This is a genomic window from Pseudomonas sp. JAI120, assembly GCF_014207255.1.
Lineage (GTDB): Bacteria > Pseudomonadota > Gammaproteobacteria > Pseudomonadales > Pseudomonadaceae > Aquipseudomonas.
On sequence record NZ_JACHCZ010000005.1, the window covers coordinates 345,510 to 402,028 of the forward strand.

The 56,519-nt window shown below is 63.4% G+C and carries 50 protein-coding genes and 2 pseudogenes (2 of these 52 cut by a window edge); 20 read left to right on the forward strand and 32 right to left on the reverse strand.

Going from position 1 to position 56,519, the window contains the following annotated elements; all coding sequences use genetic code 11:
* The 9 genes from HDC32_RS25185 to gspG all read right to left on the reverse strand — a co-directional run.
* Positions 1-5,627, reverse strand: the 5' portion of a protein-coding gene (locus tag HDC32_RS25185; RefSeq protein ID WP_184745956.1) for a filamentous hemagglutinin family protein. 6,655 nt of this gene lie to the left of the window's left edge; the window shows 5,627 of its 12,282 coding nt (coding positions 1-5,627); its start codon is at positions 5,625-5,627; the stop codon falls past the left edge of the window.
* A gap of 205 nt (positions 5,628-5,832) precedes the next feature.
* Positions 5,833-7,017: a substrate-binding domain-containing protein gene (locus HDC32_RS25190; RefSeq protein WP_184745958.1), complete on the reverse strand. Its 1,185-nt coding sequence runs from the start codon at positions 7,015-7,017 to the stop codon at positions 5,833-5,835.
* A gap of 412 nt (positions 7,018-7,429) precedes the next feature.
* Complete coding sequence (gene gspF / locus HDC32_RS25195) at positions 7,430-8,641, reverse strand: type II secretion system inner membrane protein GspF (RefSeq protein WP_184745960.1); 1,212 nt, start codon at positions 8,639-8,641, stop codon at positions 7,430-7,432.
* The gene (gene gspE / locus HDC32_RS25200) at positions 8,641-10,059 is read right to left on the reverse strand and encodes a type II secretion system ATPase GspE (protein ID WP_131700675.1); all 1,419 of its coding nucleotides are present in this window, start codon (positions 10,057-10,059) and stop codon (positions 8,641-8,643) included. The genes gspF and gspE overlap by 1 nt, the downstream gene beginning before the upstream one ends.
* A gap of 172 nt (positions 10,060-10,231) precedes the next feature.
* The gene (gene gspD, locus HDC32_RS25205; RefSeq protein WP_184745962.1) at positions 10,232-12,550 is read right to left on the reverse strand and encodes a type II secretion system secretin GspD; all 2,319 of its coding nucleotides are present in this window, start codon (positions 12,548-12,550) and stop codon (positions 10,232-10,234) included.
* Positions 12,547-13,059: a type II secretion system protein GspM gene (gspM, locus tag HDC32_RS25210; protein WP_131700673.1), complete on the reverse strand. Its 513-nt coding sequence runs from the start codon at positions 13,057-13,059 to the stop codon at positions 12,547-12,549. Before gspM ends, gspD begins: the two co-directional genes overlap by 4 nt.
* On the reverse strand, positions 13,052-14,122 hold the full coding sequence (gene gspL / locus HDC32_RS25215) for a type II secretion system protein GspL (RefSeq protein WP_184745964.1): 1,071 nt from the start codon (positions 14,120-14,122) through the stop codon (positions 13,052-13,054). Before gspL ends, gspM begins: the two co-directional genes overlap by 8 nt.
* Positions 14,119-14,997 (reverse strand): type II secretion system minor pseudopilin GspK, encoded by an 879-nt coding sequence (gene gspK / locus HDC32_RS25220; RefSeq protein ID WP_184745966.1) that lies wholly within the window; start codon positions 14,995-14,997, stop codon positions 14,119-14,121. Before gspK ends, gspL begins: the two co-directional genes overlap by 4 nt.
* 8 nt (positions 14,998-15,005) lie before the next feature.
* A complete protein-coding gene (gspG, locus tag HDC32_RS25225) occupies positions 15,006-15,455 on the reverse strand; it encodes a type II secretion system major pseudopilin GspG (RefSeq protein ID WP_099491840.1) in 450 nt (149 codons plus the stop codon).
* A gap of 148 nt (positions 15,456-15,603) precedes the next feature.
* On the opposite strand from gspG, the gene gspI reads away from it, so the two are divergent.
* The gene (gene gspI, locus HDC32_RS25230; RefSeq protein ID WP_184745968.1) at positions 15,604-15,969 is read left to right on the forward strand and encodes a type II secretion system minor pseudopilin GspI; all 366 of its coding nucleotides are present in this window, start codon (positions 15,604-15,606) and stop codon (positions 15,967-15,969) included.
* Here the strand turns inward: gspI and HDC32_RS25235 are convergent.
* Positions 15,956-16,387, reverse strand: coding sequence for a type II secretion system protein N (locus tag HDC32_RS25235; RefSeq protein WP_184745969.1), 432 nt, complete (start codon positions 16,385-16,387; stop codon positions 15,956-15,958). The genes gspI and HDC32_RS25235 overlap by 14 nt on opposite strands.
* A 93-nt stretch (positions 16,388-16,480) precedes the next feature.
* On the opposite strand from HDC32_RS25235, the gene gspH reads away from it, so the two are divergent.
* Entirely contained in the window at positions 16,481-16,933 is a 453-nt protein-coding gene (gene gspH / locus HDC32_RS25240; RefSeq protein WP_184745971.1) for a type II secretion system minor pseudopilin GspH, read from the forward strand.
* Complete coding sequence (locus HDC32_RS25245; protein ID WP_184745973.1) at positions 16,930-17,541, forward strand: type II secretion system protein GspJ; 612 nt, start codon at positions 16,930-16,932, stop codon at positions 17,539-17,541. The genes gspH and HDC32_RS25245 overlap by 4 nt, the downstream gene beginning before the upstream one ends.
* A gap of 61 nt (positions 17,542-17,602) precedes the next feature.
* On the opposite strand, the gene HDC32_RS25250 is transcribed toward HDC32_RS25245, so the two are convergent.
* Genes HDC32_RS25250 through HDC32_RS25260 form a run of 3 tightly spaced genes read right to left on the reverse strand, consistent with a single transcriptional unit; the run spans position 17,603 to position 19,753 of the window.
* Complete coding sequence (locus tag HDC32_RS25250) at positions 17,603-18,529, reverse strand: FecR family protein (protein WP_184745975.1); 927 nt, start codon at positions 18,527-18,529, stop codon at positions 17,603-17,605.
* Positions 18,530-18,566: 37 nt separating this feature from the next.
* Positions 18,567-19,112: an RNA polymerase sigma factor gene (locus tag HDC32_RS25255; RefSeq protein ID WP_027607555.1), complete on the reverse strand. Its 546-nt coding sequence runs from the start codon at positions 19,110-19,112 to the stop codon at positions 18,567-18,569.
* Positions 19,109-19,753, reverse strand: coding sequence for a secretin and TonB N-terminal domain-containing protein (locus HDC32_RS25260; protein ID WP_167657024.1), 645 nt, complete (start codon positions 19,751-19,753; stop codon positions 19,109-19,111). Before HDC32_RS25260 ends, HDC32_RS25255 begins: the two co-directional genes overlap by 4 nt.
* Positions 19,754-19,969: 216 nt before the next feature.
* Here HDC32_RS25260 and HDC32_RS25265 point away from each other — a divergent pair, with 216 nt between their 5' ends.
* Positions 19,970-20,269, forward strand: a complete 300-nt coding sequence (locus HDC32_RS25265; protein ID WP_184745978.1) for a hypothetical protein — start codon at positions 19,970-19,972, stop codon at positions 20,267-20,269.
* Positions 20,270-20,493: 224 nt separating this feature from the next.
* Positions 20,494-21,057: a manganese efflux pump MntP gene (mntP, locus tag HDC32_RS25270; RefSeq protein ID WP_145338731.1), complete on the forward strand. Its 564-nt coding sequence runs from the start codon at positions 20,494-20,496 to the stop codon at positions 21,055-21,057.
* A gap of 137 nt (positions 21,058-21,194) precedes the next feature.
* Here the strand turns inward: mntP and HDC32_RS25275 are convergent.
* A pseudogene (locus HDC32_RS25275) lies at positions 21,195-22,262 on the reverse strand (NAD(P)-dependent alcohol dehydrogenase).
* A gap of 146 nt (positions 22,263-22,408) precedes the next feature.
* On the opposite strand from HDC32_RS25275, the gene HDC32_RS25280 reads away from it, so the two are divergent.
* From HDC32_RS25280 to HDC32_RS25290, 3 genes are all read left to right on the forward strand, one after another.
* Positions 22,409-23,305, forward strand: a complete 897-nt coding sequence (locus HDC32_RS25280; protein ID WP_184745980.1) for a VOC family protein — start codon at positions 22,409-22,411, stop codon at positions 23,303-23,305.
* Entirely contained in the window at positions 23,302-24,693 is a 1,392-nt protein-coding gene (locus tag HDC32_RS25285; RefSeq protein WP_184745982.1) for an alginate export family protein, read from the forward strand. Before HDC32_RS25280 ends, HDC32_RS25285 begins: the two co-directional genes overlap by 4 nt.
* 90 nt (positions 24,694-24,783) lie before the next feature.
* Positions 24,784-25,602 (forward strand): alpha/beta fold hydrolase, encoded by an 819-nt coding sequence (locus HDC32_RS25290; RefSeq protein ID WP_027607561.1) that lies wholly within the window; start codon positions 24,784-24,786, stop codon positions 25,600-25,602.
* A 42-nt stretch (positions 25,603-25,644) separates the two neighbouring features.
* Here HDC32_RS25290 and HDC32_RS25295 read toward each other — a convergent pair whose 3' ends face one another.
* Positions 25,645-26,031, reverse strand: a complete 387-nt coding sequence (locus tag HDC32_RS25295; RefSeq protein WP_184745984.1) for a DoxX family protein — start codon at positions 26,029-26,031, stop codon at positions 25,645-25,647.
* An 81-nt stretch (positions 26,032-26,112) separates the two neighbouring features.
* The gene (locus tag HDC32_RS25300; protein ID WP_131700659.1) at positions 26,113-26,988 is read right to left on the reverse strand and encodes a LysR family transcriptional regulator; all 876 of its coding nucleotides are present in this window, start codon (positions 26,986-26,988) and stop codon (positions 26,113-26,115) included.
* A 112-nt stretch (positions 26,989-27,100) separates the two neighbouring features.
* Between HDC32_RS25300 and HDC32_RS25305 the strand changes: the two genes are divergently transcribed.
* Both HDC32_RS25305 and HDC32_RS25310 read left to right on the forward strand, forming a co-directional pair.
* Entirely contained in the window at positions 27,101-28,333 is a 1,233-nt protein-coding gene (locus tag HDC32_RS25305) for a YbfB/YjiJ family MFS transporter (protein ID WP_184745986.1), read from the forward strand.
* Positions 28,330-29,328 carry an NAD(P)H-quinone oxidoreductase gene (locus HDC32_RS25310; RefSeq protein ID WP_184745988.1) on the forward strand — a complete coding sequence of 333 codons (999 nt, stop codon included), beginning with the start codon at positions 28,330-28,332 and terminating at the stop codon, positions 29,326-29,328. Before HDC32_RS25305 ends, HDC32_RS25310 begins: the two co-directional genes overlap by 4 nt.
* A gap of 875 nt (positions 29,329-30,203) precedes the next feature.
* On the opposite strand, the gene HDC32_RS25315 is transcribed toward HDC32_RS25310, so the two are convergent.
* From HDC32_RS25315 to HDC32_RS25325, 3 genes and pseudogenes are all read right to left on the reverse strand, one after another.
* Positions 30,204-31,328 (reverse strand): alkene reductase, encoded by a 1,125-nt coding sequence (locus tag HDC32_RS25315; protein WP_184745990.1) that lies wholly within the window; start codon positions 31,326-31,328, stop codon positions 30,204-30,206.
* 78 nt (positions 31,329-31,406) lie between these two features.
* A complete protein-coding gene (locus HDC32_RS25320; protein ID WP_145338738.1) occupies positions 31,407-32,084 on the reverse strand; it encodes a type 1 glutamine amidotransferase domain-containing protein in 678 nt (225 codons plus the stop codon).
* Positions 32,081-32,708, reverse strand: a pseudogene (locus tag HDC32_RS25325) (TetR/AcrR family transcriptional regulator). Before HDC32_RS25325 ends, HDC32_RS25320 begins: the two are co-directional and overlap by 4 nt.
* Positions 32,709-32,880: 172 nt before the next feature.
* Between HDC32_RS25325 and HDC32_RS25330 the strand changes: the two are divergent.
* The gene (locus HDC32_RS25330; protein ID WP_053128789.1) at positions 32,881-33,825 is read left to right on the forward strand and encodes a GlxA family transcriptional regulator; all 945 of its coding nucleotides are present in this window, start codon (positions 32,881-32,883) and stop codon (positions 33,823-33,825) included.
* On the opposite strand, the gene HDC32_RS25335 is transcribed toward HDC32_RS25330, so the two are convergent.
* The gene (locus HDC32_RS25335; RefSeq protein WP_184745992.1) at positions 33,803-34,309 is read right to left on the reverse strand and encodes a GNAT family N-acetyltransferase; all 507 of its coding nucleotides are present in this window, start codon (positions 34,307-34,309) and stop codon (positions 33,803-33,805) included. The genes HDC32_RS25330 and HDC32_RS25335 overlap by 23 nt on opposite strands.
* 178 nt (positions 34,310-34,487) lie before the next feature.
* Here HDC32_RS25335 and HDC32_RS25340 point away from each other — a divergent pair, with 178 nt between their 5' ends.
* Positions 34,488-35,360: an undecaprenyl-diphosphate phosphatase gene (locus HDC32_RS25340; RefSeq protein WP_184745994.1), complete on the forward strand. Its 873-nt coding sequence runs from the start codon at positions 34,488-34,490 to the stop codon at positions 35,358-35,360.
* A 79-nt stretch (positions 35,361-35,439) separates the two neighbouring features.
* Here the strand turns inward: HDC32_RS25340 and HDC32_RS25345 are convergent, their stop codons facing one another.
* The 5 genes from HDC32_RS25345 to HDC32_RS25365 are packed head-to-tail and all read right to left on the reverse strand — an operon-like array spanning position 35,440 to position 39,917.
* Positions 35,440-36,402 (reverse strand): Dyp-type peroxidase, encoded by a 963-nt coding sequence (locus HDC32_RS25345; RefSeq protein WP_184745996.1) that lies wholly within the window; start codon positions 36,400-36,402, stop codon positions 35,440-35,442.
* A gap of 49 nt (positions 36,403-36,451) precedes the next feature.
* Positions 36,452-37,270: a sugar phosphate isomerase/epimerase gene (locus HDC32_RS25350; protein ID WP_184745998.1), complete on the reverse strand. Its 819-nt coding sequence runs from the start codon at positions 37,268-37,270 to the stop codon at positions 36,452-36,454.
* Between the two features lies 1 nt (position 37,271).
* A complete protein-coding gene (locus HDC32_RS25355; RefSeq protein WP_184746000.1) occupies positions 37,272-38,471 on the reverse strand; it encodes an NAD(P)/FAD-dependent oxidoreductase in 1,200 nt (399 codons plus the stop codon).
* A gap of 2 nt (positions 38,472-38,473) precedes the next feature.
* The gene (locus tag HDC32_RS25360; protein ID WP_184746002.1) at positions 38,474-38,794 is read right to left on the reverse strand and encodes a MocE family 2Fe-2S type ferredoxin; all 321 of its coding nucleotides are present in this window, start codon (positions 38,792-38,794) and stop codon (positions 38,474-38,476) included.
* Between the two features lie 28 nt (positions 38,795-38,822).
* Complete coding sequence (locus HDC32_RS25365) at positions 38,823-39,917, reverse strand: fatty acid desaturase family protein (RefSeq protein ID WP_184746005.1); 1,095 nt, start codon at positions 39,915-39,917, stop codon at positions 38,823-38,825.
* A 162-nt stretch (positions 39,918-40,079) separates the two neighbouring features.
* Here HDC32_RS25365 and HDC32_RS25370 point away from each other — a divergent pair, with 162 nt between their 5' ends.
* Both HDC32_RS25370 and HDC32_RS25375 read left to right on the forward strand, forming a co-directional pair.
* A complete protein-coding gene (locus HDC32_RS25370; RefSeq protein WP_184746007.1) occupies positions 40,080-41,129 on the forward strand; it encodes a LacI family DNA-binding transcriptional regulator in 1,050 nt (349 codons plus the stop codon).
* A 463-nt stretch (positions 41,130-41,592) separates the two neighbouring features.
* Entirely contained in the window at positions 41,593-41,889 is a 297-nt protein-coding gene (locus tag HDC32_RS25375; RefSeq protein ID WP_074846082.1) for a DUF6124 family protein, read from the forward strand.
* Between the two features lie 342 nt (positions 41,890-42,231).
* Here the strand turns inward: HDC32_RS25375 and HDC32_RS25380 are convergent, their stop codons facing one another.
* Positions 42,232-44,205 carry a sigma-54-dependent Fis family transcriptional regulator gene (locus HDC32_RS25380; RefSeq protein WP_145338748.1) on the reverse strand — a complete coding sequence of 658 codons (1,974 nt, stop codon included), beginning with the start codon at positions 44,203-44,205 and terminating at the stop codon, positions 42,232-42,234.
* A gap of 185 nt (positions 44,206-44,390) precedes the next feature.
* On the opposite strand from HDC32_RS25380, the gene HDC32_RS25385 reads away from it, so the two are divergent.
* From HDC32_RS25385 to HDC32_RS25395, 3 genes are read left to right on the forward strand one after another with little or no spacing between them, the layout of a single operon-like run.
* A complete protein-coding gene (locus HDC32_RS25385; RefSeq protein WP_131700755.1) occupies positions 44,391-45,407 on the forward strand; it encodes a Gfo/Idh/MocA family oxidoreductase in 1,017 nt (338 codons plus the stop codon).
* The gene (locus tag HDC32_RS25390) at positions 45,407-46,186 is read left to right on the forward strand and encodes a TIM barrel protein (RefSeq protein WP_090405851.1); all 780 of its coding nucleotides are present in this window, start codon (positions 45,407-45,409) and stop codon (positions 46,184-46,186) included. The genes HDC32_RS25385 and HDC32_RS25390 overlap by 1 nt, the downstream gene beginning before the upstream one ends.
* Before the next feature lie 19 nt (positions 46,187-46,205).
* Complete coding sequence (locus HDC32_RS25395; protein WP_053139452.1) at positions 46,206-47,132, forward strand: sugar ABC transporter substrate-binding protein; 927 nt, start codon at positions 46,206-46,208, stop codon at positions 47,130-47,132.
* Between the two features lie 68 nt (positions 47,133-47,200).
* Here the strand turns inward: HDC32_RS25395 and yghU are convergent, their stop codons facing one another.
* Positions 47,201-48,028: a glutathione-dependent disulfide-bond oxidoreductase gene (gene yghU, locus HDC32_RS25400; RefSeq protein ID WP_131700753.1), complete on the reverse strand. Its 828-nt coding sequence runs from the start codon at positions 48,026-48,028 to the stop codon at positions 47,201-47,203.
* A gap of 44 nt (positions 48,029-48,072) precedes the next feature.
* Positions 48,073-49,308 carry an MFS transporter gene (locus HDC32_RS25405; protein WP_095186022.1) on the reverse strand — a complete coding sequence of 412 codons (1,236 nt, stop codon included), beginning with the start codon at positions 49,306-49,308 and terminating at the stop codon, positions 48,073-48,075.
* Between the two features lie 100 nt (positions 49,309-49,408).
* Here HDC32_RS25405 and HDC32_RS25410 point away from each other — a divergent pair, with 100 nt between their 5' ends.
* Both HDC32_RS25410 and HDC32_RS25415 read left to right on the forward strand, forming a co-directional pair.
* Positions 49,409-50,371, forward strand: a complete 963-nt coding sequence (locus HDC32_RS25410) for an AraC family transcriptional regulator (RefSeq protein ID WP_131700768.1) — start codon at positions 49,409-49,411, stop codon at positions 50,369-50,371.
* A gap of 113 nt (positions 50,372-50,484) precedes the next feature.
* Positions 50,485-51,081, forward strand: coding sequence for a glutathione S-transferase (locus tag HDC32_RS25415; protein WP_184746009.1), 597 nt, complete (start codon positions 50,485-50,487; stop codon positions 51,079-51,081).
* A 137-nt stretch (positions 51,082-51,218) separates the two neighbouring features.
* Here the strand turns inward: HDC32_RS25415 and HDC32_RS25420 are convergent, their stop codons facing one another.
* The gene (locus HDC32_RS25420; protein WP_131700751.1) at positions 51,219-51,986 is read right to left on the reverse strand and encodes an SDR family NAD(P)-dependent oxidoreductase; all 768 of its coding nucleotides are present in this window, start codon (positions 51,984-51,986) and stop codon (positions 51,219-51,221) included.
* 136 nt (positions 51,987-52,122) lie between these two features.
* Between HDC32_RS25420 and HDC32_RS25425 the strand changes: the two genes are divergently transcribed.
* Positions 52,123-53,271 (forward strand): aldose epimerase family protein, encoded by a 1,149-nt coding sequence (locus HDC32_RS25425; protein WP_184746011.1) that lies wholly within the window; start codon positions 52,123-52,125, stop codon positions 53,269-53,271.
* Between the two features lie 125 nt (positions 53,272-53,396).
* Here HDC32_RS25425 and araH read toward each other — a convergent pair whose 3' ends face one another.
* The 3 genes in view from araH to HDC32_RS25440 are tightly spaced (at most 9 nt apart) and all read right to left on the reverse strand, a layout consistent with a single transcriptional unit that may run on beyond the window.
* On the reverse strand, positions 53,397-54,365 hold the full coding sequence (araH, locus tag HDC32_RS25430; protein WP_131700749.1) for an L-arabinose ABC transporter permease AraH: 969 nt from the start codon (positions 54,363-54,365) through the stop codon (positions 53,397-53,399).
* 9 nt (positions 54,366-54,374) lie between these two features.
* Positions 54,375-55,877, reverse strand: coding sequence for an L-arabinose ABC transporter ATP-binding protein AraG (araG, locus tag HDC32_RS25435; protein WP_184746013.1), 1,503 nt, complete (start codon positions 55,875-55,877; stop codon positions 54,375-54,377).
* Positions 55,874-56,519, reverse strand: partial view of a substrate-binding domain-containing protein gene (locus HDC32_RS25440; RefSeq protein ID WP_184746015.1) — the 3' portion only. It continues 359 nt past the right edge of the window; only the last 646 of its 1,005 coding nucleotides appear in the window; its start codon lies off the right edge, out of view — the gene reads right to left on this strand; its stop codon occupies positions 55,874-55,876. The genes araG and HDC32_RS25440 overlap by 4 nt, the downstream gene beginning before the upstream one ends.

The following is a 56,519-nucleotide window of genomic DNA, read 5'->3' on the forward strand; positions in this document are numbered from 1 at the left end:
GTACCGCCGTAACCGCCATCAGCGGCCTCGAAGCGGCCGATCCCCTGGAACGAAAAGGCATCCGCACCTGCGCCTGGCCGCAGGGCCAGTTGCAGGGTCTTGGCATCCACCGGCAGCAGTGCCCGAGGTACACCAAGCCTGGTGGCGTCGGCCACGGCGAACTGTGCGTAGCCGGTTTCGTTGTATTGGGAGTAACGACGCAACATATCGGCCGACGTGAGAATCACCTGACTGGCCGTACTGTTGCTGATACCGGTATTGGCGATGGACAAGCGCCCTGCCGTGGCCCATGAGCCATTACGCAACGCCTGGGTCGCACCGTCGGCGCCCATCCCGGCCAGGCCGTTGATCTCGAGCCGGAAAGCCCCAGGCATCAACGCATAGGTGGACGGCATCAGGGTATAGGTGCCGGCCGACAGGCCCGGCACGCCGGCGCCGATTGTGATCTGCTGGCCGATCAACGGATCGACCGCGCCACCTTCCGGCGCCACCGGTGCATAGCCCGGTTGCACGCCCGGCACAATCGCATAGATCGGGTTGGTGCTCAGACCCGGCAGTACAAACCCGCCGTTCGCACCGAACTGTACCAGTGGGTTGTAACGTGCATCGGTAGAGCCCCCGCGCCCGGAAGTAAATCCGGCGCCGAGCAGTTCGCCACCGCCGGACAGATCCACCGTCGCCTGCGGCAGCACCGTCAACTGCTGGCCACCGAGAATCACCCCAACGTTCAGGCTGCCCGCACTGTTGCCGCCACCCTGGCCGATAAACGTCACTGTCTTGCCGTTGTACTTGTAGATCTGGCCATCCACGGTACCGCCGTAAGGCAATACCAAGCCCTTGCCACTCACCGAAGTGATGCTGCCCGGCAGCAGTTGCACGTTGGTAGAGCCCAGGTTGCCAATCTCGATCAGCCCCAGGGGCGCACGCACCACGCCGCCCTGCTTGATGGTGGGCCCGCCCAATTGCAGACGACCAAAGGCCGAGTAAGGCATGGCGGCATTGCTGTCACCGGTGCGTGCGATGGTCAGGGTGCGTGTCGGATCGTAATTGAAGCCTGTGCCATTGCTGGCAGCATTATTCACATAGCCCGCCAGTACCCGGGCGCCGACTTCAGTCGCCGGGTACAACTGCGCCGCACGCAGGGTCATGTCACCACTGGTCACTAATTGCGTGCTGATGCCCTGGGCAATCACATCTGCCCCCGCCCCCGCCAGGAAGCGCAAGTCGCCCTGGCTGGTCAGTTGCACATCATCAAACCCACGCCGTTCAAGACTGGCCTGGCTGTTGTCGGGCCGCAACAGATAGCTCTTGTTGCCGAACACCACATTGCCACGCACGTCGATCAGGTTGGCGTTGGCGTTGAACTGCGCCGTGGTGGCCAGCACCGATGGATTGGGCAAAACCGGCACTGCACGGGTATAGGCCTCCTTGCCGGTTTCTGCGGGTGCGAGCAGGCCGGCCAACAACAGGTATGGCGCCGACAGGTTGACCCGCGAACTGGCCGCCGCGTTTTCACTGAGGTTATAGCTGCCACCGTACAGGCGCAGGCTCTGGCCCATGCTCAACGACACATCACCGTCAAAACTCAGCAAGCCGTTGCTGAGCAGCGCAAGATTGTCAAAGCCGCCGGCGGTGACCTGGTCCACCCCGAGATGGCCATGGCCGTATTCCAGGCTGGCGTTCGGGCTGGTTTGATGGGTCTGGCTGAGCACCAGTTCACGCACTTTGAGCACACTGTCGTTGACGCCGGCCTTGAGGTAATACGGGCTTTCCAGCGCAAGGGCCAAGCTGCCGCCCGCCGCCCCCGCCCCGCCCGCACGGGCAACGAAGCTGCCGTCCAGGTACAGGCCGTTGTTCGACGCAAAGCTGATACTGCCGCCATTGCTGGACACCGGCACACGGCCCTGACCGGGCACGTCGAGCATCGCCTGGGCACCGGACGCGTCCAGGCGCGCGCCCTCACGGACCACCACAAACACATCGCCGGCACTGGCAATCCCGGTGGTCAGGTTGATATCGCCGCCAATGCTGATCTTGCCGCCATTGAGGACCTGACCGTACACGTTGCCCCGATTGCTCACCGCCGTGACCGCTCGCGATGCAACGTCGATCAACGCATCTTCGCCCACCCAGATCGAGCGGTCATGGCCAGCGGCGATCGGCTGTTCCCAGGCCTTTGGTGACACACTCAGTCCGCCCAGGCTGACACTGCCGCCCCAGGCATTGAGGCTGCCATTGAGGGTCAATTGGCCGACGCTGCGCAGGTTGATGCCCTGGCCGGGGTCGACGTTGATCACCGCACCCCGGCCCACAGTCAAGGCGGTGGTCGCCAGTTGTGCGGCGGTGGAATCCTTGGAGCCGGCCGTCAACGTGAGGCTGGCACCGCGACGCTGGGTCAGAACGCCTTGGGTCGGGTTTTCTTGGTAGAGCGCCGGCGTCCAGCGCTCCAAGGCCGTGGCGGGGTCGCTGCCACTCGGCGCGGCCAGCGTCTGCTCGCCCAAACGGTAGACCGGTGTAGTGACATCCACCTGAGTGCCATTCGTGACGAGCAGCCCTTCGTTGCCGGTAATGTCATAGGCCGAGAAGCCCTTGTTGAAGAAATCGCCCGACAGTTGCACGGTACCGACGTCGGGCGCGGTGGCGCTCTCGCCGATCTGTACCTTGCGCGCCTGCAACGCCAGGGTGCCGCCGCCATTGACGCCATAGCCGCGAATCTCGCCGTCCAGCACCAAGGAGCCGAGCGCGCCCAAGGTCACGTCGCCGCCCTTGCCGCCGGTGAGCTTGCCATCCACGCCGAGGGTGGCCCCGGAAGACGCATCCACCACGCTGTCGGCCGCCAGGTTCACGTTGCCGGTGCCGCGCAGCGATACCTTGCCGCCGTTCACATACGCCACGCCTTCGCGGTTGTTCGGGTCCAGCATCAGGTTGTTCCAACGCCCGGTGGCGTCCAGCTTGACGCCTTCGGCCACATCGACCCGCCCGCTGCCCGCGAGGATCACATCGTCGAGCGCATTGCCGGAATTGAGATTGACCTGATTGAGGATGTTACCCGAGTTGATGGTGCCGCCATGGGCCGTGAGGTTGGCGTTGATGTTGACCACAGGCCCGAACAGGGTGATCTCGCCGCCGTCCGCCACATTGAGCGCACCCTTGACGGTGATCTGTTGCGTGACACCGACTTTGATCTGATTCGTCACACCGACTTTGATCGCCCCCAGTTGATAGCCATTGAGCTGATCACTGTCGAGCACCATCTTGCCCTGGCGATCCGCCGGCAATGCGGTGGTGAGGTCCAGGCCGTCGGCGATTTTCTGCGTGTTGCGGTCAATCAACACTTCATCGGCAGTGCCGGTCAGCGCATAACGCAGGGTGCCGGTGGTCTTGTTGTAGACGGGCGTGTACCCGCCAATGATCAACTGCGCGCGCTGGGCCATGGCCTTCTGGGATTGCTGGTAACCGTCGAGGTTGATGTTCGGCACCTGGGTCTGGCGATCGCCCTGGAAAACATCGCTGACCACCTGGCCTTCCAGCACCGCGCTGGTGGTGCCGACCACCAGCTTGCCCGCATCGCGGCCCACCGTGTAACCGCTCTCGAAACGGCGTTGCTTGGCGATCATCGGGTTGTAGTAGTAATCGGTCTGGCCCCAGCGCTTGCTGGTGTCTTCGTAGCCCTTGTAGAACCCGGAATAGAGAATATCCCCCGGCGCGTTGGACAGCTCATACAGGCGCCCGTCCGGGCCCTTGAGCCAGGTCTGCTGGATATACCCGGCCTGCACGTCCACGGTGCCGCCCGAGAGGTTGATCTGCGCGCCCTTTTGAGTCACCACATCCTTGCCGGTAAACGTCACGGTGCCGCCCTGGGCCATCCACTCACCCACCGAGTGGCCCTGGGTGCCAAGGTAACCACCGACTTCCAGCAGGCCGCCGGCGGTGTACCAGCGATCCGTTGCATAGCCGTTGGTGCCTGCGGGCACAAACACCAGATCGCGCAGGTCGACCCACACATCGTTGTTGATCAGCTTCCCGTCTTCACGGTTGACCGGCGCGTCACGCTGCTCGTTGCCCTGTACGTTGATCTTGATGTTGTTGGACTCCATCGACACCTTGACGCCGACAGCCCCGGATACATCAATCATCGCCCCATCGCGCACCAGACTACGCCCGGCGGCACTGACCGCGACCTGCCCACCGGTGGCCAGGGTGATCGAGCCTTTCTGGAAATCCACGGTGCCGCCGCTGACGATCTCGATGCGCGACTGGTCGGTACGGTCGGCCACCGCACTGAGGTTGTTGAACTGCCCGGTGATCAAGTTGGCGGGCATGCCGTCGAGCTTGATCAGGCCATTGCTTTGCTGGCTGTTCAGCGCAGTGCTGCCACTGCTGTCCAACAGGATCGAAGTGGTACTGCCCTCGCCCAGGGTCACACTGCCGGTGGTGTCGGTGGCGGAATTGAGCAAGTGGATCGTGCCACGGGTGTCCACCGACGTGCTGGCCAGGGCCACGCCATTTTGCTGCACCTGGTGCCCGGTCAGGGTGATGTCCCCGGTGGACGCCATGATCAGACCGTTGTTGCTGACCTTGCCGGCGCTGCTGCCAGCCTTGAGGCTGGTGGCGACTTCATTGCCGCGCGTGGTGGAGCGGTCGTTGCCAGTGGTACCGACACCCTTGCGGATGTAGAAGCTGTCGCCGGCAGCCAGGGTGGTCTGGCCCTTCGCGGTGCTGATAGTACCGGCGTTGTCCACTTCCGAACCCAGCAGCAAGGCATAGCCGCCCGCATCCGTCGAAGTGGCCGGGTTGTGGGTCTGGATCAGCGCACCGCGCTGCACCTCGACCTTGCCTGCCGCGTCGGTGAAGGTCGGCTGGGTGCCGTTACCATCCACGTAAATACCGCTCTGGGTGAACTGCTGGTCGGTGATGTTCGCAGCGGCAGCAACGAGGTTGCGTACGTTGACCTGGCTGGTGCCACTGAAGACCACGCCGTTGCGGTTCACGATCATCACCGTGCCGGCGCCATTGATCTGGCCCTGGATCTCACTGGGCCGTGCATTCGGGTCGTTGACGCGGTTGAGCACCGCCCAACTGGACTGCTGCTGGAAATCCACCGTGGTGTTGCGCCCGACGTTAAACGTCTCCCAGTTGAGAATCGCCTTGTCGGCGGTCTGCTCGATACTCACCGTGGTCTTGCCACCGGACTGGGTTTGGGTCGGGCCCTTGGCGTTGGTCCAGCCCTGGGTCAGGCTGTTATCCACCTGCAGGCCGCCTTTGCCGAGGCCATCGGGAATCGTCGAGACCTGGCCGAACGCCGCCTGACGCCCCGCCGCTTGTGCTGCCTGCTGCGCCGCAATCGCCGCGACGCTGGTGTTCAAGGTGCTGATGGAACGCGCCAACTGCTGGTTGACCCGCGCCTGCTGGTTCAGAGAAGGAACCCCCGGCACCTGCCCGGCACTGATCCGCGCCGCCGTCGTCGCCTGGCTCGCACCTTTCTCGGCAAACCAGCTGGAACTGAACGCCGTGGCCGCATGGGCATTGCCCGCCACCATCAACAAGGCAATGGCCTGGGCCAGGGGCTTGAGGCGCAGGACAGTTTCTTGGGCTTTCAGGTTTACCGGTGATTTGCAGCGGACCATCGGGGATCTTCCTTCTTTGTTATCACGCAGGGAGCAAGACAGGCTCACGTATGAGGGTTAGGCGGTTGGCGAGGGGCGGGACTGAACTTCTGTCATGCAAAGTTCATATAGGGCTGTTAACGGGTCGAAAAACCGCACAAACGCAAAAATCAGCAACGGCACAGGCCGTTGCTGATCAGATGGTGCAGGTCGTTGAAAGCGTGGGTTACAGCGGACGACCGATACCGTTGCAGACGTTGGTGTTGCCGATGCTCAGGGCGTTGCTCGCGGTCAGGAAGCTGGCGCGAACGGTGGCTTTCCAAGCGGTTGGCAGCGGAACGAAAGCGTTGGCGGTGATGGCTGCATCGTTGTTGTTGGAGGCGCCGTAGTGCTTGGTGAAGAAATCACGCACTTGGCTGGTCTGGGTGGCATCGGCGTAGCACTGGCTGAAGATCAGGTTGGTAAAGCCCAGGATCGGGTAGCCTGTGGTTGGGTAAGGTTGCACACCGGCGGTGTTGTCTGGGCCGAAGACTGGAACCCAGGCGTCCGGGTTGGAACGATCAGCGGCAGCCGGTACCGGTACTGCGCCGATGGCGGCAGACACGTTGGCGGCGGCTGGCGAAACGCCCTGGGTGTTGGTGGCGACGTTTTTGCCCACGCGAGCCACTTTGGTAGCGTCGTCCAGGCCGGCCAATGTCGGGGCAGCGAAATCCGGGCTCATGTAGGTGATGCGGCCATCGCCGGCGGCCAGGGCAGTCATTACACCTTGGCTGCCAGTAGCAGCAACGGCGCCGGCAGGCAAGCCACCGGAGAAGCTGGTGCCGAAGGTGGTGGTGACGGCGAAGTTGCCTGTTTCTGCGTTGCACTTGGCATTCAGGAAACGGGTGAACAGCTCAGTGGTGCCGCTGCTTTCGCTGCGATAAACCACAACGATCGGACCGGTACGGCCAGAACCGGAAATCCCGTCCCAGGTCTTGATACGTCCCGAGAACACGCCGCACAACTCTTGAACGCTCAGGTCTACAGCGGCGGAACCGCTTTTATTGAAAGGAATGGCAACCGAAGTCCCCACCGATGGCACCTGGATCAACTTACCCCAGGTCGGTTGCTTGGCAGACGCGTAGGTCGACAACTCAGTGGCGCTCAGCTTGGAGTCGCTGCCCGCCCAGTGCACGTTCTTGTTCGTCACGCCAGCCTGGAACTTGGTGTAGTCATTGTTCAGGAAGGCTGCCTTGCCGTTACCGCTGCCGACACCGATGTACTGGGCGAAACCGGTGGTGAGTACGCCGGAGGTCTGGTACAGCGCTTGTGGCAGGGTGGCACCACCGCCGTTGATGTCAGCCATTGCAGCCTGTGCCGAGCACAGTGCAGCGAGGGTCATGGATACCGCGAGAACGTTGCGCTTAAACATGAAGAATCTCCTTTCGTCGTGTTTGTACGTTTGGGGTAGATGGCTCTTGCATGACGCCATGGCTTCGGTCCCAAGCCATGTTGCGGGGGTGGCCGGGGGTGAAAACCATGGAGAGAAAGTCGCAGTTTCCGATGACGGTTATAGGAAAAAACCTCGGGAGGAAGGGCTTGATTTTAAAAAGATTCTCGGGTGTTTTGGTCACGGTTTTGAGCGGTTTGGCGGCAGGTGACAGCGAGGTTTCAGCGTGGGTTTCGTCAAGGCGGCGCGGGCTGTGACGCGGGGCCTGGATGTGACGGAATGAGGAACCCGAGGTTGGGGTCTGGCGATACCGGCCCGCCCCAACATCAACTGAACAGACAGGGTCCAATGTGGGAGGGGGCAAGCCCCCTCCCACATTGGTTTTTTGGTGTGTTCAGGTCACCAGTTGGTTGATCTCGATGATCGGCAACAGCACCGCCATTACGATCACCAGCACCACCGCGCCCATCACCACGATCATCAGCGGCTCCAGCAACGCCGTCATGCCCATGGCCCGCCGTTCGATATCCCGCGACAGGGTCTGCGCCGCCCGCTCCAGCATCGGGGGCAGCGAGCCGGTTTTTTCGCCGCTGGCGATCAGGTGGATCAGCACCGGCGGGAAGACTTTTTCCACCGCCAGCGCCGGGGCCAGGTTGACGCCTTCGCGCACCTTGGCCGTGGCATCGTTGACGCACTGGCTCAGGCGCTCGTTGGACAGGGTTTGCCGCGCCGCTTCCAGCGCCCGCAACAGCGGCACGCCGGCACCGCCGAGAATCGCCAGGGTCGAGGCAAATCGTGCGGTATTCAGGCCCAGCACAAAGCGCCCGATCAGCGGCAAGCGCAGCACGCGGCTGTGCCAGTTCAGGCGTGCCACGGGGTTGCGCAGGTACAGGCGCCAACCCCAAAACCCACCGACAATCCCGCCGAAACACAACCAGCCCCAGGCACGGATAAAGTCGCTGGCATTGAGCATCGCCAATGTCAGCCCGGGGAGATCCTGGCGCGCCTGGGAAAACGCGCTGACCACCTGGGGCACCACGTAGCTGAGCAAAAAAATCACGATGCCGATCGACACCAGCCCGACCACGCCGGGGTAGATAAACGCGGTGAGGATCTTGCCGCGCAGGTTGTTGCGTTCCTCGATGTAGTCGGCCAGGCGTTCCATCACCTGGGCCAGGTCACCGGACTCCTCCCCCGCCGCGATCAGTGCGCGGTAGATCGACGGAAAGTCCCGAGGCCGTGCCGCCAACGCATCCGCCAAACGCATGCCGCCGCGTACATCGGCGCGCACGGCAGACAGGGTCTGGGCGATGTGTTTTTTCTCCGCCTGCTCCACCGTGGCGCTTAATGCCGCCTCCAAGGGCAGGCTGGCGCCGAGCAGGCTCGCCAGTTGCCGCGTGGCCCAGGCCAGGTCGTTGTCCGACAGTTTGGCGCTGAACAGGCTGCTGCCGGCGGCGCTTTGCTGACCGCCCTCGACCTGCACCAGCAGCGCGGTCAAACCACGGCTGCGCAGCACCGCAAACGCTCCGCTCTGGCTGTCGGCCTCCAGGTGCCCGGCCTCGACTTTGCCGCTGGCATCGGCGGCTTCATAGCGGTAGCGATTCATCAGGCGTCCCGTGTCACGCGCAGGATTTCTTCGGGCGCGGTGGCGCCGCTGCGTACCCAGCGCTCGCCGTCCTCACGCATGCTGAACATCCCCGCCCGACGCGCCGCCACGCGCAGATCCTGCTCGCCGGCGCCCTGGTGGATCAAGCTGCGTACCTCGTCGTCGACGCAAAACAATTCATGGATACCGGTCCGCCCGCTGTAGCCAATCTGGTTGCACTGCGCGCAGCCCACCGGACGCCAAGTACCGGGCGCGGCCGGGTCTTCCTGTTTGCAATGCGGGCACAGGCGGCGGACCAGGCGTTGCGCCAGGACGCCCAGCAGTGACGAGGCCAACAGGAACGGTTCGACGCCCATGTCGATCAGGCGGTTGACCGCCGATACCGCATCGTTGGTGTGCAGGGTCGCCAGCACCAGGTGCCCGGTGAGCGAGGCCTGCACCGCGATTTGCGCGGTCTCCAGGTCGCGGATTTCACCGATCATGATGATGTCCGGGTCCTGGCGCAGGATCGCTCGCAGGGCCAGGCCAAAGGTCATGTCGATCTTGGCGTTGACCTGGATCTGGCTGATGCCCGGCAGGTCGTATTCCACCGGGTCTTCCACGGTGAGGATATTGCTGGTGCTCGCATCCAGCCGTGCCAACGCCGCGTACAGGCTGGTGGTCTTGCCGCTGCCCGTGGGCCCGGTGACCAGCACGATGCCGTGGGGCTGGCGAATCAAGGTGTCGAGGCGCGCCAGCAACTGCGGCTCCATGCCCAGGGTCTCCAGCTGCAAACGCCCGGCCTGTTTGTCGAGCAAGCGCATTACCACGCGCTCGCCGTGCCCGGTGGGTACCGTCGACACACGAATATCAATCGGCCGCCCGGCCACGCGCAGCGCGATACGACCATCCTGGGGCAGGCGTTTTTCGGCGATGTCGAGCTGGGCCATGATCTTGATCCGCGACACCAGCGCGCCATGCAACGCCTTGCGCGGCGACACCACATCGCGCAGGGTGCCGTCGACGCGGTAGCGCACCACCGAATGGGTTTCATACGGCTCGATGTGAATATCACTGGCCTCGTCCCGCGCCGCCTGAGTGAGCAAGGCGTTGATCATGCGGATCACCGGCGCGCCGTCCTGGGTGTCGAGCAGGTCGGTGATCTCGGGCATGTCCTGCATCAGGCGGTCGAGGTCGACCTCGTTTTCCGCCGCGCCCACCACAGCGGCGGCGCTGCCGGTGTCGGCGTAGGCGCTGGCGAGGAGGCCGTCGAGTTCGTCGTCGCGTACCTGCTCAACCCGCGACTGGCCGAACTGGCGCTGCACTTCGCTGATCGACCAGCCGGGGGTGGAGGGGCAGACGGTGAGCAGCATGCCGTCCTCGCCGGGGCGCAGGAGGATGCGTTGGGATTTGGCCCAGGCGTAGGGCAGCAGGCTCATACCCCTCTCCCACAGGAATATACAGTGCAAATGTGGGAGGGGCGGTGCGACGATTCGACTTGCCCCCGATGAGGGTGTGTCAGCCACAGGTGTACAAACTGACCCACCGCTATCGGGGGCAAGTCGAATCGTCGCACCGCCCCTCCCACATTTGGCCCAGCGAACAGCAGGCTCATGGCCGTGCGCCTACCGGTACGGCGCGGATGACTGCCCTCGGCCCTTGCTGCTGCCCTCCCGGAATCGCCTTCTCCACCGACGGCAATTGCGGCGCCTGCACATCCGGCATCGCCCAACTGTGTTCCGGTTGCAACCCACTCTGCGCCCGGCGCATAAACTCATAGCGGTTCAAGGTAATGCTACGCCCCGCGCCACTGTCGCGAATGATGTAAGGCCGCAAAAACACCATCAGGTTGGTCTTGCTCACACTGCGCTTCTCATTGCGAAACAACGCCCCCAACCCCGGAATATCCGACAGCCACGGCACCGCGTCATTGCTCTGGGTATAGCCGTCCTGCAACAGCCCGCCGAGCACCATGATCTGCCCGTCGTCGAGCAGGATGCTGGTATCGATCGCGCGCTTGTTGGTCACCGTGCCCGCTGCCACCGAGGCCCGGGAATCCACGCTGCTGACCTCCTGGTAAATATCCAGCTTCACCGTGCCGCCTTCGGAGATCTGCGGGCGCACGTTCAGCTTGAGCCCCACTTCTTCGCGCTGCACGGTCTGGAACGGGTTGTTGCTGGTGCCGCCGCCACCGGTCACATAGCTGCCGGTGACAAACGGAATGGTCTGCCCGACAAAAATGCTCGCCGCTTCGTTGTCCAGGGTCAGCAGGTTCGGCGTCGACAGCACGTTGGTGCCGCCCTTGCTCTTCAAGGCACGGGCCAGCACCTTGAGGTCGAGCACCTTGCCGATCCCCGGAATATCCACGGTGCCATTGACCACGCCGATATTCAGGCCCTTGGGCAGCACATCAATACTGGTGGGACTGGTCGGCGTGCCCACGACACCGCTGCCCCCCAGGTTCACCCCGCCGAAGCCGCCTCTGCCCGCCAGGTTGCCGGCCTGCCATTGCACGCCGAACTCGGTGGCATCGTCCTCGCCCACTTCCACGATCAGGCTTTCGATCACCACCTGGGCGCGGCGCTGGTCGAGCATGTCGATCACTTCGCGCAGGTTGCGGTACAGCGGGTCCGGCGCGGAGATCAGCAAGGTGTTGGTGGTGGCGTCGGCCTGGATGGTCACGCCGCCGGCGCTGAACGCGGTGTCCTGCTCGTTGGCGGTATTGCCGGTACTGGTGCTGGTGCTGGAACCGGTGGTTTGCCCATAGCCCGACTGCACGCCACTGCCGGTGGGCGTGCCGCTGCTGTTCTGGGCAGTGCTCGTGCCCTGGCCGTTATTGCCATTGCCGCCCATGGCGCTGAGCTTGCCACGCGCGTCGTCGCTCACGCCGGAATCGCTCTCACCGGTGAGCAGCCCGCGCAGCGACTGGGCCAGCTTGGCGGCCTGGGCGTTGCGCAGGTACACCACGTGCATATTGCTGGGGTTGCTCTGGGCATTGTCGAGCTTGTAGATGAGGTTGCGCGCCAATTCGGTACGCTCGGGGCTGCCGGAACGGATGATGATCGAGTTGGAGCGCGGGTCACCGACCACGTTGATCTTCTGGGTCTGGTCGGCGCCCTGGGTTTCCAGCAGTTCGGCGACCATGGCCGCGATGTCCACGGCGATGCCGTTTTGAATCTGCACCACATCGGTATCGATGGCGCTGGGAGTGTCGATGCCACTGATGATCTGGGCGACCCGCGCGAGGTTTTCCGCATAGTCGGTGATGACGATGCTGTTGTTGCCGGGGTAGGCGTTGATCGGGTTGTTCGGCGACACGATGGGACGCAACACCGGAATCAGGTTCACCGCATTTTCGTATTGCAGGCGGAAGGTGCGCGTCTGCATGCCGCTACTGCCCGCGCTGTAGATCGGCCCGCCGAGCAACTTGGCATCGGCCTCCGGCACCACCTGGGCCACGCCGCCCACATCCACCACGCTGAAGCCCTGCATGCGCAGCACCGCCAGCAGCATGTCGTAGGCCTGGTGCGCCGGTACCTGACCTTCGCTGACCAGGGTGAGGTTGCCTTTTACCCGCGGGTCCACCAGGAACTGCTGGCCGGTGGCACGGGACAGCGCGCGCACCACCGCCTGGATATCGGCATCGACGAAGTTGAGCTGCACCGGCTGGTCACCCAGCGGGTTACGCGCCTTGACGGGCGCAGGGGCCTGGCCTCGGACGCTGTTGGTGACCCGGTGTTGTACGGCAGGCTTGGGGGCCGGCTCGCGTTGGCGATCCAGTACGGTGTCGCCGCTGCGACGGGTGTCGGCCAGGGGTTGGCCAAGTTCACTGTCCACCAGTAACGGCGTAGTTGACGGGCTGCTGCACGCACTCAGGGCCAGCAACAGCAACGGCGCGGCCTTGCGAAAAGGGAGGACTGACCACTTCATGAAGCTTCCTTAGCGCCAAGCGCCTGATCCATGCGAACGGTCCCGGACACAGTGCCGGCCGAGTTATCGACGGCATCCGCAGCACGTTGCAAACGCGCCTCGGACACCTCCAGGGAAAATGAACGGGGATTGCCCAGCAGCCAGCCCACCACAGCGTCGGCCGGGGCATTGTCGAAGGTCAGGCGCCAACCGCCGGCGTCCAGCACCTGCAACTGGTAATGCCCTTGCAGCCCGGCAGTGTCCAGGGCCTGGCGCAACGCGGTTTCGTCGGCCTGGCGCGGCGCGGCGACATCCTGCAACAGCACCCGCAAGGCTTCGGCCTGGGCGCGCAGCCTGGGGGTTTCGGCCTGCCAGTAGTCGATCTTTTTCAACGCCGGCTGCACCAGCACCAGCCAGGTCAACAGGCTCGCCAACACCAGCCCGGCGCCGATCAGCAGGCGTTTCTCGCGCAGGGCCAGGCCGCTCCAGAACACCTGGGCCTGGTTGCGCAGGCGCAGCCACCTATTCATCGCCGGCCTCCGGTTTTTCCGTGGCCGGCGCCGGGCCGATGCTCCAGCCCTGCTCATCGCGCGTGGCGGCAAAACCGGCCTGGGCCAACGCGGCCTGCCACTCGCCCTCGGCCGCCGGGTTACGGCTGTCGGCGAGCAACGCCAGGTGCAAGGTGCCCTGCTCAAAGTTCAGGTTATCGACGCTGCCCACCATAAAGGGCAAGTTGCTGCCCGCCAGTTGCAGCAGGCTGCTGAAGCGTTGGCCCGAATCGGCAGCCGCACCGCTCTGGCGCGCGGCCAACTGTTGACGGGCCTGCTGCAAGGGGTTGAGCACCACGGGTAATTCAGGAAACGCCTGGCGCACCTGTTGGTTCATCAACGCCTTGAGCCGTTGGCCTTCGTCGACCTGGCGTGCGGCGTAGAGGTTGAGGCCGACGGTCCAGATGGCAGCGGCCAGCGCCACACAGGCCAGCGCCCTGCCCCATCCGGCGCCAGACGCTTGGCTGACGCGCGCGTGCAACCCCCAGGCCGGCACCGCGCCGCTCCAACGCTGCGCCTCTGCCACCAGCGGCACATCAAGCGCCTGCAACCCCAGCGGGTGCACAGCGCCTTGTTGCAGGCTGTCGCGGGTCAACAGGTAGCCGTCGTCCAACGCCGCCGCCCCCACCGGCAAGGCATAGGGCGCCGGGTACAGGCCGCGTAGCTTGAGCTGTCCCTGTGCCAAGACCTGGCCCAGCCGTTCCAGCCCGGCCTTGGGCACCCAGCCCACCTGCACGCGCCCATCGCTTTCACGCGGGCCGTGGGCCACGTGCATCTGTTCCACCGGGCCGAGGATCAGCGCCTGCGCCGCACAGGCCACCGCCGCCTGGTTTTTTGCTGCGGGCAATGGCGGCAGCTCAAGGCTGGTGAGCAGGCTGTCACGCGGGTGCAGAAAACACTCCACCGCCTGCCGGCGCTTGCCCAATTGCGTCAGGCTTTCATGCCCTTCGGACACCACCACGCCACGCTCGAGCCAGGCAAATTTAACCTGGCTTTCGGCGCCAAGCTGATCGAGCGGCGGCAAGGCAATGCGCAAGCGTTTCATACGCCCACCCGCGACCAGATCACCTTGGGCTCACGGTCTTCGGGGCGGTGCAGCAGCGCATCAATCGTCACCCACCGGCGCTCGCGCCGCGCCTGGCCCTGCAAGCGAAACCACTCGCTGGTGATGCCCACCTGCACCGATTCCAACTCGACCTGGGGCAAGTGCAGGCGGTTTACAAAATCCCCACGGTTGATAAACCAATGGCCATTGTCGCGCTCGGCCACCAACCCATGGGCCTGGGACAGGCTGAGCTGCGGCACCACCGCGCTGAGCACTTCGGCGCTGGCGGTGTTGCCGTTGACCCAGGTATTGCCGGGCAGCACGCTGATGTACGCCTGCAGGCGCTGCAACATCTCAGGGGTCAGGCCTTCAAGACCACTCAGGTCGTCGAGGCTGCGCAACATCGGGTATTTGGCGGGCAACCCCTTCTGTTCATAGGACGCGATCACCCGTTGGCTGATGCGCCGGCTCACGGCCGGGGCCACGCCCAGGGTGCGGCACAGGCGCTCGAAGCTCTGCAATTGCTCGGCATCGGGCTGCTGGCGGTTAACCAGGTTGCGCAGGTTGAACTTGCCCTGTTCATCGTCAATCCGCCCCTCGAACACGCCGGCCTGGGCTCGCGCCCAAGGTTGGTCAAGGCGGGTCAGCACGTCCTTTTGGCGTGCCTCCCAGAGCATCTGCCGGCTGCGTTCAAGGCCACCGAGCAACAGCCATTGGCCCTGCACGCGCGACTGTTCGGCTTCCAGGCTGCGGGTGAATACGGTCTGGCGCGTGAGCATGCCGCCGGCGATCACCGCCACCACCGCCGCGATCAGCAAGGCGCTGATAATCGCCATGCCGCGCTGCTTCGCCGCTGGGGGCGAATACCGTTTCATGGCGCGCCTTACAACTGCCAGGAGCCGATATCGGCATTGACGCCATCGCCATCCGGTTGGCCATCGGCGCCCAGGGAGAACACATCGACCTCACCGTTGGCGCCCGGGTTGAGGTAGTGATAAGGATGGCCCCAGGGGTCGTTGGGCAAGCGCTCGAGGTAGGCGCGCCAGGTGCTGTTCTTGGCATCCGCCGGGCGTTCCACCAGCACTTTCAGGCCCTGGTTCATGCTCGGGTAGGTGCCGTGATCGAGGCGATACAGCTTCAACGCCTGCATCAACCCACCGATGTCCTGCTTCGCGGCGGTGGCCCGTGCCTGGTCCGGGCGATCGAGGACCTTGGGGACCACCATCGCGGCGAGGATCCCGAGGATGACCACCACCACCATGATCTCGATCAAGGTGAAGCCACGCTGGCCGCGAGGGCCTGGCAATGGGGATGTTAGGCGCGCGATATCCATCTCGACATTCCTTGGCTTGGGTACATTTCGTGGCGCAGTGTTGCAAGAACACATGTCAGTCGTATTGAAAATCCTCGGGAGTTTCGGTCGCCAATCGGTCAACTGCCGGCGCTAGTCTGCGGGCCTGTTTCCCGGCTTTGAGAACGCCATGTACGGCCGTCGCAAGGAGCAAGGTTTTACCCTGATCGAGGTGTTGGTGGCGCTGGCGATCATCGCTGTGGCGATGGCCGCTGCCATCCGCGTGGCCGGGTTGATGACCCAAAGCAACGGCCTGCTGCGGGACAAATCCATGGCATTGCTGGCGGCACAGAGTCGCCTGGCGGAGTTGCGCCTGGAGGGGCATTTGCGCGACGGCACAAAGACCTTCAGCTGTGACCAGGGGCGCTTGAAACTGCGATGTGAGCAAACCATCAGTCGCGATGGCCGCTTGTTTCAAGTCAACGTGCAGGTGCTCGACGCCAGCCGCGAGGCGCCGCCGCTGGCCCGCGTGGAGACACAGGTCAGGGCCGAGTGAGCCGCGGCAAGGCCGGCCCATCGGGCAATTTGTCGAGGTTGACGCGCAGCTTCTCGCCGCCGCGCTCGATCTCGACCCCGTCGCCTTCGATGGCCGTGAGCCGTACACCTGGGCTGAGGCGCTCGCCCAGCAGGAAACTGCGCGGCGGGCCGTCGTTGAGACTGAGGATCGCCACCGCACCGCGCGCCCCGGCCAGCACCCCAGAGACTTTGACCTGCAACGCCGCCGGCACATTGGAAAACCATTGCAGCGCCGGGTTATCGCTGCGCGCCGCCAGCACCTGGGGCGTGGCCTGGGGCGTATGGGACTCGGCGGACGTCAGCAACAGCGGCGTCCAGACCGCCACACCGGCCAACGCCGCCAGCAACGCCACGATTTGCACACCGTGGGCAGGTGAAAAACGCAGGGTAAATGCCATGGGAAGGACCTCCTGTTTGTCCATGGCACCAGCCTACAGGCCAATTCGCACGTTTTTATTTCACAAGCTCACCAGCTTTCGAGGGGCCTAACGATGAAACAGCAAGGCTTCACCCTGATCGAGTTGATGGTGGTGCTGGTGATCATCGGCATCGCCAGCGCCGCCATCAGCCTGACCATCAAGCCCGACCCGCTGCACCTGTTGCGCAAAGACGCCGAGCGCCTGAGCCAACTGCTGCAAGTGGCCCAGGCCGAAGCCCGCGCGGACGGCCGTCCGATCACCTGGCGCGCCGACGCCAAGGGCTTTCGCTTCAACCGCCGCACCGACGATGGCAGCGGCGTCGAGGCCTTCCAGGACGACACCCAACTGCGCCCGCGCCTGTGGGAAAGCACGCCGATGCAGATCAATATCGAACCCCGGCAAACCCTGGTGCTCGACGCCGAATGGATCAACCCACCCGTGCGCATCGTGCTGTCCGACGGCCAACACAGCCTCAGCCTGCAACGCGACACCGCCGGTTTGATGCGCGTGGTGAGCCAGCCATGAACCGATCCGAACAAGGCTTCACCCTGATCGAAGTGATGGTCGCAATCATGCTCATGGCCGTGGTCAGCGTGATCGCCTGGCGCGGACTGGACAGCGTCACCCGCGCCGACCAGCACCTGCAAGCGAGCAGCGAACAGACCGAAGTGCTGCTGCGCGCACTGAACCAGATGCAGCGCGACATCAGCCTGCGCGCCAGCGTCGAACTGAACGCCCCGGGTCCCTCAAAGAACAGTGCAGAAAAGGTCGATGGACTGGCGGCGGTCACCGTGCGCAGTTCCGACAGCAAAGGCTTTCGGCTGGACATCATTCGCAGCGCGCCCGTCGCCGGCGATGGCCTGCAACGGGTACGCTGGTGGCTCAAGGGCGACAGTTTGTATCGCGCCGCGGCCCCCGCGCGAGACCGCTATCCGCTGCCGGCGGCGAAGGATGGCGTGGTGGTGTTGAGCGGGGTCCGTGATTTGCAGGTGCGGGTGTGGGAGGCGGATAAGGGCTGGCGGCAGTTGAGCGGGAATCGGCGTGAGGATCCGTTGGGGCTGGAGATCAGTTTGGTGCGGGAGACGCCGCAGGGGGTGGAGAAGTATCGGCAGGTGGTGGGGCCACTGAGATAGCCGTCCCAAACACGCCCCCCCGTAGATACCGTGTTATCAGATTGAAAATAGGCAGGTACTTCTAACTCAACAACACCACCCCACCCGGCAACTCCGTACACTTGGCCCCGTACGCATCCCGAATCAACAACGCCACCCCCGCCAGTTGCTGCAGGCTGAAGCGCGCCTGTACGCGCCGTTGGCCGAGTTCCTTGTTGAGCAGCACCAACATCCCCGGCCGGTAGCGGTTGATCTCGTCTACCACCGTGGCCAGGGTAGCGTTGTTGAAGACCAGCACCTGTTCGCGCCAGGCCACGACCGCCTGGGTGTCCACCACCACCGGTTCGCCCATGCCGGCCGCGTCGTAGCTCAATTGCCGGCCGCTCTCCAGGCGCACGCTGCGCCCGGCAACGTCCACCGACAGCCACCCTTCGATACAGGTCACGCACACCGTGCGGTCGGTGTTGCGCAGGTTGAAACGTGCCTGCGCCGCGCTCACCCAGCCTTCGCCCGCCAGCACCTTGAGCGGCTGTGCGGAATGGGCGATCACTTCGACTTCGCCTTCAAGCAATTCAAGGCCCTGCCCCACTTGGCTCACGCGCGTTTGGGTATTGAGTTCCAGGCTGACCCCGTTACTCAACAGCACTTGGCGTTGTTCGCCGACGTCGGTGCGATAGTCCGCCGTGAGGCCGGCAAAACCACCGGGGGAGCCGACCTGCACCATCACCACAGCGGCCGATGCGGCAATCGCGCCGCCCAGGAATGCACGGCGCCCGAAACTGCGCGGTTGCGATACCTGCTCAAGCGCCGGTGCCAACTGCTGCCACATCGCCTTGGCCTGCTCGAACGCCTGGGCGTGCTCGGGGCTTTGCGCACACCAGGCTTTGAGCGCCTTGGCATCGGCCACGGTGGCGCGGCCCGAGGTCAGCAGGACCAGCCAGTCGCGGGCTTCATCGTGCAGGGGGCTGGCGGCGGAGTGCCGGGCGGCGGAGAGGCTAAAAATGTTCAAGCGCGCAAATACTCACGGTTTTATCAGGGACTCAACTCTAAGACGGTTTTCCGGCCCCGGGACCGAACCGCTGGATCACTTTTCTTTCCAAACGCTTGGCGCAGTGGCCCAGGGCGGCCTTGATTTCCTTCTCGACCATGCGCGTGGAAATGCCGAAACGCTGGGAGATTTCCAGGTGTGGCGCCTCTTCCAGGCGTGCGGCGATGAGGATCTTGCGGCGGCGTGCCGGCAGTTCGTAGAGCGCCTTGACCAGGGACTGGATTTCTTTCTGGCCGCCCACCACCCGTGACGGGTCCTGGGCTTCGTCGGCGCTTTGCAGCAGTTCTTCGACCTCGCTGCCAGTGAGCAGGCGCGCGTCGGCCTGGCGGCGGTCGGCGGCGATGTTCAAGGCCATGCGGTACAGGTAGGCATTGGGTTGCGCCAGGTTAGGCGGCACTTCCATGCGGTCGACCCGCAGGTAAGTTTCGTGCAGGACATCGTTGGCCAGGTCCTCCGAGCCCAGGCGCTTGCGCAAACGCACCTTGAAGTCATCGTAGGAGGCCAGGAACAAGCCGACCATCGTACTGTGCCCGGTATTTTTCATCCGCCCCAGGCTCCGTTTGCTGCTGTGCATTCCATGCGCGTTCCTGTTGTGTCAGGCATCAAAAGTAAAGTCACCGGTTGGCGCAGGGAACTTGGTGCCGGGCGTTCGACCCGCGCGGTGCCAAGGCTGCGTACCAGTGCTTCATCGCGTTGTTCATCGCCGGTGGAGCTGACCAACCGACTGTGTTCGATCAGCCCTTGGGGGTTGACCCACACCTGCACCAGCGCCCGAAAACTGCCGGGCCGGGTCAGCGGCGAGCGGCACAGGCTAATCTCAATGGCCTGCTGCAAGGCCGTGGCGTAGCTGTTGTTGATCCGCGCGGCGTTGCGTGCCGCCGCACCACGGGTTGCAGGCGGCTGGCTGACCTCGGGCAACTGCAAGGTGAACGCATCATCGCGTGCATAACGCGCCATCAGGCCACTCCCCGTCAGCAACATCGCCAGAGCCTCCTGCGCCGTAAAATGCCCGCGCACACTGATGGAACGCCGGCCCCGCGTCAGTTCGCGGTCGACCAGCACCGCCATTCCGGTGGCGCGGCTGTAGGCTTGCAGTGCATGTTCCAGGTCTTGCGCCGGCAGGTTCAACAGCAGCAGCGGTGACTCTGCCTGCGCGACGCGACCACCGGCCAGCAGCAACAGCAAGACCAGGGCGCATACGGCGCGCCTCCAGCCCCCCTGTTCACCCCCTGTTCTGCATCGCTGCACGGCCGACGCGCCCTAGAAAACCGTCATCCTGAGGCCAGTGTATGAACCTGATGTTACGGTGATAGCAAAAAAAACATCACGGTGACGAGAGGCCCGCTGCACTAGACTTGCACACCTGCCGGCCCACTCCTTCGGGCCCGCCAGGAGGCCGTGATGAAACGCTTACCGATCCTCGCCAGCCTGTTGCTGTGCGCGGCCCTGCCCTTGCACGCCCATGCCGGCAACTGCGCCGAAGTCTCGGTGGATGGCTACAAGGCGCCCGACTATGGCTGCCTGAGCCAGCAGATGGGCAACGACACGAATGCGGCCAAAGCCGCGAAGAAAAACCGCGAGGCGCAAGGCATTGCCGTGGACAAGCGCCAGCCCAACAAGGTCGGCCTGGCCACCCCGGCGGCGACCAGCGTGCGTATGGGCAACACGTTCGGCAGCTCGGTAAAGCCGCAGCGGCCTTGAGCGCCTTTTGACAAAATTTTCATCTCTGCCCCCCTATGATCGCCCACCTCGTTGGGGAGTAACCGGCTTCTGACCCTGTTGGAAGCGTTCGTATCAACATATTCGGCAACCTGCCGTGGTGCGAACACCGTCTTTTCGGTTGGTGAGACCAGCGACACATCCATGCCTAAAGTCGGGCGTGTGGCTGTGTCGTTGTGTCCCATAGCCCGACTGGAAGCCTGACCGTGAACCCCATTTCCCTGATTCTCCTCGCCCTGGCCATGTCCACGGACGCCTTTGCGGCGGCCATCGGTAAAGGCTCCAGCCTGCACAAACCGCGTTTGACCGAAGCCTTGCGTGCCGGTGTGATTTTTGGTGTGATCGAAGCCATCACCCCGATGATCGGCTGGGCGATCGGCCATGTGGCCACTCGTTGGGTGGAAAGCTGGGATCACTGGATCGCCTTCACCCTGCTGGTCGGGTTGGGCCTGCATATGATCTACAACGGGCTCAAGGCCGATGATGAGGAAGCCGAAAAGCCGACCCAGCACTCGTTCATGATCCTCGCCGTCACGGCGTTCGCCACCAGCATCGATGCGATGGCGGTGGGCGTGGGCCTGGCGTTCGTCGACGTGAATATCCTGGTGGCCTCCGCCGCGATTGGCCTGGCGACCATGACCATGGTGACCATCGGCATGATGCTCGGCCGCGTGCTGGGCACGGTGGTGGGCAAGCGTGCCGAGATGGTCGGTGGCGTGGTGTTGATGCTGGTGGGTGCGACGATTCTTTACGAGCATCTCTCGGTCTGACGTGCACACATGACAAATGTGGGAGGGGGCTTGCCCCCGATGGCGGTGGGTCAGTCAATGATGCTCTGACTGTACTACCGTTATCGGGGGCAAGCCCCCTCCCACAGGGGTTCTCCAGTGGTTTGGAGATCGGGTTTTCAAGCCGCGTGACTTTCCCTTTTCAAGCTGTCCATATCAATCACGAACCTATACTTCACATCGCCCTTGAGCATGCGCTCATACGCTTCGTTGATGCCCTGGATGTCGATCATTTCCACGTCCGAGACAATCCCGTGCTTGGCGCAGAAGTCGAGCATGTCCTGGGTCTCCTGGATGCCGCCGATCAGCGAGCCGGCCAGGCTGCGGCGCTTGAAGATCAGGTTGAACACGGTCGGCGACGGGTGCGGGCTGTCGGGGGCGCCGACCAGGGTCATGGTGCCGTCGCGCTTGAGCAGGTTGAGGAATGCATCGAGGTTATGCGGTGCGGCGACGGTGTTGAGGATGAAGTCCAGGCTGTTGGCGACCTTGGCCATTTCGTCCGGGTTCTTCGACACCACCACTTGATCGGCGCCCAGGCGCAGGCCATCTTCGCGCTTGTTGGGTGAGGTGGTGAACAGCGTGACATGGGCGCCCATGGCGTGGGCGATCTTCACCGCCATGTGCCCCAGGCCGCCCAGGCCCACCACACCGACCTTCTTGCCGGGCCCGACCTTCCAGTGGTGCAGCGGCGAATAGGTGGTGATGCCCGCACACAGCAACGGCGCGACGGCGGCCAGGTTGGAATCGTCGTGGGAGATGCGCAGCACGAACTTCTCCTTGACCACGATGCTGTCCGAGTAACCACCAAAGGTATTTTCACCGCCGAACACCGGGCCGTTGTAGGTGCCGGTAAAACCGCTCTCGCAGTATTGCTCCTCGCCCTCGGCGCACGAGGCGCAGTGCTGGCAGCTGTCGACCATGCAGCCGACACCGGCGAGGTCGCCGACCTTGAATTTGCTCACATTGCCCCCCACCGCCGTCACGCGGCCGACGATTTCGTGGCCGGGTACCGACGGGTACAGGGTGTTGTTCCACTCGTTGCGCGCGGTGTGCAGGTCGGAGTGGCACACGCCGCATTAGAGAATGTCGAACTGTACGTCGTCCGCCCCCGGCGCGCGGCGCTCGAAGGTAAAGGGCTTGAGGGCATCCTTGGCGTTCTGGGCGGCGTAGCTGTAAGTCTTGGCCATTTCGTTCACCTGTGTGATCTGACGGTAGAGGTCAGTGGACCAGCATAGACGCTGAACCGTTCAACCGAGCACGTCTGTACAATTTCCATCGCGTCCCTGCCCCTAACCTCACGGCTTCAATCGCGTAGAAGTGTTGGAGAGTGGGCATGCGTAGCAAAGCAATCAAGGTATCTGTGGCATTGACGCTGCTGGCGAGCGCAATGATGGGCAATGCCTTTGCGGCAACCCCAAGCGTGGCGGTGGCGCCGCAATACGACACCAGCCACGTGTATGTGGCCCCGGCGGATGTGGACCGTTTCGCCCAGAGTTTCCTCGCCACCTTTGGCGGCAAGAGCACGCCCCAGGTGGTGGTGAACGTGCTGCCGGTGCCGAGCAGCACCACCTCGCAACTGCTGCAGACGCCGGCGGGCACGGTGTCGCTGTTCGGTTTCACCACGCCCATCCCGCACCCGTTCGGGCAGGAACGCAACGGCTACCTGGTCAAGGACATGGACGCGGCGCTCACAGCCGCGCGAGAAAACGGCGCCGCCGTTATCGTCAGCGACTTCCCGGACCCGATCGGGCGTGACGCCGTGGTGCAATGGCCGGGTGGCGTGAACATGCAGCTCTACTGGCACACCAAGACCCCGGACTACGCGGCGTTCCAGACCGTGCCGGAAAACCGCGCGTACCTGTCCACCGATCGCGCTGACGCCTTTATCAAAGCGTTCCTGGGCTTCTCCCACGGCAAAGTCCTGGCCGATGACAAGCACGCGCCCGGCGTCGATGTGGGTCAAGCCACTGGCACGTACCGTCGCGTCGATATCGAGTCACCGTTCGGACGCATGGCGGTGCTGGTCACCAACGGCCAACTGCCCTACCCCTTCGGCCACGAGACCACCGGTTATCAAGTGCCTGACCTGACGGCCACGCTGGGCAAGGCCACGGGCTCCGGCGCCAAGGTCTTGGTGCCGGCCTTTGACAGCAAGGGCCGTCGCAGCGCCGTGGTTGAATTCCCCGGCGGCTACGTCGCGGAAATTCACCAGCTCCACGCCGCAAAATGATTCGCCGTACAGGCTGGGGCCTGGCCGTGCTGTGGCCGTTGCTCACCGGCGGCGTGCATGCCGACGAGCAACCGACACGCCCGGCCATCAAGGCCAACCGCTGGCAGGAGGACTGGTCGGTGCTCAAGGATCCGGCGCTGCGCACGCAGCCGCTGGACAGCTTGAAGTACATCCCGCTGTCCAGCGCCAACCCGTTCACCTATTTGTCATTGGGGGCGACGCTGCGTGAGCGCTTCGAGATGAACGATGCCAGTGGTTTTGGCGTGAAGGACGTGAAGCGAGATCGCTACCTGATCCAGCGCTTCCAGGTGCACGCCGACCTGCACTTGAATGAAAACTGGCGGCTCTTCACCCAACTCGAAGATGTACGCGCCTACGACAAGACCACGGTCGGCGGCGCCGATCAGAACCGCGTCGATTTGCGCCTGGCCTTGGCCGAATACGTCAACGCGTTCAGCGGCGGCACGCTCAAGGCGCGTGTCGGGCGCCAGGACTTCGCCTTCGATTTGCAGCGTTTCATCTCATCGCGGGACGGCCCGAATGTGCGGCAATCCTTCGATGCGCTGTGGGCCGATTGGGAGACGTCCAACTGGCGCTTTATCGGGATTGCCAGCCAGCCGGTGCAGTATCAGGACGGGCGGCATTTCGACGACAAATCCAACCGTGACGCGCGCTTCCACATGCTGCGGGTCGAGCGGCTGGTGGGCGGCAAGAATGAGCTGTCGGCCTACTACGGCGTATACGAGCGCAGCGCTGCGCACTATCTGGATGCGGACGGCGATGAAACCCGCCATCTGTTCGACGCGCGCCTGGGCGGTGCGGCCCAGGGATTCGACTGGGACATCGAAGCCATGCTGCAAAGCGGCTCGGTGGGCAGCAAGGATATTCGCGCCTGGGCCGGCGGCAGCCGCACCGGCTACACCTTCGACAGCCTGGCGTGGAAACCGCGCATAGGCCTGCAGCTGGACATTGCCTCGGGCGACCGCAAAACCGGGGACGGCACCGTCGGCACGTTCAACCCGCTGTTCCCCAACGGCTACTATTTTTCCCTGGCCGGCTATACGGGCTACAGCAACCTGATTCACGTCAAACCGTCGATCACCGTCAAACCCATCGACAAACTCAGCGTGCAGACCGCCGTCGGCCTGCTGTGGCGCCAGACCACCAGCGACGCGGTGTACACCCAGCCGAACCTGCCCGTCGCCGGCACCGCAGGCCAAGGTGAACGCTGGACCGGTGCCTATGGTCAGCTGCGTACCGACTATGTGTTTACGCCGAACCTCACCGGCGCGGTGGAAGCGGTGCATTACGCCGTGGGCCGGACCTTGCGCGACGCCGGCGGCGATGACAGCAATTACCTGGGGGTCGAGCTCAAGTTCAGTTGGTGACCCCAGGCAAGCACACCCGTACAAGCCCCTTGCCCGGTTTAGGGCAATAGTGAGGCTGGTTTTTCAGTCCCTCAAATCAAGGAGTTTTCCATGAGCACATTCGTTGCCAAAGACGGTACCCAGATCTACTTCAAGGACTGGGGCAGCGGTAAACCCGTGCTGTTCAGCCACGGCTGGCCGCTGGATGCCGACATGTGGGAATACCAGATGGAATACCTCAGCAGCCGTGGCTTTCGCACCATCGCGTTCGACCGCCGTGGCTTTGGTCGCTCGGACCAGCCGTGGACCGGCAACGACTACGACACCTTCGCCGATGACATCGCGCAGCTGATCGAACACCTGGACCTCAAGGACGTGACCCTGGTGGGCTTCTCCATGGGCGGCGGCGACGTGGCCCGCTACATCGCACGCCACGGCAGTGCACGCGTGGCCGGCCTGGTGCTGTTGGGCGCAGTCACGCCGATCTTCGGCCAGAAGCCCGATTACCCCCAGGGCGTGCCGACCGAAGTGTTTGACGGCATCAAGGCCGGGTTGCTGAAAGACCGTGCGCAGTTCATCGCTGACTTCAACACGCCGTTCTTCGGCATCAACAAGGGCCAGGTGGTTTCTGAAGGTACGCTGACCCAGACCCTGCAGATCGCCATGCTGGCGTCCCTCAAGTCGACCGTGGATTGCGTCACCGCCTTCTCCGAGACCGACTTCCGCCCGGACATGGCCAGGATCGACGTGCCGACCCTGGTGATCCACGGTGACGGCGACCAGATCGTGCCGTTCGAGACCACCGGCAAGGTAGCAGCCGAGATGATCAAGGGAGCCGAGCTGAAGGTGTACAAGGATGCGCCGCACGGTTTTGCCGTTACCCACGCTCAGGCCCTGAACGAGGACCTGCTGGCGTTCCTCAATCGCTGAAACACCCGCTCCTTTGGCCGGGCTCGCCCGGCCTTTTTTGGCTCAGGAGAAACGCTGGCTCAGCACCAGGCGCCCCGGCCCGCTGATCAGCAGGGTGGTGAAAATGATCAACAGCAGCCAGCCGAATTGCCCTTCCAACAACGTCCATTCCGGATGCACCACCACCATCGCAATCAACAGCACCGCCAGTATCGGCAGGCACGCCAGGCGCACCAGCACCCCGGCGATGATCAGCAGCGGGCACAGCACTTCGGCGAAAATCGCCAGCAGCAAGGTGATATGGGCGCCGAGGTGAAACGGGTCTTCGATCAGCTTCAACTGCTCGCTGTAGTTGAGCAACTTGGGCAAGCCATGCACCCACAGCAGGAACAACGCCCCGCTGCCCCGCAGGAACAACAGCCCCAGGTCCTGGTGTCTTGATTCGTTCATATGCGCTCCGATTGGTTGACACGTTATCGACGTCGATTGTGTCCACAGAGCGGTACGCACGCTTGCAACCGTGTGCTGACCTCACTCCCCGGTGCCGGCAAACCCCGCGACGATTTCATCGATCACCGCCCGTACCCGCGCGGTGTGGCGCAGGTCGGCGTGGGTCACCAGCCAGACATCGTAGGGCAACGGCCGCGTGCGCGCAGGCCATAGGCGCACCAGCCCGTCGCGCTCGCCGGTGAGGATGGGGATTTCGCCGATGCCGATCCCGGCGGCGATGGCGCGGCGCACCAGCAGGCTGGAACTCAGGGCGGCGACGATGCGCCCACGGCCCAGGGGTTCAGAGACCAGGGTCATGTCCTTCTGGGTTTGCAGGTACGGTTGATAGACCACGAGGTCATGCCCTTCAAACAGGCTGCCCGGCTCCGGCGCGCCCTGGCGATCGATATACGCCTGGGACGCAAACAACCCCACCGGCCAGCGCGCGAGACGCCGGGCAATCAGGTCAGGACTGTCCGGGCGCGTGTTGCGCACGGCGATGTCGGTTTCGCGTTTGGCCAGGCTCAGGAACTGGGTCGACGCGTCCAGTTGCACGCGCACATCCGGGTGCTGGGCGTGCAGGCGCGCAATCGCAGGAATCAGGAAGTCGATGGCCAGGGAGTCGGTGGTGCTGACCCGTACGGTGCCGGTCAGGCGGTCATCCAGGCCCTGGATCTGACGCTCCAGGTCGAGCGCCGAGCGTTCCATTTTTTCCACCGAGAGCAACGCGGCCTCGCCGACGGCGGTCAGTGCGTAGCCTTCGGAGGTGCGCAGGAACAGCGTTGCACTCAGGGACTTTTCCAGGGCATTGACCCGCCGGCCCACGGTGGCCTGGTCGACACCCAATGCACGTGCGGCACCGCGCAGCGTCGACTCGCGGCAGACCGCCAGGAACACCCGTGCATCATCCCAATTCATGCTGACTCCTTGCGCTGCATATATGCATCGCCATGACGTGTAATCGCTGCATTATTGCATCGATAAACCTGGATATGCTGGGCACCAGAGAAAAATACCCAGGACCGCCATCATGCTCGACACTCATGCCCCACCCCGCCACTCCGTATGGCTGCCGATCTTCGCCGGCCTGTGCGCCAGCCTGGTCAGCATCGGCCTGGCGCGCTTTGCCTACACGCCGTTGATTCCGTCGCTGATCCAGGCCCACTGGTTCAGCGCCAATGACGTGGTGTACCTCGGTGCCGCCAACCTGGTGGGTTACCTGATCGGCGCGCTGATCGGGCGGCCCATCGCCCAGCGCACCTCGAACAGAACCGCGCTGCGCATCATGATGGTGGCGGTGACCCTGGCGTTCTTCGCCTGTGGCTTCCCGCTGTCGGTGGTGTGGTTCTTCGCTTGGCGCCTGCTGTCGGGGATTGCCGGTGGCGCAATCATGGTGCTGGTGGCGGCGACCGTGTTGCCCCATGTACCGGCCGCACGCCGGGGCCTGGCCAGTGGCGCGATCTTCCTCGGCATCGGCCTGGGCATCGCCGGCTCCGGCACGCTGGTGCCGCCGCTGCTGAGCCTGGGCTTGCAGCAGACCTGGTTCGGCCTGGGCCTGCTGGCCGTGGTGTTGACCGCCACCAGCTGGTTCGCCTGGCCTTCGGGCACGCTGCATGAGGACACGCCGCCATCCGACACGGCCGCAGCGACGCCTTCCGGCGTGTACCTGCTGTTCGCCCAATACGCCTTTATGGCCGCGGGGCTGGTACCGGCGATGGTGTTCCTGGTGGATTACGTCGCCCGTGGCCTGGGGGCCGGGGCGCATATCGGCGCGATGATCTGGGTGATGTACGGCCTGGGGTCGATTGTCGGGCCGGTCACCTACGGGTTCCTGGCAGACAAACTGGGGGCGCGCTTGAGCATCCGCGTGGTGCTGGTGGTGCAGGCGCTTGCCGTCGGGGCGTTGCCGTTTGCCGGCTCGTTGACTGGCCTGGCGGTCCTCGCGGTGATCCTCGGTTCGTTCCCGCCGGGCATCGTGCCGTTGGCGCTGGCGCGGGTGCACGAACTGCTCCCCAACCATCATCAGCAGCAGGTCGCGTGGAGCCGTGCCACGGTCTCCTTTGCGACTTTCCAGGCGCTCTCGGGGTTTGCCTATTCCGCCCTGTTCAACGTCAGCGGTGGTCAGCATGCGCTGTTGTTCATGATCGCTGCCGGGGCGATAGTGGTCGCCCTGGCACTGGAACCGGGCATGCGCCTGCTGAACCGTCGACCGTCCGACGCGGTCCCAACCCATACGCTCATCGCTGCAGGTAATCTGAAATGACGCTTCCTAAAGAAATGACCCTGATCGAAATCACCACCCCCGGTGGCCCCGAGGTGCTGCAGCCGCGCCGCGCGGAGGTACCGGTGGCGGGCCCCGGCGAGATCCTGATTCGCGTGCACGCGGCCGGGGTCAATCGCCCCGACGCCCTGCAACGCGCCGGCAAGTACCCGATGAAACCCGACATGAACCCGCTGCCTGGCCTGGAAGTGGCGGGCGAAGTCGCCGCACTGGGCGACGGCGTGACCGAGTACGCCGTGGGCGATAAGGTCTGCGCCCTGACCAATGGCGGCGGCTATGCGCAGTTCTGCACGGTGCCCGCCAGCCAGGCGCTGCCGATCCCCGAAGGCATGGACTGGATTCAAGCCGCTGCCGTACCGGAAACCTTCTTCACCGTATGGGCCAACCTGTTCGGCCTCGGCGATGCGCACACCGGCCAGCGCGTGCTGATCCACGGCGGCACCAGCGGCATCGGTACGACCGCGCTGATGCTGTGCCGCGAGTTCGGCATCCAGGCCTTCGCCACCGCCGGCAGCGCCGACAAATGCGCGGCCATCGCCCAGTTGGGCGGCGAGCCGATCAATTATCGCGAGCAGGATTTTGCCGAGATCATCGCGCAACAGACCGACGGCCAGGGCGTGGATGTGATCCTCGACATCATGGGCGGCTCGTATCTGAACAACAACCTCAAGGCCCTGGCAATGGACGGCCACCTGGTGATGCTGGGGTTCCTCGGCGGCGCCAAGGCCAACGACGTCGACCTGCTGACCATCCTCGGCAAACGCGCGGTGATCACCGGCTCGCTGTTGCGTGCGCGCAGCAAGGCTGAAAAAGCCGCGATTGCCGAGCAGCTGCGCGAGTATGTGTGGCCAGTGCTGGAGGCCGGGCGTTGCCTGCCGATCATCGACAAGGTTTACGAATACACCGACGCCGCCCAGGCCCATGCGCGGATGGAAGGTGGGGACCATATCGGCAAGATTGTGTTGCGGGTGGAGTAAGCAGCAGGCACTACAAAGCCAATGTGGGAGGGGCAGTGCGACGATTCGACTTGCTCCCGTGGCGGCCTTCGGGCCGACCATGTCGTTGGATTTGATTGAGTACATATCCGTTGCTGCGGTAACGGCTGCTTAGGGTTCCGCTCTTACAGCGGGTCACTTTGGAAAAGCCCCAAAGTAACCAAAGGGCTCTTGCCCCACCACTCGGTACCTCGCCTAGGCTCGGTATGCCCTCACTCCGGCTTGAATCCGTGGGCCGCCGTCATGGGCCATCCCTGGCCCAGGACGGCTAACCCGGCGTCCTGCCGGGTTACCCACGGATTCAAGCCTGCGTTCGGCCAGCGTGGTTAACGGGGCGCCTAGGATCAAGATCAAAAGCCAGAGCAAAAGCAGAGCAAAAGCAGAGCAAAAGCAGAGCAAAAGCAGAGCAAAAGCAGAGCAAAAGCAGGCTGAGGTCTACCTGCTGGATGGAGATCCAAATGTGGGAGGGGGCAAGCCCCCTCCCACATTTTTAACCCAGTAAACCAGACCCAACTCCGGTCGGCTCTAAGGCCGCCGCGCTTTGGCTTTTGATCTCAAATCGCCCCGTCAAACACGCTGGCCGAACGCAGGCTTTGGAGCGTGGGTAACCCGGCAGGACGCCGGGTTAGCCGCGCTCCAAAGCCGGAGTGAGGGCACACCGAGCCTAGGCGAGGTGCCGAGTGTTGGGGAAGCGTTTTTGGTTACTTTTGGCGCTCTTCCAAAAGTGACCCGCTGTAAGAGCGGAACCCTAAGTGGCCGTGACCGCAGCAACGGATATGTACTCGCTAAAAATCCAAAAAAACGGTCGGCCCGAAGGCCGCCACGGAAACAAGCCCCCTCCCACATTGACCGCGTTCTTACTCGGAGTAAGTGGGGTAGTCGATGTAGCCAACCTCACCCCCACCATACATCCCCTCTTCCCGCAGCGGGTTCAACGGCCAGCCCTTGAATAGCCGCTTCGGCAGGTCCGGGTTGGCAATGAACGGCCGTCCGAATGCAATCAAATCCGCCAACCCGGCTTCCACCAGTTTCGCGCCGCGTTCAGCGGTATAACGACCGGCATAGATAATGCGGCCGCTGAAGGTGCTGCGCACGGCTTCACGGAAGCTGTCGGGCAGCACGGGGGCGTTGTCCCAGTCGGCTTCGGCGATGGACACGTAGGCGATGCCCGATTCCTCCAACACCTTGATCGCTTCGATGTAGGTGTGGTGCGGATCTTCTTCCACCAGGCCGATGTACACACGGTCCTGGTCGGTGCCGCTGAACAGCGGCGAGAACCGCACACCCAGGCGCTCCGGCCCGACTACCTTGCTGACGGCTTCGACGATCTCGCGCAAAAAGCGCAGGCGATTATGCAGCGAGCCGCCGTATTCATCGTCGCGCTGGTTGGAATGGGCCGAGATGAACTGGTTGACCAGGTAACCGTTGGCCGAGTGAATTTCCACGCCGTCGAACCCGGCGTCCAGGGCATTGCGTGCGGCCTGGGCGTAGTGCCCGACCAATTCTTCAATCTCGAGCACGCTCAAGGCGCGAGGCACCGGCGGTTGCTTCAATTCACCCTCGCCAGGCCCGGTTTCGATAAAGGCCTTGGCTTGCTGGGCTTGAATGGCCGACGGTGCCACCGGTGCGGCGCCTTCAGGCTGCAAGGCGTTATGGGACACACGGCCCACATGCCACAGTTGGGCAAAGATCACCCCGCCTTCGGCATGCACCGCGTCGGTGACCTTGCGCCAGCCGTCGATCTGCGCCGGGGTGTAGATGCCCGGCGTCCAGGCATAGCCCTGGCCACGCGGTTCGATCTGCGTGCCTTCGCTGACCATGAAACCGGCCGTAGCGCGCTGGCGGTAATACTCGGCCATCAGGTCGGTGGCGATATCGCCGGGCTGCGCGCTGCGCTGGCGCGTCAACGGTGGCAGCACAACACGGTTGTTCAAGGTGTGATGACCCAGTTTTACCGGGGTACTTAAAACGCTGTTAGTCATTGGGGTAATCCAAATTCGGGACGAACAAAAGCATTGGCGACTGTTGCAAGTCGCCAATGATTAGAAGGGTTAATTAACTTATGCGGTGAGTTTGAGCAGCGCCTTGGCCACGTCACTGGAACTGGCAGGGTTCTGTCCAGTGATCAGCAAACCATCTTCGAGCACGAAGGATTGCCAGTCGGCGCCCTTCTGATAGTTGCCGCCCAGTGCTTTGAAATCATTTTCAATCAGGAACGGCACCACCTCGGTCAGGCCCACCGCCGCTTCTTCCGAGTTGGAGAAGCCGGTGACGCGACGGCCCTTGACCAGCGGCTCGCCATTGACGGCCTTGACGTGACGCAAGGCGCCCGGTGCGTGGCAGACAAAACCAATGGGCTTGCCGGCCCGTTCAAAGGACTCGATCAGGGCGATGGACACCGGCGACTCTGCCAGGTCCCACAGCGGGCCGTGGCCACCCGGGTAGAACACGGTGTCGAAGTCGTCCGCGTTGACCGTGTCCAGCTTGACGGTATTGGCCAGGGCCTGTTGCGCGGCAGGGTCGGCGGCAAAGCGGCGGGTCTGCTCGGTTTGCGCGTCGGGCGCGTCACTCACCGGGTCCAGCGGCGGCTGGCCACCGGCCGGGGAAGCCAGTACCAGTTCGGCGCCGGCGTCCTTGAACACGTAATAGGGTGCAGCAAATTCTTCGAGCCAGAAGCCGGTCTTGCGGCCGGTGTCGCCAAGCTGGTCGTGAGAGGTCAGTACCATTAATACTTTCATTTTCCAGTGCCTCGATCAGTGAATGTCAGTGTGTCCAGGGCAACCCAACAGCTGTCGGGTCAGCAGCAACGCCTCATCAAAAGGCGCGGATGTACGGGTGATCTTGCTCATGACGCTGGTCCCCAGCCACAGCGCGTACAGGCGCCGGGCCAGGCTTGCAGGGGCTTGATCGACGTTCAGGGAACCGTCCTCAAGGCCGCGCTGTATGGCGATGGCGAGTAAATCGATAGTGCGCGACGTGCCACGTTCCAGCGCCAGGCGCATGGGCTCTGAAAGGTCTGACACCTCAGCACCCAGTTTGACGGCAAGGCATTTGCCCGCATCGGTGCAGCCGGTCTGGTTGTCGATCCAGGCTTGCCAATAACGCATCAACTTGGCGTGCTGGGATAAGCCGGGCTGGTCGAACAGCTGCTGCATGCCGTGCAGGTAGTTGTCGAAGTAGGTATCGAGCAACACGACACCGAAACCATCCTTGGAGTTGAAGTAGTGATAGAACGAACCTTTAGGCACCTGGGCGGCTTGAAGTATTTCGTTCAAGCCCACCGCAGAGAATCCTTTACGGCCAACAATCAACTGCGCCGTGTCGAGAATGGTCTGCCGTGCACTTTTAGTTTCGCTGTTCATGCTTCACTCCGTCCGATTAGACCAGTCGTCTAGTTCGTTGAGGGAATGTTAGGGGCGGCGCCAAACCCTCACAATGTCATATGCGCAAGGATTCCGGACATGACCCGAAGTGGGTTGCCGTTTACCGGGCACGCGCCGACAATCCACCCTCCCACGCCCCTGGAGACATGCGATGCACAGCGTTGCGCTGATGGTTTACCCGAACTTCCAATCCCTGAGCCTCAGCCTCGGCTCGGTATTCGAGTGCGCGAACCTGCTGCGCGGTGAACCTGCCTATGAGTTTCACCTGGTGTCGGAAAGCGGCGGCGCAGTGATGACGTCGCAGGGGTTTTCGGTGAACACCTCGCCTCTGCGGCCACAAGGCTATGACACGCTGATTGTCAGCGGTTACCTGGAGTTTCGCCTGCCGGAGGCCAACCTGCTGGAACTGGTCAAGGCCGCCTCGGCCCAATCGCGGCGCGTCGCCTCGTTGTGCATGGGCATCTTCGTGCTGGCCGAAGCCGGCTTGCTCGACGGCAAGCGCACCACCACCCACTGGATCCACGCGCCGGCCTTTCGCAAGCGCTACCCGGACATCCGCCTGGAAGAAGACAAGCTGTTTATCGTCGACGGCCAGGTATGGACCGGCGCCGGCATGAGTGCCGGGGTAGACATGGCGCTGGCCATGGTGGAGAACGACCTGGGCAGCGACCTCGCCCGGCGCATCGCGCGCAAGCTGGTGATCGCCCAGCGTCGGGGCAGTGAGCAGTCGCAATTGTCGGCACTGTTGGAGCTGGACCCCAAGTCCGACCGCGTGCAACTGGCCCTGGCCTACGCCCGTGAAAACCTCACACACGACCTGTCGGTGGACGCCTTGGCCGACGTGGCCCGGCTGAGCCCGCGCCAGTTCAGCCGGGTATTCCGCGAAGAAACCGGGCAAACCCCGGCCAAGGCCATCGAATCCCTGCGGGTGGAAGCTGCGCGGGCGATGATGGAAACCAGCCGGCACCCGGTGGAAGTGGTGGCCCGCGAAACCGGCTTCGGTGATCGCGAGCGCATGCGCCAGGCGTTTTTAAGGGCGTTCGGGCAGCCGCCGCAGGCGATGCAGCAAACCTTTAATGCAACACCGCCCGCGTAACCAGGTAACTCATCAACTGCGGATCATCCGCCAGTTCAAGGGCCTGCACCGGGCGCGGCAGGTTATCCAGCACCGAGCGCCAGAACGCCTGGGACACTTCGTCCTGATCATAAAACCGCACCAGCCAATCCGCCTCGCCGCTGCACAGCACCTGGGTGGCGATGGCGCGGCCGATGCCTTTGCGGCGATAGCGCTTGAGGATAAACAGGTCGGCCAGTTCCAAGGCGTCGATGCCCGGCAACTCGCTGCCTTCGATCAGCAGGAAGCCGGCGATATAACCATCGACCAGCAACAGGTTGGCGCTCCACTGCGGGTCTTGCCAGTAGCGCGTCAGGTGTTCGTCATGAATGTAGAAACGGCCGTCCGCCTCGACATCTTCCTGCTCCCAGTCCGACGACTCATAGGCGTAGTACTGGTAGAGATTGCGGATCAACTCGGATTCTTCAGGGCCGGTCTGGATCAGTTCCACGGTAGTTTCAGGCATTGGGCTCTCGGTCAAAAAACGCAGGGCGCCATTGTTCACAAAACCTCGGCGCAGTCCAATAGCGCCACGAACCTTTCTACTTGCTGAACCGATTGCAAATAGCGGCGGCCCCTGCCAAAGCTCTGAAACATTTCGAATAGAATTCGCCGATCTCTACCTTTCCTCAAGGACACGTATTTTGACGAACGTCTGTTCCGCCGGCCTGGATGTGGGCTTCGCCTCCCTGGACTACTTGCAGATCTTCATCCTGGGCGTGATCCAGGGCATTACCGAACTGTTGCCGGTCTCCTCCACCGCCCATATGCGCGTAGTGCCCGCCCTGCTCGGCTGGCAAGACCCCGGCTCGGCGTTTTCGGCGGCCATGCAGTTGGCGGCACTGGCGGCGGTGGTCAGTTACTTCTGGCGCGATGTGCGCCAAGTGACCACGGGCAGCATCAGCGCGGTGCGCCGGGGCGACTACAACGATCAATGGTTCAAGCTGGCCGTGGCGATTGTGTTGGCGACTATCCCGATAGGGATTGCCGGGCTGGTCTTGTCATCGACCCTGAACGCCTGCAATTCGCCGCTGCGCGGGCTGATGGTGATCGGGATTTCCTGCGTGGTGATGGCGGTGTTGCTGGCGGCGGCCGAGCTGCGTGCACGGCATACCCGCGAGGTCAGCCAGATGCGCCTGCGCGATGCGCTGATCGTCGGGGTCGCGCAGATCGGCGCGTTGATTCCGGGCGTATCGCGTTCGGGTTCGACCCTCACCGCCGCCCTGTTCCTTAACTTCAAACGCGAAGAAGCCGCACGCTTTTCCTTCCTGCTGGGCCTGCCCGCCATCGCCCTCGCCGGCTTGAAGGAGCTGTGGGTGCTGCTGCATGCCGATATGCCCGCCCATGCCTGGCCGCATTTGCTGTTCGGGCTGTTGGTGGCCAGCGTCTCGGCGTTCTTCGCGATCTGGGGCCTGATGAAGTTCCTGGAGCGGTTCTCCACCTGGCCGTTTGTGATCTATCGCGCGCTGCTGGGGGTGTTCCTGATTGTGGCGGTAAGTACCGGGCTGCTGAGTTGATACAACCCCCCGTCTCAACCCAGCATAAATCTCATGTGGGAGGGGGCTTGCCCCCTTCCCACATTTGAACTGCTTTGCCTTACAGCCCGCCCGTACGCTCCGCCAGTGCTTCGAGCAGGTCGGCCGACGGCACGAAAAACAACCCGCCGGTGACCGCCGTGCTGAAATCGAGCAAGCGGTCGTAGTTGCCTGCCGGGCGACCGACGAACATGTTTTCCAGCATCAATTCCAGCGGCTCCGGCGAGCGTGCGTAGCCGATGAAGTAGGTGCCGAACTCCCCGGCACCCGGGCGGCCGAAGGGCATGTTGTCGCGCAGGATTTTCACTTCTTCGCCGTCTTCGTCGGTGATCACGGTCAGCGCGCTGTGGGAATTGCTCGGCTTGGCCGCATCATCCAACTCGATATCCGACAACTTGGTGCGCCCGATCACCTTCTCCTGGGCTTCCACCGTCAGGCCATTCCAGGCGGTCATGTTGTGCAGGTACTTCTGCACCAGCACGTAGCTGCCGCCTTCGAATCCAGGGTCTTCGTCGCCAACGATGGTGAAGCCCACGGCCTTGCGCCCCACCGGGTTCTCGGTGCCGTCGACAAAGCCGATGATGCTGCGCATGTCGAAGTAGCGGAAGCCCTGGACTTCATCCACCACCCTCACGCTATCGCCCAGCGCTGTCATCAGTTGGGTGGCGAGTTCAAAGCACAGGTCCATCTGCTCGGCGCGGATATGCAGCAGGATGTCGCCCGGCGTCGACACCGCCATGCGCCCTTCTACACCGAACTCCCGAAACGGGTGCAACGCCGCCGGGCGCGGCGCGCCGAACAAGCGGTCCCAGGCCTGCGAGCCAAAGCCGCAAACGCAGGTCAGGTTGCCCGCCGGCACGCGTTTGCCCACCGAACGCACCAGCCCGGCGATGTCTGCGCACCAGGCGCGCACGCCGTCCTCACTGCCGGGGGCGATGGTGGCGACCATAAAGATCGCGCTACTGGTGATCGGGTGGCAGACGGACTGCGGTTCAAGAGGCGGCTGAACAGAGGAAGTCGGCATGGGGCAAATCCAGGCGAAGGACGAGAGTGAACCCGCGCAGATTAGCAGATCATTTCCGGCACGCCTGCCACACGCCGCGAATCAATGCCTTGAGCTGCAATGCTTCGGCCCAGCGATCACTGATTTCACGCCCGTCGGCGCCAGTGATGGCATAGGGCGGCGGGCCCAGTTCGCAGGTGAAGGACAGGCTGTGCGGGGTGTCGGGGCGGGCCAACCAGTCTTCGATCCCGTAGCGCCACCACGCGGTAAAGCGCTGCACCCAGGCCTGGTGCTGGGGGAAGTCCAGCGACACCTGCACCTGTTCACTGCTGGCCACACGACCATGAAAGCCCCAGCTGTGGCGCAGGATCGTGCGGATCTGTTCATCGTCTTCAACGACGCCGGGCTCGGGTAACTCGCGCCCGACCACGTAATGAGAAAGGTCCGCCAGCAGCTTCAAATCGGGCATCTGCGCCAGCAGGTCGAGGGTGAACAGCAGGTCGTTGGTCAGGCGATAGCGGTGGGTTTCCAGCAGCACCGGAAAGTCCACCTGCTCGGCCAGGCGCTGCCAGCCTTCGATCAAACGGGCGGCTTCGGTTTGGGTGCGCGGGCGTACATCGGCTTGCAGGGTGAGGTGGTGGCAGCCATGGCGGCTGATCACATCCAGTGCCGCCGCCAGGTCGTCGACGCTTTGCGGGAACAACTGGCCCTCGATCTGCAAGCCCCGCGCCGTGGCGGCGGCGTGCAGGCGCGCGACATCGGCGGCTTGCCAGTAGTGATCGGTAATGCCGTCGAAACCGGCGGCTTTGATGCGGTCGAGTTGGGCCTCCATAGGGCCGGGCTCGGTGCGCATCGCCCAGAGGGATTGAAATACCAGGAATTGGCGCATATCAGCCTCGCAGCAGGTGTTTGAGGGACACGTCGGGGTCGGCCAGGCTGGCCGCGTTCAGGGCGATGCGCGCGCTGATCAGCCGTTCGCACAGCTTGATATCCTTGGCCACGCTATTGCCGAGGCCCCAGCCGCAGGCGCCTTGCAGGCGATGGCCCGCGTCGAGGTAGAACAGCAACAGACCCGCGTCCGGCAATGCACGGCTGACGGTCAGCGGCGTGATCACACCCACGGTCTGCAAGCCCCAGTCGTACTGGTCGGACCAGAAGCCGGGGAGCGCTTCGAACACCAGCTCGCGCCCGAGCATGTTCAGTGCGGCATGCCGCCCTTGTGCTTCGGCATTGCGCCAGGTTTCCTGGCGCTGGTACTCGCCGCCGAGGCGAAACTCGCACACGTCACCTGCCGCGTAGATGTCCGGCGCGCTGGTGCGCAGGTGCGCGTCGACACGAATGCCCTGCCCCACCTCCAGCCCTGCCGCCACGGCCAGTTCGATATTCGGTTGCATGCCGATGCCGACCACCACCCGATCGCAGGGCAGCCACTGCCCGTCCACCAGTTGCACCGCCTCTGCATGGATCGACTCCAGCGCCACATTCAAGCGCACGTCGACACCGTGTTGACGATGCACCTGCAGCAGCGCTTCGGAGATGACCGGCGCCAGCACCCTGCCCGCCAATCGTGGCCCGGCTTCGAGCACCGTCACCTCACAGCCCAGGCCACGGGCGGTCGCCGCGACTTCCAGGCCGATAAAACCGCCGCCAACAATCACCAACCGCGCTCCGGGCCGCAACGCGGACTTCAGCGCCAGCGCTTCATCATGGGTGCGCAGGTACAGCACGTTGGCCTGCTCCTGGGGCAAACGCCGCGCCCTGCCCCCGGTGGCCAGCAACAGGCCGGCGTAGGACAGCCACTGGCCGTCGGCGAGTTGCAGGCGGTGCTGCGACGGGTCCAATTGGCTGACCGGGTTACCGGCGATATGTTCGATGCCCAACTCGGAGAGCCGGACGCTGTCGCACAGGCTGCAGCCGGCCAGGTCCATGCTGCCCTGCAACAACCCCTTGGACAGGGGCGGTCGCTCGTAGGGCACGTGCGGCTCGTCGCCGATCAGGATCAGGCGCCCGCTGTAGCCTTCTTCACGCAGGGTCAATGCCGCGCGGCCACCGGCATGGCCGGCGCCGACGATGATCAGGGCGGCGTTCATCATCAAGCCGTGACGGCGAGCAACACCCGCCCCGCTTCGACCCGCACCGGGTAGGTTTTGAGATTGACGCACACCGGCGCGCCGAGGGCCTTGCCGGAGCGGTAATCGAAGCGCCCGTTGTGCTTGGGGCACTCGATCACATGGTCCATCACCAGGCCGTCGGCGAGGTGGATTTTCTCGTGGGTGCACAGGCCGGCGGTGGCGAAAAACTCATTGTCCGCCGAGCGGAACACTGCGTAAGTGTGCGGCCCGTGGTCGAAGCGCAGCACGTCTTCTGCGTCTATTTCGCCCACGGCGCAGACGTCGATCCATTGATCGTTCATGGCGTTTTCTCTTGTTCTTGGGTGGGATTCAGCCGACGGTGGCTTCTGCATGCATTGGTGCACTGGCGGCCGTTTCAGCACGGGGATTGATAGGGCGTTGAACGAAGTAAGTCGGATCGCTGCGCTGCTTCCAGATCGTCGGAAGGATTTCCTTGTACGCCTCAAACAGGTTGGCGTACGGCGGCGGGCAGTCGCTGCGGATCTCTTCGTGCAATTGCTGGAGTGCGTGGTACGGCACCATCGGGTACATGTGGTGTTCGAGGTGGTAGTTCATGTCCATGTAGATAAAGCGCAGCACGCGGTTCATGTAGATGGTGCGGCAGTTGCTGCGGTGGTCGAGCACATCTTCAGCCAGGCCCACATGCTGGGTGAGGCCGAACACGTAGCCGAGCCAGGCGCCGTAAATACTTGGCAGCCCAACCAGCATCAGCGGCAACCAGCTGTGCAGGTACAACGCGGTGCCGATCACCAGCGCATAAATGCCAACCCAGATACGCGCGGCGCGGAACACCTTGGGCCATTCCGATTCGGGGATAAAGTCCGCCTCCTGGGCACTCATCTGGCCGATTGCATGGCGCGCCACACCGCTGAAGGTCTTCCAGGCCAGGGGCAGGTTGAACAGGCTGAGAAACATCATCGGCAGGCTCGGCGGGCGAGGCTCGACGATCTCCGGGTCACGGCCGACGACGATGGTGTCGGTGTGGTGCCGGGCATGGCTCCAGCGCCACACGTGGGGTTCGAAGATGCACATGAAGCTTGCGACCTGGTACAGCACGTCATTCATCCAGCGGGTCTTGAACGCGCTGCCGTGGCCGGTTTCGTGCCAGCGCGGGTTGGACGCGGTGCCGTACAGCACGCCATAGACGAGGAAGAACGGCACGCACGCCCACGTGCCCCAGAACCAGTAGCCGCCGAAGCCGGTGGCGAACAGCGCACTCACCCAAATAGCGGTGTCGAGCAAGGCCGGGCCGTCGCGGCGTTGCATCAGTTCTTTCAGGCGTTTACGGGAAATCGGCGATTGGTACCAACTGGCCGAGACCAGGCCTTTTTCCGCCGCGCGGGCGGCTTCGGGGCCGGTGAGGCTGTAGTCGCGCCGAGCGGTACGAGCGGTGTGTTCAGGCATTGTTATTGTTCTCCGCAAGCGAGAGGTTTCAGGTGCTTTGCGAAACCAACGATAGAGTGCGGCTAAATCACCCTCAAGGCCTTGAATCCATTCCCTATCAAGCTATCATCCAGGCCCAGCGGGGCTTGATAGTTTTCTATCAAGACGCTCAAGGGGGCTGTCATGAACAACAATAAACGCCCGACCATCGCCACCGTGGCCGCCCATGCGGGCCTCAGCGTGGCCACCGTCGACCGCGTGCTGAATGCGCGTGCGCCAGTCAATCCGCAGACGGCCGAGCAGGTGTTCCAGGCCGCCGAAGCCGTGGGCTATTTTGCGGCGCGGCTGATCGGCCAACGCATACGCGAACGCCGGCCGACTTATCGCTTCGGCATTCTGTTGCTGGGCACCGCCCAAGCGTTCTATGCCCACCTGGCGCAGTCGATTGCCGATGCCGCCCAGCATCACGCCACCGCAAACCTGACCTGTCAATTCGACTACATCAACGACCGCACACCCAGCGCCATCGTCGCGCAGATCGAACAACTGGCCGTGCAGTGCGATGCCCTCGCCGTGGTCAGCTTCGCCCACCCGCTGATCAACGCGTGCCTGGCACAGATCCGCGAGGCCGGCGTGCCGGTGGTGGCCCTGCTTTCGGATATTCACGAGCAAGCCCTTGAACCTTATGTGGGCCAGGACAACCACGTGGTCGGCCGCACCATGGGCTGGCTGCTCGCCCGCACCTGTGGCGCACGCAAAGGCAGCGTGGGGATCCTGCTCGGCGGCCATCGCTTTCTGGGTCACCAGGCACGGGTCGAAGGCCTGCACAGCTACCTCACCGAACACGCCCCCGGTCTCAAACCGCTGGAGCCGCTGATCAACCTGGACAACTGCGACATCACCGAAGAAGCCACTCTCGACCTGCTCACCCGCCACACCGACCTGCGTGGCCTGTGCGTGGTGGGCGGTGGCGGCGACGGCATCATCAGCGCCCTCGCGCAACTGCCCAAGCGCCCGGCGTTGTGCTGCATTTTGCAGGAGTCCACGCAGCTGTCACGCCAGGCGCTGAGCCAGGGGTTGATCGATGTGGTGATGGATTCACAGCCCAGGCAGACAGCGAACGCGCTGGTGCAGTTGCTGGTGGAATTGCAGAGTGCCGAGGGGTTTGATCCGGGGCGGCATCGGGTGTATATCGCGCCGCAGATTGTCACCTCGGAGAACATGTGTGCCTGATACATGGAGATCAAAATGTGGGAGGGGGCTTGCCCCCGATAGCGGTGGGTCAGTTAAGTAGATGTCAACTGACACTCAGCTATCGGGGGCAAGTCGAATCGTCGCACCGCCCCTCCCACATCGACCGCGTTCCATTGCTGGCTTGGTGGCGTTTTGTCATGGTTTGTAAAGGGCCAGCAAGGCCGGTCCCTTTTAATTGCAGGACGTTTCCTAGACAATCCTGGCCGCCTTGTGCCTGCTGGAATCGGTGGCTAGTCTGCGGTCCGTCACTGCTCATCAGTGATCGGGTTTAGCAGCCTGACGTCAATAGGCACACGGTTCACATCTGCGTTTATGGTGGCTGTGCGCGGGGCACCTTCGGGTGCGCTGGTTTTCCTATTGACCGGTCTGCTAACCCGCGTACAGCTGCCACCCTCGTTTAGCAGCGTTGGCGGTAGCTCCTTTACTCAATAGGAGTTGCACAATGAATAAAGTCGTCCCAGACCCACCCCACGATCCCGCCAAAGACCGCGCCGCCTTCAACCGCGCCATCGATCACTATCTCCCCACCCAAGGCTTTCACTCCGTCAACGAAGACCTGAGCTTTGAAGATGCCCTGCTCTACACCGCCAGTTTGCTCGACAGTGCGTCGGCGACTGCGCTGGATTGCGGGGAACAGCTGGAAAGCCCGGAGCGGGCGAAGATCTTGGCGGTGTGGCATTTGCTGGAAATTGCCAAAACCACTGTGGATCGCTCCATCAACTGCCTGAAACGCGGTTAGACATGTGGGAGGGGGCTTGCACCCCGATGGCGGTGGGTCAGTTAAGTGGATGTCAACTGACACTCCGCTATCGGGGCAAGGGTATCTACACAACTTTTCAGCCCCTGACAAATCTCCCTGTGGCGAGCGGGCTTGTCCCGCGTTGGGCTGCGTAGCAGCCCCAGTCAAGAAGATCGCGGTGTATCAGATACTCTGTAGAGGCTGGTTTTGGGGCTGCTGCGCAGCCCAACGCGGGACAAGCCCGCTCGCCACACCCGCCCTATCTGCCGCGCTTTCAGCGTTGAGCCAACGTTGTGTAGATACCTATGGTTATCGGGGGCAAGCCCCTCCCACATTTTGACCTTACGCTCCGCGAAAATCCCCGGCACTCAGCCCGAATCGACTCATCTTGTTGTACAGCCCACCGCGCGATACGTTCAGTTGCCGGGCGGCCAGGCGGATGTTGCCGCCGGTGCTTTTGAGTGCGGCGACGATGGCGTGCATTTCGTGGCTGCTCAAGTCTTGGGCAGGCTGGGGTTCGTAGTGGCGCAGCGTGGCGCGCGGTCTGGTTTCCAGGGGTAAGTCGGCCGCCTGGATCAGTTCGCCCGTCGCCAGGTTGGTGGCGCGCTCGATGCTGTTTTCCAGCTCTCGCACATTGCCCGGCCAGCCGTAGGCCGACAGCAGTTCCAGCGCGTCCGGGGAAAAACCCTGTACCGATTTGCGCAGCGAACGGGCGCAGCGCGTGAGGAAGTGCCGTGCCAGCAGCGGAATATCTTCACGGCGCATACGCAGCGGCGGCACGGTCAGGTTCAGTACGTTGAGGCGGTAGTAGAGGTCTTCACGGAACGCGCCTTCGGCCACCGCCTGGCTGAGGTTGCGGTGGGTGGCTGCAATGATCCGTACGTCCACTGGCCGTGAATTTTTCGCGCCGACGCGGGTGATCTCGCCTTCCTGCAACACCCGCAACAGGCTGACCTGAGCGTCGAAGGACATATCCCCAATCTCATCCAAAAAGATGGTGCCGCCATCGGCCAGTTCAAACTTGCCCGCCGACCCGCCCCGGGCCGAGCCGGTGAATGCGCCTTCGACATGCCCGAATAGCTCGCTTTGCACCAGATCGCGCGGGATCGCGCCGCAGTTGACCGCCACGAACGGGCCGTTGGCGCGGTCGCTGGCGTTGTGGATGGCCTGGGCGAACAGCTCCTTGCCGGTGCCGCTTTCGCCGAGGATCAGGGTGGTGGATTCACTGCGACTGGCGATGCGCCCCAGGTGCAGCGCGTCCTGGATCGCCCGCGACGTGCCCTGGATGGTGTCAAAGGTGTAGCGGGCCTGGGTGCTGATGATGCGCCGGGTGATTTCACGGATGCGGCGGTTCTCGCGCAACGACACGATCACCCCGCCCTGCTCCAGCGGGCACACCGAGACCAGGCAAGCGAGCTGGCTGCGGTCGTGCAGGTGGAAGGTGCAATCGAGGTCACGCACCGGCTCACCGCCGCGTAAAAGAATGGCGTCACTCAACTCACTGCGGCCCAGGTGCTGGAAGGAGCTGCCGATCAGTTCCAGGCCCACCCCGAACAGTTGCCGGGCGTAACGGTTGAGCGCCTTGATGCAGCCATGCTCATCGAGCACCACCAGGCCTTCGTTAAGGACTTCGAGCACGGTTTGCTGCTCTGCCAACAGCGCCTGCAGGGCCATTTGGCGGGAGACCGCTTCGGCAGCCGCTTGCACGGTGCCGAGGGTGTGAAAGTGAAACCAGCCGGGTTCGGCGGTGAGGGTCAGCATCGCCAGGGTTTGGCCCTGGGCATTCCTGATCGGCGCGGCGGCGCAGTGCATGCGGCGTTGGCGCAGGCCGCTGCCGAAGTTCTCTTCGGCCAGCACGTACACCAGGCGGTCCTCGGCCAGGGCCAGGCCGGTGCAGTTGGTGCCCTGGACCGATTCGAGCAGGCGACTGCCGACGGGGGTGATGTCCAGCCCGCAGAAATACAGGGTGATGCCATCGGCGTCGGTGAGGTTGATATGGCCCCGAGGGTTGTAGGCCAACAAGCCGTGCATGACTTGCGCGGCGGCGGCGATCAGCACGCGATGGCTGGCCAGGGTGGCCGCCAGCGTGTCGGCGGCGGCGAAGCGGTATTGGCTGTCCTGCGGGTCGATAGCGGCTTCGACGCTGCGCCGCCACGAGTCCCAGATTACCTGCCGCACCTCGGCCGGGCGCTGCACCTGCCCGGCCAGGCACGCGCGCCACGCCTGTTCCAACGCAGCAACGGGGCCGTCGTTCAACGCCGCAGGCCCCAGGGCCGTCAGGTAGTCGAGGTCTTGTACGCTGAACGCCATGCTCATCGGGAGGTATCCATGTTCATGTTTTTGACATGTCAGTATAGGCATGTCATAAAAATGAACACATTTTGTTTATTGTATTTTATAAATCCTTAATTATCAGAGACTTATAAATTGGCATAACCTTTGCTCCTGCCCCTTTGCCAGTCAGGACTGTCCTGCGGCCAACAATAAAAAGGGGTCATTTCATGAGTACACAGAACATCCGCCTGGGTTTGATCGGTGCTGGTCGCATGGGCAGTTTCCACGGCCTGACCGCCGCGCGACACATCCCCGGCGCGACCCTCGCCGCCATCGCCGACCCCACTCCCGGTCAAGCCGCACGCCTGGCAGCCGAACTGGGCGTGGACAAGGTCTACACCGACCCGCAGCAGCTGCTCGACGACCCGGACATCGACGGCGTCATCATCGCCGCCCCCGCCCGCAGCCACGCCGAACTGGTGATCAGCGCCGCCCGCGCCGGCAAGGGGATCTTCTGCGAAAAACCCATGGCCATCACCCTCGACGAAGCCGACCGCGCCATTGCCGCCGCGGCCGATGCGCGCGTGCCGCTGCAGGTCGGCTTCAATCGACGTTTCGCCAAGAGTTTTCGCACTGCCCACCTCGATGTGGCGGCCGGCCGCATCGGCACGCCGCAATTGTTGCGTTCGCTGACCCGCGACCCGGCACTCAACAACCCGGCCAATTCGCCGCAATGGGTGATCTTCCTGGAAACCCTGATCCACGACTTCGACACCCTGCGCTACCTCAACCCCGGTGCCGAAGCGGTGCAGGTGTATGTGATGGCCGACGCACTGATCGCGCCGGAATACAAAAGCAAAGGTTTCCTCGACACCGCCGTGGTCGCGATCCGCTTCGACAACGGTGCCATCGCCACCGCCGAGGCCAACTTCCAGGCGGTGTACGGCTACGACGTACGCGGCGAAGTGTTCGGCAGCGCCGGCATGCTGAGCATGGGCAGCCTCAACGACTCCGACCTGGTGCGCTACCTGGCCCAGGGCATCCAGGCCGACACCCAGCGTATGGACACCGACCTGCTGCGCGACGCCTACATCGCCGAACTCAACCACTTTGTCGACTGCCTGCGCAGCGGCGCCAAGCCCATGGCCAGTGGTGAAGACGCGCGTGCCGCCCTGGCGATCGCCCGCGCCTGTATCGAGTCGTTCGAAACCGGCAAGGCCGTGGCCGTGCAGGGAGCCCGTTGATGAGCCCGTTCAAACTGGCGATCAGTGCCGAGATGGTGTTTCTCGACCTGCCCTTCATCGAGCGCGTGAAGCGCATCCATGCACTGGGTTTCAGCGCGGAGATCTGGAATTGGACCAATAAAGACATCAGCGCCCTGGCCGCCACCGGCGCCGATTTCACCTCGATGACCGGCTATATCAGCGGTACCCTCACCGACCCCGACGGCATCCGCCAACTGCTCGACAGCGCGCGCGAATCCATCGGCGTCGCCGAGCGCCTGAACTGCCCCAGCCTCAACCTGCACGGCACCGGCCTGGGGGACGGCGGCCTGCCGGTGCAGCCCGTGAGCCAGACCACCGGACGCATGTGGCTGAGCGCGTGCAAGGCGCTGGAAAAAATCGCGCGCCTGGGCGAAGACGCCGGTCGCGTGTTCCTGCTGGAAAACCTCAACACCGAGGTCGACCACCCCGGCACCCCGTTCGCCCGCGCCGACGACACCCTGGCGCTGATCGAAGCCGTGGGCAGCCCGCACCTGAAAATGAACCTGGACCTGTACCACGCGCAGATCGGCGAAGGAAACCTGATCGAGCTGATCCAGCGCGCAGGCAGCGCCATCGGTGAAATCCAGGTGGCCGACGTGCCCGGACGCAAGGAGCCCGGCACCGGCGAAATCCACTACCCGGCCATTGCCAGGGCCCTGCACGCCATGGGATACAACGGCGTGGTCGGCCTCGAAGGCTGGGCCAGCGGCGACAGCGAGTTGGCCCTGGAGCGTTTCCGTCAAGCGTTCACCCTATAACAATAAAAGGAACACCCTCATGCATCGCTATTCATTGCTTGTTGCTGCGTTTTTACTGCTGTTCAGCCAATGGACCTTCGCCGCGTATCGCATCGGCGTGAGCATCGCGCGGGTCGACGATAACTTCATGACCTACGTGCGCACCGGCCTGGAAAATGCCGCTAAACAACAGGACGTGCAGATCCAGTTCGAAGACGCCCAGGGCGACGTGGTGCGCCAGCTCAACCAGGTCGAAGGCTTTCTCAACCAGAAAGTCGACGCCGTGATCGTGCTGCCGGTGGACACCGCCGCCACCGCCAACATGACCCGCGCCGCCGTGGCAGCCAAGACGCCGCTGGTGTACGTCAACCGCCACCCGGATGAGCGCACCTTGCCCAAGGGCGTGGTCACCGTGGCGTCCAACGATATCGAAGCCGGGCAATTGCAGATGCGCTACCTCGCGGAAAAACTCGGCGGCAAAGGCAATGTGGCGATCATCATGGGCGACCTCGCGCAGAACGCCACCCATGACCGCACCGAAGGCGCCAAGCAGGTGCTCAAGGACTTTCCCGGCATCAAGGTGGTCGAGCAGCAAAGCGCCGAATGGCAACGCAGCAAGGGCATGGACCTGACCAGCAACTGGCTGCTGGCGGGCACGCAGTTTGATGCCATCGTCGCCAACAACGATGAAATGGCGATTGGCGCGGCCATGGCCTTGCAACAGTCGGGCAAGGCCAAGGGTGAGATCGCGATTATTGGCATCGACGGCTTGCCCGACGGTTTGGCGGCGATCAAGCGAGGCATGCTCACCGCCTCGGTGTTCCAGGACCCCAAGGCCCAGGCCACGCAAGCGGTGCAGTCGGCGATCAAGATGATCAAGGGCGAGCCGATCGAGTCGGAGGTGTGGGTGCCGTTCGAGCTCATTAAGCCGGAACAGGTGGCGGTGTTCGAACAGCGCTACAAGTAAATCGAAGATAAGGACATCCAAATGTGGGAGGGGCTTGCCCCTTCCCACATTTTTTACAGTGCAGGCCTTCAGTCCAGGTCACTTGCGTCATGCCGCTCGGGCAACTGTTCCTCGCCCGACACCCGATTCACCCGCCGCCCACGCTGCACCGCAGGCCGCGCATCAATCGCGTCGGCCCAGCGCTGTACGTGCTTGTACTCGTGCACCGACAGAAACTCCGCCGCCCCATACAAGCGGCCTTTGACCAGCCCGCCGTACCACGGCCAGATGGCAATGTCGGCGATGGTGTATTCATCCCCGGCAATGTATTCGCTCACGGCCAGGCGCTGGTCCAGTACATCCAACTGGCGCTTGGTTTCCATGGCAAAGCGGTTGATCGGGTATTCCATCTTGCTCGGCGCATAGGCATAGAAATGCCCGAAGCCACCGCCCAGGTACGGCGCGCTGCCCATCTGCCAGAACAACCACGACAGGCACTCCGCGCGGGCAGCAGGCTCGGTGGGGAAGAAGGCGCCGAACTTCTCGGCCAGGTACTGCAGGATCGCGCCGGATTCAAACACACGAATCGGCTGGGCGCCGCTGTGGTCCATCAAGGCCGGGATCTTGGAGTTCGGGTTGACCGCGACAAAGCCGCTGCCGAACTGGTCGCCGTCGCCGATCTTGATCAGCCAGGCGTCGTACTCCGCGCCGCTGTGCCCCAGGGCCAGCAGCTCTTCAAGGAGGATGGTGACCTTCTGCCCGTTGGGCGTGGCCAGGGAGTACAGCTGCAGCGGATGCTTGCCGACCGGCAATTCCTTTTCATGGGTGGCACCGGCGATGGGGCGATTGATGCTGGCGAAGGTGCCGCCGCTTTCGGCGTCCCAGGTCCAGACTTTCGGGGGTACATATTCGGTCATGCTTACGGCTCCAGAAGCGTTTGCGATCAGCGAAGCGCTTGAGACTAAACCAAAGACGGGTGGTGCGTCACACTCCCCGCCGCAGCGTGCCGGGGCACCTGCACTCGCAGCGCGATCAACAAGGCCGCCAGCAGCATCAAGCAACCCGCGCCCAGAAACACCCCGTCGATGCCGGTGGCACTGAACATCGCGCCCCCGCCCGCCGCACCCGCCGCGATGGCCGATTGCACCGAAGCGACCACCATGCCGCCGGCACTTTCGGCCTGATCCGGCACCGCACGCGCCACCCAGTTCGACCACGCCACCGGCACCCCGCCGAAGGCCATGCCCCACAGCGCCAGGAGCAATGCCTGACCCGGCAGTGACGCAGGCAGCAACACCAGGGCCAACGCAGCGACGCCCACCAGGACCGGCATCAACACCAGGGTGCCCCGGGGGTTGCGCACCAGCAACCACCCGGCCAGCAGCGTGCCGACAAAATTCGCCGCGCCGAACCCCAGCAGCATCAACGCCAGCCCCTGGGTGCCGACCCCGGTGGCGCTTTCCAGAAACGGGCGAATGTAGGTAAACAGCGCGAAGTGCCCGGTGTGCACCAGCACGCAGCCGAACATGCCGATGGCAATGCCGGGGCGCAGCAGTACATCAAGCACGGTGCGCAGGCGCGCGGTGCCGCTGGGTGCCAGGCGCGGCAGCGTGAACAGCTGGAAGGCCAGGGTCACCACGCCGACGGCGGCCGCAGCCACAAATGCACTGCGCCAGCCATACAGGTCCCCCAGGTAGCTGCCCAATGGCACCGCGACCACGGTACCCACCGCAATGCCGCTGAAGATGATCGACAAGGCACGCGGCAGCAATGCCGCCGGTACCAGGCGCATCGCAACGGCCGCCGCCATGCTCCAGAAACCGCCGAGGGCAATGCCCAGCAGGATACGCATCAACAACAGCACCAGGAGGCTGGACGAGAACGCCACCAGCAGGTTGGACGCAATCATCAGCGTGGAGAAACCCAACAGCACCAGGCGCCGGTCGATGCCGCGCGTCAGGCCAGGCACCAGCAAACCGGCGAACAACGCCACCACCGCCGTAACCGTGACCGCTTGCCCGGCCAACGCTTCCGACACGCCCAGGTCCAAGGCCATCGGCGTCAGCAGGCTGGCCGGCAGGTACTCCGCCGTGAGCAGGCCGAACACGCCCATCGCCAGAGAAAACACCGCCATCCAGGCCGGCGTGGTCGGTTCTGCCCTGCCATCGACAGGGGCATGGGACACACAATCATTCATCACAGGACATCCTCAGGCATTTACGTGATGGCCAGTCTAGGTTTGCCCTTCAGGATGATCTATGATTCAAACCCTTGAGTTCTTGACCGAAACCCCGAACATGCCAGCCGACAACGCATTCACCCTGTCCTCCGAGCTGATCAATGAGCTGCTGCGCAGCATGCGCCTGCGCGGCGTGCAGTACCGGCGCATCCAGGCCGGGCCGGTGTTCGGCATCAGCTTTGCGGCCAAGCCAGGCCATGCGTATTTCCATTTTCTGGCCGCCGGCTGCGCGACCCTGCGCCTGCACGACGGCAGCCTCTTTGAGTTGTCGGCCGGCAATGCGGTGTTTATCGCCCACGGTGGCGCCCATGCGCTGCTGTCCAACCCGGATGATCCCGTGCAGGACATCGCCAGCTTCGACGCTGCACCGCTGGGCGATACCGTGTGCGCGGTGAATGCCTCGCCCTTTGCTCCCTCCAGCACCCTGCTGTTCAGCGCCTGCATGGAGTTCGAGCTCGACAGCATCCAAGGCCTCGGCAACCTGATGCCGGCCTTGATGCTGATCGACGCCGGGGGCCAGCGTTACCCCGGCTTGATGCCGATCCTGGCGGTGATGGAACGCGAAGTCTCCAGCGCCCGCGTCGGTTATGCCGGCATCCTTGCGCGCCTGGCCGATGTGGTGGCGGCGATGATCGTGCGGGGCTGGGTCGAGTGCGCCTGCGCTAATGCGTCGGGCCTCGCGGCCGCGTTGCGCGACACCCGCCTGGCCGGCGCCCTGCTCGCCCTGCACCAGCAACCGGGACGCGACTGGAGCGTGGCCGAACTGGCGGCGCACTGTCATACCTCACGCTCGGTGTTCGCGGATCGTTTCCAGGCGACCCTGGGGGTACCGCCGCTGCGTTACGTGACCGAGCTGCGCATGCGCCTCGCCAGCCAGTGGCTGACCCTTGAGCGACTGCCCATCGAAGAAGTGGCGTACCGCCTCGGCTATACCTCCCAGGCGGCCTTCAGTCGCGCCTACAAACGCATCACCGGGCAACCGCCGGGCGCCAGCCGCCAAGGCTTCAGGAGCCCGGCATGAGGACATCCTTGCCGACCGATTGGGCAGTGGGTGGAGACGTAACGGCCATTGCGCAGGATGACCGAGTAACCTTAATCTCTTGAGCCCATCACCCTGATAGCAGTGGAGGCTTCATGAAACTGGTCGGCATGCTGGACTCGCCTTACGTACGCCGCGTGGCAATTTCCCTGGACCTGTACGGGGTGGATTTCGTGCATGAACCCTTGTCCGTGTTCCGCACCTTCAACGAATTTGCGCAGATCAACCCGGTGGTCAAGGCCCCTACCCTGGTGCTGGACGATGGCACGGTATTGATGGACTCCAGCCTGATCCTGGAGTACCTCGAAGCCCTGGCCCCGGCTGACAGGAAGCTGCTGCCCCAACAACTGGCGGCACTGGCCAAGGACTTGCACGTTCTGGGACTGGCGCTGGCAGCCTGTGAGAAGAGCGTGCAGATCGTCTATGAACACAACCTGCGCCCGGCCGAGAAACTGCATGCACCGTGGCTTGAGCGCGTGACCGGCCAATTGCTCGCGGCCTATGGGTTGCTGGACAAGCAACTGGGCGACAGCGAAGCACTGACCCAGGCGTCGATTACGGCGGCGGTGGCGTGGTCGTTCAGCCAGTTCACCGTGGCGTCGGTGGTCAAGGCGGATGCGTTTCCCAACCTGCAACGGCATACCGAAAGGCTGGAGCAGCATCCGGCGTTCAAGCGTTACCCCATCGAATAAGCGACACAGCTTCAAATGTGGGAGGGGGCTTGCTCCCGATGGCGGTGTGTCAGTCAGCAGATGTATTACTGAAAGACTGCTATCGGGGCAAGCCCCCTCCCACATTGGTCTGTGTTGTCTGAGAGAGGGTGTTCGGCTCAGACCCAGCCGCCATCCACAATAAAGTTCTGCGCCGAACACATCGCCGACGCATCGGAAGCAAGAAACAGCGCCATATTGGCGATGTGTTCCGGCAGTACGCTGCCGGGCAGGCACTGGCTGCGGCTGATCAGTTCCTTGGCGGCGTCATCCACCCACATGGCCAGCTGTTTTTCGGTCATCACCCAGCCCGGCACCAGCGTGTTCACACGGATACGGTTGGGCCCCAGCTCGCGTGCCAGCGCGCGGGTCATGCCGTGGGCGGCGGCCTTGCTGGCGGCGTACACCGGGTAGCCGGCGGAGGCCATCATCCAGCCGACGGAGCCGAGGTTGATGATCGAGCCGCTGCCGGCACGTTTCATCATCGGCACCACGGCCTTGGCGGCAAAGAAGGCGTGCTTCAGGTTGACCGAGATCAGCTTGTCGAAGGTTTCCGAATCGACTTCTTCCAGGGTGTGGCGCACGTCATTGGCGGCGTTGTTCACCAGCACGGTGATCGGCCCCAGGGAATGCTCGAAGCGCCCTATCGCCGCCTTGTAGGCGATTTCATCGGTGATGTCGCAACACACGAACTCCACGGCATGCCCCTGGGAACTCAACAGCGCCGCCAGGCGTTCACCCTGGCTTTGCGCGCGGTCCACAAACCCGACCTTGGCACCCTGCACGGCGAAGGCCCGCACCATGAATTCGCCGATCCCCGAGGCGCCCCCGGAAATCAATACGGTCTTGCCCTTGAGGTCGGGATAAACGGCGTGTTCAGTACTCATAAAAGGATGCCTCGATCAATTAGTCTTATTTTATTTTACGAAACCGGGGTAAAAGGCTATAAATTCGCTGTCACAACGACAAAATATCGCTATTAGTAGAACTATTCCACTCAAAACAACAAAAGGAAGTTCGACCATGAAGCACCCTCGATACCTGCTGTCCGGCCTGGCGCTGTCCATGATGATCGCCAGCGGCGGCGCCCAGGCGGCCGGTCTGAGCAGCGAGCAAAAACCTTTCGGTAAAACCAACGACGGCACTGCCGTCGAACAATACATCTTGCGCAACAGTCACGGCATGCAAGCCACGGTGATCACCTACGGCGGCGTGTTGCAATCGCTGAAAGTGCCGGACAAAAACGGCAAGGTCGACGATGTGGTGCTGGGCTTTGACGACGTGCAAGGCTATCAAAGCGGTACGGCGTTTTTCGGCGCAACCATCGGCCGCTTCGGCAATCGTCTGGCCGGCGGCGCCTTTGAACTCGACGGCAAGCGCTTCCAGGTGCCGCTCAACGACGGCCCCAACTCACTGCATGGCGGCGCCCAGGGCTTCGACAAGCAGGTGTGGAAGGCCGAGTCGGTCAAGGACAAGGACTCGGTCGGCGTGAAGCTGAGCTACCTGTCCAAGGACGGTGAGATGGGTTTTCCCGGTAACTTGAAAACCGAAGTCACCTACCGCCTCAACGACAAGAACGAACTGCACATCGACTACAAAGCCACCACCGACAAACCGACGGTGCTCAACCTCACCAACCACAGCTACTTCAACCTGGCCGGTGCGGGTAACGGCGACATCCTCAAGCAAGTCGCGACCTTGCATGCCAGCCATTACACCCCGGTGAACGCCACCTTGATTCCGACCGGCGAACTCGCACCGGTCAAGGGCACGCCGATGGACTTCCTCAAGCCCACCCCGATTGGGCAGCACATCAAGGAGGATCATCCGCAGCTCAAGTTTGCCGAGCCAAAACAGGGTGGGTTTGACTTCAACTGGGCGCTGGACACCAAAGGCGACGTCAAGCAACTGGCCGCCGAGGTGCATGACCCGGCGTCAGGCCGGCGCTTGCAGCTCTACACCAGCGAGCCGGGCGTGCAGTTCTATACCAGCAACTTCCTGGATGGTTCGGTGAAGGGCAAAGGTGGCAAGACCTACCTGCACTGGAGTGGTTTCACCTTGGAGACCCAGCACTATCCGGATGCGCCTAACCAACCGACGTTTGCCTCGACCCGTTTGAATCCAGGACAGACGTATACCCAGAACACCGTCTTCAAGTTCTCCGCTGATTAAAACCGCTTTACTGTGGGAGGGGGCTTGCCCCCGATTGCGGAGTGTCAGTCTGCATATTTGCTTCTGATACACCGCCATCGGGGGCAAGCCCCCTCCCACATTTTGAGCCTCACATGAAAAGAAGTTCAGCGTTGTTTCATGCGGTCGATGACCACCGCCAGCAGCAGGATCGAACCGCGGATCACGTACTGGTAGAAGGTGTCGATGTTCTTCAGGTTCATCGCGTTCTCAATGATCGCCAAAATCAACACCCCGGCGATCACGTGGCGAATCATGCCGATGCCGCCACTCAGCGACACCCCGCCCAGCACGCAGGCAGAAATCACCGTCAGCTCGAAACCCTGGCCGATCATCGGTTGGCCCGAGGTCATGCGTGAGGCGAGGATCACCCCGGCCAATGCGCCGATCAGACCGTGCACGGCGAAGATCAGGATCTTGGTGCGGTCGACGTTCACCCCCGCCAGCAGCGCCGCTTCCGGGTTGCCGCCGATGGCCATGGTGTTGCGCCCGTAGGTGGTGTAGTTGAGCAGCCAGCCGAAAAACAGGAAGCACACGATGGTGATCAGGATCGGCACCGGCACGCCGAACAACTGGCCATTGCCAAAGATAAAGAACTGGTCCTGGGACACACCCACCGCCTTGCCGTCGGCAAAGATATAGGCCAGGCCGCGCACGATCTGCATGGTCGCCAAGGTGGTGATCAACGCATTGACCCTCAGCTTGGCGATCACGATGCCGTTGATCAGCCCCACGACCAGGCCCATCAGCAGCGCCGCGCCGATGCCCAGCATGACGCTGTCGGTATCGCGCATCACAATCGCCGCCACCACGCCGGCGCAGGCAATCACCGAGCCTACCGACAAGTCGAAGTGCCCCGACGCCAGGCAGAACAGCATGGTGCAGGCGGCGATGCCCACCGTGGAAATCGCCAGGCCCAGCCCGCGCATGTTCAACGGCGAGAGGAAGTTATCGATGAGCAAGGCGCACAGGACAAAGATGCCCACCGCAGCCAACAGCATCGCCCAGTTGTCGAGCAGTGCGCGCATATCGAGGGGTTTGCGTGCCGTCGGCAGCGCGTTGTTTTGAGTCGTCATGGTCTTCTCTCAGTTCGCCAGGCCGCGCGGCAGGGCCAGTTGCAGCAGGTTGGATTCAGTCGCGTGTTCACGGGTTTGTTCGCCGCGCATCGCACCTTCGCACAGCACCAGGATGCGGTCGGAGATGCCCATCACTTCCATGAGGTCGCTGGACACCACGATCACCGCAATGCCCTGGGCCGCGAGGTTATGGATAATCTGGTAGATCTCGGCCTTGGCGCCGATGTCGATGCCACGCGTCGGCTCATCCAGCAGCAGCACCTTCATGGGCATCGACAGCCAGCGGCCAAGAATGGCTTTCTGCTGGTTGCCGCCGGACAGGTACATGATCTTTTGCGCGGCGGTCGGGGTTTTGACTTTCATTGCCTTGATCTGCTGGTCGGCATTGCCCTTCTCCCAGCCATCGCGCAGCAGCCAGCCGAACGAAGAGTGGGCTCCACGCGCGCTGATATTGATGTTCTCGGCGACGCTGGACAGCGGAATAATGCCTTCCTTTTTGCGGTCTTCCGGGCACAGCAGCACACCGGCGGCGATGGCGTCGCGGGGTGAGCGCAGTTGCAGGGCCTCCCCGCATAACTCCAGGCTGCCGGCACTGGCGCGCTCCAAACCGCTGAGCAAACGGAACAACTCCGTGCGCCCTGCCCCCACCAAACCGAACAGGCCAAGGATTTCGCCTTTGCGCACCTCAAAACTGATCGGTTCACGCAAACCCGGGCCCAACAAACCGTCCACCTTGAGCGCCACCTCGCCGTGCTCACGCGGGCGGTAGTCGTAGATGTCCTGGATGTCGCGACCGACCATGCAGGTCACCAATTGGTCGTGGGTCAACGCACTCATGTCGTCAAAGGTACGCACGTAGCGGCCGTCCTTGAACACCGTGACCGCGTTGCAGATGCGGAACACCTCTTCCATGCGGTGCGAGACGTAGAGCACCACTTTGCCCTCGTCCCGCAGGCGCGTGATGATCGCCATCAGCCGGTCGATCTCCCGCGCCGACAGGCTGCTGGTCGGTTCGTCGAAGGCGATCACATGGGCGCCACGGGACAGCGCCTTGGCGATTTCCACCAGTTGGCGCTGGCCCAGGGACAGGCGGCCGAGTTTTTCCTCGGGGTCGATTTCATCCGCCAGGCCCTTGAGACAAGCCAGGGCCTGCTTGCGCAGCAGGCCCCGGTTGACCACGCCGAAGCGCGATGGCAAATGCCCGAGGAACAGGTTTTCGGCGACGGTCATTTCCGGCACCAGATGCAGCTCCTGGTGAATCACCGCCACGCCGCTGGCGATGCTGTCGGCGGCGCATTTGAACGCCATGGTCTGCGCGCCGATCTGCACGCTGCCGCTGCTGGGGATATAGGCACCGCCCAATATCTTCAGCAGCGTCGACTTGCCCGCACCGTTCTCGCCCATCAGGGCGTGCACCTGCCCCGGGTGGGCGGTGAAGCTGATGCCGTCCAGCGCCTTGACCCCGGGAAAGGTCTTGCCGATCCCCTCGAAACTCAGGGCCGCAGCGGTCATTTCCACAGCCCGATCTTGGTCAGTTCGTCCTGGAAGTTGGCGCGGGTGATCAGGGTCACTTCATCCATGGCCGTGTATTTAGGCGGCTCAGTGCCCTTGGTGACCCACTCGTACATCATCAGCGCGGTGTTGTAGCCCTCGATGTGCGGGCTTGGCAGCATCGAGCCGAAGAAGCCGCTGTTGGCTTTCTTCAATTCGCCGATGGCGTCGGTGCCATTGATGCCGATACCGATCACATTGGCCGCCGCGAAGCCGGCGCTTTCGGTGGCGCGCACGCCGCCGAGCACGGTGTTGTCGTTCATGCCGCCGATGATCAGGTTTTTCGCGCCGCTGGGCAGCTTGACCAGGGCCGAGTTGGTGGCGTCCATGCTGCCGGGAACGTCGAGGGTTTTCAGCGCGGCGGTGAGGATATGGTCCTTGGGAATGCCGGCTTCTTCGAGGGATTTGATCGAGCCATCGGTGCGTTTCTTGCCGGTGTCGAGTTCATTGAAGGTGTTGATCACCGCGTAGGTGTCCTTCCAGTCCCAACCGCGTTTTTTCGCTTCGGCAGCCATGGCCGCGCCTTGTTTCTGGCCCACTTCAAACGCGGCCATGCCCAGGTACGGCACGTCCTCCATGAAGTTGCCCTTGGCGTCGACAAAG

Bases quoted from the DNA above. Each gene is read 5' to 3' on its own strand.
- HDC32_RS25190 (WP_184745958.1), bottom strand. From the start codon at position 7,017: ATGTTTAAGCGCAACGTTCTCGCGGTATCCATGACCCTCGCTGCACTG.
- gspF (WP_184745960.1), bottom strand. From the start codon at position 8,641: ATGAATCGCTACCGCTATGAAGCCGCCGATGCCAGCGGCAAAGTCGAG.
- gspE (WP_131700675.1), bottom strand. From the start codon at position 10,059: ATGAGCCTGCTGCCCTACGCCTGGGCCAAATCCCAACGCATCCTCCTG.
- gspD (WP_184745962.1), bottom strand. From the start codon at position 12,550: ATGAAGTGGTCAGTCCTCCCTTTTCGCAAGGCCGCGCCGTTGCTGTTG.
- gspM (WP_131700673.1), bottom strand. From the start codon at position 13,059: ATGAATAGGTGGCTGCGCCTGCGCAACCAGGCCCAGGTGTTCTGGAGC.
- gspL (WP_184745964.1), bottom strand. From the start codon at position 14,122: ATGAAACGCTTGCGCATTGCCTTGCCGCCGCTCGATCAGCTTGGCGCC.
- gspK (WP_184745966.1), bottom strand. From the start codon at position 14,997: ATGAAACGGTATTCGCCCCCAGCGGCGAAGCAGCGCGGCATGGCGATT.
- gspG (WP_099491840.1), bottom strand. From the start codon at position 15,455: ATGGATATCGCGCGCCTAACATCCCCATTGCCAGGCCCTCGCGGCCAG.
- gspI (WP_184745968.1), top strand. From the start codon at position 15,604: ATGTACGGCCGTCGCAAGGAGCAAGGTTTTACCCTGATCGAGGTGTTG.
- HDC32_RS25235 (WP_184745969.1), bottom strand. From the start codon at position 16,387: ATGGCATTTACCCTGCGTTTTTCACCTGCCCACGGTGTGCAAATCGTG.
- gspH (WP_184745971.1), top strand. From the start codon at position 16,481: ATGAAACAGCAAGGCTTCACCCTGATCGAGTTGATGGTGGTGCTGGTG.
- HDC32_RS25245 (WP_184745973.1), top strand. From the start codon at position 16,930: ATGAACCGATCCGAACAAGGCTTCACCCTGATCGAAGTGATGGTCGCA.
- HDC32_RS25255 (WP_027607555.1), bottom strand. From the start codon at position 19,112: ATGAAAAATACCGGGCACAGTACGATGGTCGGCTTGTTCCTGGCCTCC.
- HDC32_RS25265 (WP_184745978.1), top strand. From the start codon at position 19,970: ATGAAACGCTTACCGATCCTCGCCAGCCTGTTGCTGTGCGCGGCCCTG.
- HDC32_RS25280 (WP_184745980.1), top strand. From the start codon at position 22,409: ATGCGTAGCAAAGCAATCAAGGTATCTGTGGCATTGACGCTGCTGGCG.
- HDC32_RS25285 (WP_184745982.1), top strand. From the start codon at position 23,302: ATGATTCGCCGTACAGGCTGGGGCCTGGCCGTGCTGTGGCCGTTGCTC.
- HDC32_RS25290 (WP_027607561.1), top strand. From the start codon at position 24,784: ATGAGCACATTCGTTGCCAAAGACGGTACCCAGATCTACTTCAAGGAC.
- HDC32_RS25295 (WP_184745984.1), bottom strand. From the start codon at position 26,031: ATGAACGAATCAAGACACCAGGACCTGGGGCTGTTGTTCCTGCGGGGC.
- HDC32_RS25300 (WP_131700659.1), bottom strand. From the start codon at position 26,988: ATGAATTGGGATGATGCACGGGTGTTCCTGGCGGTCTGCCGCGAGTCG.
- HDC32_RS25305 (WP_184745986.1), top strand. From the start codon at position 27,101: ATGCTCGACACTCATGCCCCACCCCGCCACTCCGTATGGCTGCCGATC.
- HDC32_RS25310 (WP_184745988.1), top strand. From the start codon at position 28,330: ATGACGCTTCCTAAAGAAATGACCCTGATCGAAATCACCACCCCCGGT.
- HDC32_RS25315 (WP_184745990.1), bottom strand. From the start codon at position 31,328: ATGACTAACAGCGTTTTAAGTACCCCGGTAAAACTGGGTCATCACACC.
- HDC32_RS25320 (WP_145338738.1), bottom strand. From the start codon at position 32,084: ATGAAAGTATTAATGGTACTGACCTCTCACGACCAGCTTGGCGACACC.
- HDC32_RS25330 (WP_053128789.1), top strand. From the start codon at position 32,881: ATGCACAGCGTTGCGCTGATGGTTTACCCGAACTTCCAATCCCTGAGC.
- HDC32_RS25335 (WP_184745992.1), bottom strand. From the start codon at position 34,309: ATGCCTGAAACTACCGTGGAACTGATCCAGACCGGCCCTGAAGAATCC.
- HDC32_RS25345 (WP_184745996.1), bottom strand. From the start codon at position 36,402: ATGCCGACTTCCTCTGTTCAGCCGCCTCTTGAACCGCAGTCCGTCTGC.
- HDC32_RS25350 (WP_184745998.1), bottom strand. From the start codon at position 37,270: ATGCGCCAATTCCTGGTATTTCAATCCCTCTGGGCGATGCGCACCGAG.
- HDC32_RS25355 (WP_184746000.1), bottom strand. From the start codon at position 38,471: ATGAACGCCGCCCTGATCATCGTCGGCGCCGGCCATGCCGGTGGCCGC.
- HDC32_RS25360 (WP_184746002.1), bottom strand. From the start codon at position 38,794: ATGAACGATCAATGGATCGACGTCTGCGCCGTGGGCGAAATAGACGCA.
- HDC32_RS25365 (WP_184746005.1), bottom strand. From the start codon at position 39,917: ATGCCTGAACACACCGCTCGTACCGCTCGGCGCGACTACAGCCTCACC.
- HDC32_RS25370 (WP_184746007.1), top strand. From the start codon at position 40,080: ATGAACAACAATAAACGCCCGACCATCGCCACCGTGGCCGCCCATGCG.
- HDC32_RS25375 (WP_074846082.1), top strand. From the start codon at position 41,593: ATGAATAAAGTCGTCCCAGACCCACCCCACGATCCCGCCAAAGACCGC.
- HDC32_RS25380 (WP_145338748.1), bottom strand. From the start codon at position 44,205: ATGAGCATGGCGTTCAGCGTACAAGACCTCGACTACCTGACGGCCCTG.
- HDC32_RS25385 (WP_131700755.1), top strand. From the start codon at position 44,391: ATGAGTACACAGAACATCCGCCTGGGTTTGATCGGTGCTGGTCGCATG.
- HDC32_RS25390 (WP_090405851.1), top strand. From the start codon at position 45,407: ATGAGCCCGTTCAAACTGGCGATCAGTGCCGAGATGGTGTTTCTCGAC.
- HDC32_RS25395 (WP_053139452.1), top strand. From the start codon at position 46,206: ATGCATCGCTATTCATTGCTTGTTGCTGCGTTTTTACTGCTGTTCAGC.
- yghU (WP_131700753.1), bottom strand. From the start codon at position 48,028: ATGACCGAATATGTACCCCCGAAAGTCTGGACCTGGGACGCCGAAAGC.
- HDC32_RS25405 (WP_095186022.1), bottom strand. From the start codon at position 49,308: ATGAATGATTGTGTGTCCCATGCCCCTGTCGATGGCAGGGCAGAACCG.
- HDC32_RS25410 (WP_131700768.1), top strand. From the start codon at position 49,409: ATGCCAGCCGACAACGCATTCACCCTGTCCTCCGAGCTGATCAATGAG.
- HDC32_RS25415 (WP_184746009.1), top strand. From the start codon at position 50,485: ATGAAACTGGTCGGCATGCTGGACTCGCCTTACGTACGCCGCGTGGCA.
- HDC32_RS25420 (WP_131700751.1), bottom strand. From the start codon at position 51,986: ATGAGTACTGAACACGCCGTTTATCCCGACCTCAAGGGCAAGACCGTA.
- HDC32_RS25425 (WP_184746011.1), top strand. From the start codon at position 52,123: ATGAAGCACCCTCGATACCTGCTGTCCGGCCTGGCGCTGTCCATGATG.
- araH (WP_131700749.1), bottom strand. From the start codon at position 54,365: ATGACGACTCAAAACAACGCGCTGCCGACGGCACGCAAACCCCTCGAT.
- araG (WP_184746013.1), bottom strand. From the start codon at position 55,877: ATGACCGCTGCGGCCCTGAGTTTCGAGGGGATCGGCAAGACCTTTCCC.